The organism is Acidobacteriota bacterium (genome assembly GCA_018001935.1).
GTDB lineage: Bacteria > Acidobacteriota > JAAYUB01 > JAAYUB01 > JAAYUB01 > JAGNHB01.
This window is the reverse complement of sequence record JAGNHB010000045.1, coordinates 1-47,362: the sequence shown is the minus strand read 5'-3', so window position 1 is coordinate 47,362 and position 47,362 is coordinate 1. Positions and strand designations below refer to the sequence as shown.

Here is a 47,362-nt window from a genome sequence, read left to right as displayed (position 1 = left end):
TCCACTTTACCGCCGCTTTTGCTCTATCACCCCCCTCGCACAAGAATGCCGGCTGTCTCTGAAACGCTTCAAAACCTCTCACCGCGCCCCTTTTGGCCCTGCTTGTCCTCATGATGCGAAACCGCTGACCGTGCACTTTTCCGCTTGCCCAAGGGACTTTCCCCTGCTAAATTACCCCGTTTGCGGTTTCACAATTGCCGACACGTCGAGGTGACAATGGCTCGCATTCTCTCACACCCGATCCTGCCGGTTCCCGAGGCCCGTCAGGAGGTCCGCTTCCGGTTCGACGGGCGGGAACTCACGGGGTACCGGGGCGAAATGGTGGCCACGGCCCTGTTCGCCAACGGTTACAAGACCTTCTCCATCCACCGCCGGGGGGACGCGCCCCAGGGGATCTTCTGCGCCAACGGCCAGTGCTCCCAGTGCACCGTGGTGGTGGACGGCTTCCCCCAGAAGTCCTGCGTCACCCCGCTGGAGGAGGGGATGGACATCCGCACCCTCTTCCACCTCCCCGAGCTGCCCGCCGACGATCAGCCCCTCTCCGGCTACGAGAAGCGGGAGCTGTACTGCGACGTGCTGGTGATCGGCGCCGGGCCCTCCGGCCTCACCGCCGCCATCGACCTGGCGAAAGCCGGTTTCAGCGTGATCCTGGTGGAGGACAAGGACCGCCTGGGCGGAAAGCTCCTCCTGCAGACCCACAAGTTCTTCGGCTCGGTGGAGGACTGCTACGCCGGCACCCGCGGCGTGGACATCGGACACCTCCTGGAGGACCAGGTCCGGGCGCTGCCGAACGTGAAAGTCCTCACCGAGTCGTCGGTGGTAGGGGTCTACAAGGACCACAAGGTCGGCGTCTTCGTCAGGAACCGGAACTACCTCCTGATCGGGTTCAAGGGGGTCGTGCTGACGGCCGGCGCCCGGGAGCGTTCCCTGGTCTTCCCCGGCAACGACCTCCCCGGCGTCTACGGCGCCGGCGCCTTCCAGACCCTGGTCAACCGCGACCTGGTGAAGGCCGCCGACCGGGTCTTCATCGTCGGCAGCGGCAACGTCGGGCTCATCGCCGCCTACCATGCCTTGCAGGCCGGCATCACCCCCGTGGGCATCATCGACATCCTGGACAAGGTCAGCGGCTACAAGGTCCACGCCGACAAGATCCAGCGCATGGGCGTGCCCATCCACCTCTCCCACACCATCCTCTGCGCCGAGGGAGAGGGGAAGGTGGAGCGCATCTCCATCGCGCAGGTGGACAAGGATTGGAACCCCCTCCTGGACACCGTGAAGACCTTCGCCGTGGACACCCTCCTCATCGCCGTGGGGCTGACGCCGGTGGACGAGTTCTACACCGTGGCGGAGCGCTATGGCATCACCATCGTGAAGGCGGGGGACGCCGACGAGATCGCCGAGGCGTCCTCGGCCATGTTCGGCGGGCGAATGGCGGCCGTGGAGATGATGCGCCGCCTGGGCATGGACGTCCCCGACAACCCCGCCTGGCGGGAGAAGTCGGAGATCCTCAAGAGCCGCCCCGGCGAGATCTTCCCCCTGGTCAACGTCCCGCTGACGGAGAAGTTCCAGCCCCAGTTCTTCTGCAACCAGGAGATCCCGTGCAACCCCTGCACCACGGTCTGCCCCAAGGACTCCATCCACCTGGTGAAGCGCCAAGGGAACATCATGGACATCCCGGAGCTGACGGGCCCCTGCACGGGCTGCACCCTCTGCGTGGCGATCTGCCCCGGCCTGGCCGTCACCCTGGCACGCCGGGCGGACGACGCCCACGCCGAAGTGATCCTGCCCCACGAGTACAACCCCGCCTTCAAGCCCGGGGACCGCATCCCCATCATGGGCCAGGAGGGGGACTACCTCGAGGACGCCGAGGTGCTGGACATCAAGGTCAACCGCAAGCACAAGACCCACCTGGTGAAAGTCCGGTGTTCCCTGGAGAACGGCCCGAAGGCGGCCGGCATCCGGGTGCAGGACCCCGCCGTCACCGAGCCGCTGCCGGAGGCGGACTTCAGCTATGTCCCGGAGAACGGCGTGGTCTGCCGCTGCGAGCGGGTCACGGTGAAGGAACTGGTGGACCACATCCGGACCCACCGGGTCACCGACGTCAACCAGTTGAAGCAGATCCGCGCGAGCATGGGGGCCTGCGGGTCCAAGACCTGCTCGGTGCTCTACCCCATGGTCTTCCGTCTCGCGGGCGTGGACTGGAAGACGGTGACGCCGGGCACGCCGCGACCCCTGAGCGTGGAGGTGCCCATGTACGCCCTCATCAACGAGAAAGGCGAGGGGGGTGAGCAATGAAGACCTACGACGTGCTCGTGATCGGCGGGGGGAGCGTGGGACTGCCCGTGGCGCTGTTCCTGGCGAAGAAGGGCCTCTCCGTGGGCGTCGTCGAGAAGATGCCCTCGGTGGGCCGCGGCCAGAACCGGGCCGCCATCGGCGGGATCCGGGCCACCCACTCGGACCCGGCCAAGATCGCCATCTGCCTCAAGGCCCTGGACGTGGTCCGGCACATGGAGCGCGACTACGGGATGGACGTGGACTGGATCGAGGGCGGCTACCTCTACCCGGTCTACGACCCCCGGAAAGAGAAAGCCCTGAAGGACCTCCTCGTCATCCAGAACCGGCACGGCCTCGACATCGGCTGGGTCGGCCCGGAACGGGTCAAGGAACTGGTGCCCGGGATCAACCCCAACGGCCTGCGGGGCGGCACCTTCTCCCCCCACGACGGCTCCGCCTCGCCCCTGAAGGTGGCGGACGCCTTCTACAAGCTGGCCTGCGACGCGGGCGTGGACTTCCGCTTCGGGGAGAGCGTGGGGAGCGTGAGCGCCGAGGGGCGCCGCGTGGTCCGGGTCAGGACCGACAAGGACGAATATGCCTTCGGGACCCTCGTCAACGCCGCGGGCGCGGACGCCCGGCGCGTCGGCGCCCTCTCCGGCCTCGACCTGCCCGTCTACCCCGACTGCCACGAGGCGGGGATCACCGAGCCCGTGAAGCGCTTTTTCCAGCCCATGGTGGTGGACATCCGCGCGGACTCGGAATCGGCCAACTACTACTTTTACCAGAACAAGGAAGACCAGGTGGTCTTCTGCATCACCCCCGAGCCGAAGATCCTGGGGCAGGACATGGACAACACCTCCTCCTTCCTTCCCCTGGTGGTGCGCCGGATGGTGGAACTCTACCCCCGACTGCGCAACCTCCGCATCCGGAGGACCTGGCGCGGGCTCTACCCCATGACCCCCGACGGCTTCCCCGTGGTGGGGCGTCCCCGGGACTTCGACAACCTGATGCTGGCGGTGGGGATGTGCGGGCAGGGCTTCATGCTGGGCCCGGGTCTCGGCGTGATCCTGGCCGAGGTCCTGGTGGACGGCTCGACGGCCTACGATCATATTTTCGAACAATTGACCCTCTACCGCGACTTCTCCGGCATGGAGATGCTGAAATAAAACCTTGCACAGGCATTCGCCCGTGCAAGGTTTTGTCAGGTTCGTCCCGGAGGGTGCCGGATTGTGTTCGGAGGCAACCGGCCCCGAAAGGGCGGAGAGTCCGGCGACGTGATAAACCCCGTGCGCCCCGGCAGGGGCGCCGGAACGGCCCGAAACACACCGTGCGATTCGGGTTCCGGACGCGGTTGCCGGGCCATCCGTTTCCCGTACAACCAAGCATGGAAGACTTGGACTTCCGGGATTTGCCGGTGATAGAATGACCGCAGCATCCACCCGGAGAGAAAAGCGGGATAACCGCGACGTCTTTCTCCCGTGGCGATGATCGGCTTGGCGCTGGCTTCGGCCGTCATGGCCGGAAAGAATCAGCCCCTGGTCAAGGGCTCCGACAAGTCGGGCTCCGGGAGGCCCGGCGGGAAGGTCCCGATGGAAACCCTCAACTTTCCGTGGCTGTCGCATAGGAAACACCTGTTTCTCTTCTTGTCCAGTCTGGCCCTGATCGTGGGCATCGGGTGGCTCGACCACGTCACCGGCCCGGAGATCGGCCTCTCGCTCCTCTACCTGGTTCCCGTGTGCCTGGCGGGGTGGTGGCTCGGTCAGTCCTCCGCCGCGCTGCTGGCGGTCTTTGCCAGCCTGTTCTGGCTGTGGTCGGACCTTGCCGCCCTGGGCGTCGGGCACCTGGAGATCTCGCTCTGGAACTGGGCCACGCGGGTTTTGATCTACCTGGCCCTGGGCATCCTGCTCGCCCTCCTCCGGGCCGACCGGCGCCGGCTCCAGGAACTTCTCGAGCGGCAGAAGACCCTCGCCCTGACGGACCCCCTGACCGGCCTCGCCAACTCGAGGGCCTTCCTCTCCGCCTTCCAGCTCGAGCACGCCCGGGCCCGGCGGGACGGGCATCCCCTCTGCCTGGTCTATTTCGACCTGGACAACTTCAAGCGCGTCAACGACCTCTACGGCCACGAAGCCGGGGACGACCTCCTGGTCGCCCTGAGCGGCCGCATCCGGAGCGCTTTCCGCGCCACGGACCCGGTGGCGCGCCTCGGCGGGGACGAGTTCGCGGCCCTGCTCTGGGAGTGCGACCCGGCCTGCGCCGAGGCGATCACCCGCCGGGTGCTGGACCAGGTCCGGGCCTGTGCCGAAGCCTATCCCCGGGCCGGGGTGGGCGTCAGCGCGGGGATCGCTTTCTGCGAAAGGGTCCCGGAGGACCTCCAGTCCATCCTTCGCTGCGCCGATGCCGCCATGTACCAGGGAAAGGCCGAGGGAAAGGGGAAAATCGTCTTACGGGCCTGCGACGGGGCCGGCTGCGAAGCCGCAACCCCCGGTCCAACCCCCTCCGGAGAAGGTTGATGCACTCGTGAAAACCGGGAGCGCGGGGATACGAACTGAGCCTTGCGTCTTCTCACTGCCTCTGTGCCTCCGTGAGATCCGAATCCGGGATATATGCGGGACTGTCCACGCTCAACGATTCGATTTTCGAACCCACCGATCCCCTCCCGTGCATCCAAACCCAGGGAGCCCCCCTCCCTCACGGAACGGGAAGCGGACCCTCCGGGGATGATTAAAAGCCAATCGGCCGGGTGGGCCTCCCAAACGCTTCCGGGCCCTGCACGCCCGAATGGAGGGATCGAATGGAATCCGCCGCACCGCCCCGTTTTCCGCACGCGGGGCCCTGGCTGTGGTTCACGGCCGGGCTGGGGATGCTCGCGGGCATCGGGTGGCTCGATGCCGTCACCGGTCCGGACCTCGGGCTTTCCCTGCTGTACCTGGTCCCGGTCTGCCTGGCCGGGTGGTGGAGCGGCCCGGTGTCCGCCCTGCTGCTGGCCCTCTCCGCCAGTTTCTGCTGGCTGGGGGTCGACCTGGGCACCCAAGGGGCCCCGGACCTGCGTCTCACCTTCTGGAACTGGACCTCGCGGGCCGTCATCTACGTCGCCCTGGGGGTCCTGCTCGCCCTCCTCCGGCAGGACCGCCGGAAGCTCCAGGACCTGCTCCGGCGGGAACGGGACCTCGCCCGGACCGACCCCCTGACCGGGCTCGCCAACTCCCGGGCCTTCAAGGAAGCCCTCCGGGTGGAGCACGCCCGGGCCCGGCGCGACGGGAGCCCGCTCTGCCTGGTCTACTTCGACCTGGACAACTTCAAAAACGTCAACGACCTTTACGGTCACGACGCCGGGGATGCCCTCCTGGTCACCCTGTCGGAGCGGATCCGGGACACCTTCCGCGCCACCGACCTCGTGGCCCGGCTGGGGGGCGACGAGTTCGCCGTCCTGCTCTGGGACCCGGACCGGGAGAGCGCGGAGGCCACGGTCCGACGGGTGCTCGAGCGGATCCGGGACTGCGGCGAATCCTACCCCCGCTCCCGGCTGGGGGTCAGCGCCGGGATCGCCTTCTGCCGGAAGGTCCCCGACGACCCCTGGGACCTCATCCGGTGCGCCGACGCGGCCATGTACCGGGGAAAAACCGGCGGGAAGGGAAAGGTGGTGGTGCACACCTGCAGCGGCCGGGCGTGCCGGGTCCCCCCCGCGCTCCAGCCGGCGCCGGCTGGCGGCAGCGTACCATCGAACCCCGGAGGGGAAGACCCTGCCCCCGGGGGGCAGGACGCGGGCAGCACGGGCCGTTCCAGGTCGAAAGCGGCGGCCACCCGGTAATCAGGCAAGACAATCGCCCCGCGATGCGCTATCATGACGACGTTTTTATCGCCCCCGATTCGCGCCGGGTCGCCGAACGGGCGGGGGGGGGGTTGAGTACATCCCTTTTAAAGGAGGAGGTTATGAAGAAGCTTCCGGGGGTCTTCGCCACCCTTGCCTTTCTCACCGCGGCCGCCCTGGCCCAGGGTTACACCATCGACCACTTCTGCACCGACGTCCACCGCATCCCCGACTATTGGGTCCTGCAGGCCAAGAGCACCCTGCTGGTCGGCTACGGCCACACGTCCCACGGCAGCCAGCTCGTCACCGGGATCGAGGCCTTCCGGGGCAGCGACGGCGACCTGTTCTATTTCGACTCGGCCTACTGGGGGCTCCACGCCGGCGTCTTCCTCAACGACTACTGGGGCAATGCCGGGGGCGCTTCCGACCTGGGGCACAACGGCGACCTCGCCTGGCGCGACGCCACCGTCGCCATGCTCAACCTCCCCGCCAACGACCGGAACGTGGTGATCTGGTCCTGGTGCGGCGGGGTGAGCGACAACACGGAGGCGGGGATCGACGCCTACCTCAACGCCATGGACGCCCTGGAGACGCAGTACCCCGGCGTGAAGTTCGTCTACATGACGGGCCACCTGGACGGCAGCGGCACCACGGGGACCCTGAACCTGATGAACCAGCGGATCCGCAACTACTGCACCACCCACAACAAGATTCTCTTCGACTTCGCCGACATCGAGAGCTACGACCCCGACGGGGCGACGAACTACCTGGCCCTGTTCGGCCTGGACAGCTGCGAGTACGACAGCAACGGCGACGGCAACCCCTGGGGCGACGCCAACTGGGCCGTCAACTGGATCGCGGCGCACCCCGGCCACGAACTGGCCCAGATCGCCTCCGCCTGCGGGGACTGCGCCCACTCCGAGGAGCTCAACTGCGTTCGCAAGGGCCGGGCCTTCTGGTGGCTCCTCGCCCGCCTGGCCGGCTGGGACGGCGTCTCGTACAAGGCGCCCTGCGATTTCGACCGCAACGGCAAGCCCGACCTCCTGTGGCGGAACCTCTCCACCGGCTCCAACTCCATCTGGCTGATGAACGGCGCCGCTTACGCCGGGAGCCTGCCCCTCGCTTCCGTCGAAACCGCCTGGTCCCTTGTGGGGGCCGCCGACTTCAACAACGACGGCGAGGCGGACCTCTTCTGGCGTCACCCGTCCTCGGGGGCCCACTCCATCTGGGCCCTGGACGGCAACGCGGTCACCGGTTCCCTGGCCTTCCCCTCCGTGGCCGCCCCCTGGTCCCCCGTCGGCCTGGCCGATTTCAACTTCGACGGGCTCACCGACGTCCTCTGGCGAAACAGCTCCACCGGGGCCCTCTCCGCCTGGTACCTGGCGGGGACCGCCCTCGAGGGCCAGGCCATCCTCCCCTCCGCGGGCACCGCGTGGACGGTGGCCTCCGTGGCCGACTTCAACGGCGACGGCCGCCCCGACCTCCTCTGGCGGCACACGTCGGGGGCGAACTCGCTCTGGTACCTCGCCGGCGAGACCGTGACGTCCACGTCGGCCTTCCCCTCGGTGGACGCGGCCTGGGAAGTCGCGGCGTCGGGCGACTTCAACGGCGACGGGAAAACGGACCTCGTCTGGCGGAACACCGCCAGCGGCGACCTGTCCGCCTGGTACCTGGACGGGCCCGCCGTCCTCTCCTCGGGGCCGCTCACGCCCGCCACCGTGCCGGACCTGGCCTGGCGGGTGGTGAACCGGTAATCACCCGTCAGAGCCGCGACCGTAAGGGAGCGGTCGACAGTCAGAGCCGCGACCGTCAGGGAGCGGTTGTCAGTCTGAGCCGCGACCGTCAGGGAGCGGTTGTCAGTCTGAGCCGCGACCGTAAGGGAGCGGTCAGTCTGAGCCGCCACCGTAAGGGAGCGGTCAGTCTGAGCCGCGACCGTAAGGGAGCGGTTGATTGATTGGCTCCACTATTGCCCGCTTGCTTACGCGCGCGGCTCTGACTGACCGCTTGCTTACGCGCGCGGCTCTGACTGACCGCTTGCTTACGCGCGCGGCTCTGACTGACCGCTTGCTTACGCGCGCGGCTCTGACTGGTTGCGCGCGGCTCTGACTGACCGAAGGAGGATCTCATGACTTCAGCCGAGATCCGCGGTGTGCATTCGCCCAGCACGTCAACCCCTCTCGCCTACTTTATCACCTTTCACACGTACGGAACCCGTCTGCACGGCGACGAAGCGGGCTCCGTGGACCGGGAGACGAACATCTACGGCATGCCGTCCCTCCCAAGGCAACCGCGCAGGGTAGCCTTCGAGAAAGATCTCATGAACGGCCCACCCTACGACCTCGATTCTCCCCGACGAAAAATCGTTCTCGCCGCCATTCTCGAAGTCGTGTCCTGCCGGGGCTGGAAGCTCGCCGCCGCACACGTGAGGTCCAATCACGTTCACGTGGTCCTGTCGGCGCCGAAACACCCCGACCGCGTGATGAACGATCTCAAGGCCTACGCGAGCCGGCACCTGAATGAGATGCGGATCGACCCGGAGGGAAGAAAGCGCTGGGCGCGACACGGAAGCACCCGTTGGTTGTGGACGGACGAGCAGGTGGACGAGGCGATCTCTTACACCCTCGAGGAGCAGGGCGAGCCCATGGAAGTCTGGGACGGCCGCCCGACAGCGGGTCGGGTGCCCAAGTAATTCAGAGCCGCGACCGTCAGGGAGCGGTCAGTCTGAGCCGCGACCGTCAGGGAGCGGTCAGTCTGAGCCGCGACCGTCAGGGAGCGGTTGATTGATTGGCTCCACTATTGGCCGCTTGCTTACGCGCGCGGCTCTGACTGGCCGCGCGCGGCTCTGACTGGCCGCGCGCGGCTCTGACGGCACCGTCACTCCGCCAATTTGAGGACCGTCTTCCAGTTGCGGGTGGTGGCCGCCACCGAGAGCTTCTTCTCGAAGAAAGCATTGGAAAGCGTCGTCCGGGCATAGCCCGCCGGGCAGTGCAGATAGACCTCGCGTTCCCGGATCTCGAAGGCATCCGGAGGGAAGGACCGTTGTTCCAGATCCCGTACGGCCCCGGTGTCCGGCGCCCGGTCGAGGAAGGTGACGTGCAGATGGAGCGGGTCCACACCCCCGCGTGCGATGAAGGGGTTCCCGAGGGCCACCCGGCGCAGGTCCTCCCGGGTCCGCAGCAGCACCCCGACCGGGAAGCCGAAGGAACGTCCGGCCGCTTCGGCGATGCGACTCGCCAGGACGTCCTCCCCCTCTCCGCCCGGTTCCGTGAAACGGACGTTTCCGCTCTGGATCACGGTGTCCACGGCCATGAACCCCAGGCCCCCGAACAGGGCTTTCAGGGCGTCCATTCGAACCGGCTTTCGGCCGCTCACGTTGATCCCCCGCAGCAGCGCGACGAACTCCTGGTTTTCCATCCCCCGCCCCCTTCCCCGCGGATTCGACCGGCCGACCTGACCCGGCCTGGAGGTCGCAGGAGAGGAACACCCTGGGCCGGGCACTTTTCATGTCCTCCCCATTCACCCCGGTCGATCAGCCTTGACACCGTCGCAAAAAGCCGGAAATCGACGGGAACGTGGTTGTAAGACCGTGGTTCGAGCCGCCGCCCGGAGGGCGATGGTACTGGTTGCGACCGCATCGACCCTCAGTTTATTGGGAAAACCCGGAAAGATCAACCCGGATAAACCGGAAAAGGGAACCACGAAATACACGGACGGGGTCCCGTGGCCGGGGCATGAGGCTCACGACGGCCCTGTTTGAACGGCCAGGCCCAAACCCCTTCAGCCTGACGGCCTTCAGCCAGTCGACCTTCCGATGGTGACAGGGGAGGCATCAACGGGGTTGGCATTCCCCCCGAAATCGGTTAGAATGCCCGCTCGCCAAGCCGGCGGGAAAGGACCGCACGCCGTGAGACTCGACCTCTTCCTGAAAGTGAGCCGGATCGTTCCCCGGAGACCCCTGGCGAAGGAGTTCTGCGACCAGGGGCGCATCCGGGTCAACGGCCTGGCCGCCCGGGCGTCCCACGAGGTCCGGGCCGGCGACCGCATCGACGTGGACGGCTGGGACGCCACCCGCGCCTGGCGCGTGGAGTCGGTCCCTGAGGGCCGGAACGTGAGCCGCGGGGCGGCCCGGGAACTCGCGGTCCTGCTGGAGAGCACGCGAAAGGACATCCTGGAATGAAGACCAAGTACATCGCCCACTACGGGCCCAACGAGATGGTGGACGCCCCTTTCCTGGCTCACCGGAAGGAGATCCGCTTCAAGAAGACCGGCGGGGAGTACCTCTTCCTCGTGCTGGCCGACCGGACCGGGACCCTCTCCGGCTTCATGTGGGACAACTGCGAGGTCTTCAAGGACAAGTTCGAGGCCGGCGACGTCGTCCAGGTGAACGGTCTCACGCGGGAGTACAACGGCGCCCTGCAGGTCACGGTCCACCGGGTCCGGAAGCTGGCCCCCGACACCGTGGACCTGGGCGACTTCCTGCGCTCCACCGAGAAGAACCCCGACGACACCTTCGAGGCCCTGATGGAGGTCCTCCGGGCGGAAGTCCGCATGCCCCCCCTCCGGCAGCTCCTCGAGGACATCTTCGCCGACGAGGCCTTCCGGAAGCGCTTCAAGGCCTGCCCCGCGGCCAAGGCGCTCCACCACGCCTACATCGGCGGGCTCCTGGAGCACACCGACTCCGTGGTTCGCCTCTGCCGGCGGGCCTGCGACCACTACCCCGCGCTCAACCGGAGCCTCCTCCTGACAGCGGCCACCCTCCACGACCTCATGAAGACGGAGGAGCTGAGCTGGGGGAAGAGCTTCGAATACACCGACGAGGGCCGGCTCATCGGGCACATCACCCTCAACGCCCTCCACCTCGACCAGCGGATGCGGCAGATCCCCCTGTTCCCCGCCGAGCTGCGCATGGAACTGCTCCACATCGTCCTCAGCCACCACGGGGAGCTGGAGTTCGGGTCCCCCAAGCGGCCCAAGACGATGGAGGCGCTGGTCCTGTCCTACCTGGACGACCTGGACGCCAAGGTGCAGTCGTTCCGGGAGGCGGCGGCCCAGCCGGGGGAGAGCGACCGGTGGACCCCCTTCAACACCAACTTCCAGCGCTTCCTCTACCGGGAGAGTTCTCCCGACCACCCCCCGGCGGAGCGCCCGGGGGACACGCCGGAAACCGGGGCGCCCGATGCGTGACAAGCCCCGGAAGGTCCTGGTTTTCCTCCTGAAGATCGCCGTCACGGCCTTCCTGCTGGTCTACCTCTTCCGCACCAAGGACATCGACCTGCGAAAGGCGTTCGCCGTCATCGGCGCCGCCGACCTCTGGGTCCTCTTCGGCGCCTTCTGGCTCCTGATGGTCGGGCAGTACCTGTGCTCCATCCGGTGGGGGATGCTTCTCGCCCACCTCGGGATCCGGATCCGCCAGTGGCGCCTGTTCCAGTTCTACCTCATCGGGATGTTCTTCTCGAACTTCTTCCCCTCCATCATCGGCGGCGACGTGGTGAAGATCTTCTACGTCAAGCGGGACTCCGGCCGGCCGCTGATGTACGCCTTCGCCGCCACCTACCTGGAGCGGGCCGCCGGGTTCGTGGCCCTGCTGGGCTTCGGGATCGCGGGTTCGCTGTATCACCCCTACGCCCTGGGCGCCGCCGACTTCCGCCCCATCGGGTGGCTGGGCCTGCGGGAGGTTCCCCTCTGGGCCGTGGTGGCGGCCCTGACGGTCCTCTTCCTCGCCGCCAACGCGGTGCTGTTCAGCCGGCGGCTCTACCGCTGGACCGTTCGCCTGCTGGAGCGCGTCCGCCTGGCGAAGCTCGGCGGCAAGATCGCCCAGATGGGCGAGGCCATGCACGCCTTCCGCCGCCGCCCCGCCGCCCTGGTCTGGCCCACGGTGCTCTCCTTCGTCAACATCGGGATGTTCATCACGATGAACTGGCTCTTCGCGAAGGCCCTGGGGCTCGCGGTCCCCTTCCCCGTCCTCGCCGCCATCGTGTCCGTCATCGTCGTGCTGGTGATGCTCCCCATCAGCATCAACGGCCTCGGCCTGCGGGAGACCGCCTTCGTCGTCTTCCTCCTCCCCGTGGTGGGGGACACGCCCGACCACGCCGCCCGCCTGGTGGCCCTCTCGCTGCTGAACTTCCTGAGCGCCGTGATCTCCTCCCTCCCCGGGAGCCTGTGCTACTCGCTCCTGAAGCGCGAGACGGCCCTCGACGACATCGAGCGGGAACTCGCCGACGACCGGCCCGCCTGAGCCCCGCTCAGAATTTTCTTGCGACCTTCGGGTTTTTCCCTTATCATTTAATCAAATATCTCGTGAGAAGGAGGAGCGGTATGTCTTTCAAGCGCCTCGTGCTCCTGACGGGAGCCGTGTTTCTGCTCGTCACCCTCTGCGGGTGCGACTTCACCCAGTACATCGCCCACTACGCCAAGATGGCCGGCTGGAGCACCACGGTCTCCATCCAGAACCCCCACCGGGAAGATGTCAGCGTAACCGTCGTCGCCTACGGGGACAACGGCGTCCAGGCCGCGTCGAAGGGCATCACCATCCCCGCCCGGGGCTACTATTCGAACACCGTCCAGAACATCTTCGCCCCCACCAACATCCCCGACACCGGCTCCCTGAAGATCACGGCCTCCGAACCCTCCAACGTTCCCAAGGTGAACAGCCTGGCCCTGTTCGACTACGGCGCCGGCCCCGCCCTGGGCGGCCTGCAGTCTTTCGCCAACCCGAACCGCGTCGTGCATTTTCCCTGGTACGACAACGTGTCCCCCAACCAGACGGGTATCGCCATCCTCAACACCTGCAACTGGCCGATCCAGGTCCACCTGAAGGCGTCCAAGGACGACGGCACCACCTATTATTCCAGCGACTACTACCGCCTGGCCCCCCACCAGAAGATCCTGGGTTACGCGTCGGACTTCTTCGGCTCCGGCGTGACCGGGGCCAAGACCACCGTCAACGCCTGGGCCAGCGGCCCCATCGCCGGCTTCATGATCCTCCACAACAACACCCTGCAGAAGGTGGAGGCCATCAACGGGATCCCGGACGTCATCGTCGAACCTTACTTTATGCTCCCGGTCAGCACGGGGCCCAACGTGGGCTCCACCCCCCGCCGCATGGAGTTCACCCGCGACGGCAACTACCTCGTCATCCGCACCGCCGACGGCTACAGGGTCTACAACCGCTACGACAACACCATTGTGGCTTCGAGCACATCGTACAACTTGGGCGACCTCTGCCTCGACCCCACGGGGACGTTCATGTACATCTCCGACCGGACGGACGGCAAGATCTGGTCCTCGGGCGTCCCCACGGGCTCGGGGATGTGGGTCCGAACGGAACGGGCCTCCCTGGCCGATGTCTATCGGATCTGCGTCTCCCCCGACGGCCGCTACCTGGCCGCCAGCGCCGACACCGAATACCGGATCTGGGACATCGACGACGGCTACAGCCTGGTGACCTCCGGCACCATAACCGGCGGCGACCTGTACGAATGCAAGTTCACCAACGACTCGCGCTACCTGCTGATCACCAATCAGGCGAACGACACGCTGATCCGCTACGACACCGTCGGGCACACGCAGAACACGACCGCGCTGTCCCAGACCCCGCGCAACTTCGTCCAGAGCACCATCGACGGCACCATCTACATCGCGACGGACACCGCCTCGATCCTGAAAGTCAACGGCAGCACCTTCGCCACCTCCGGAACGATCAGCCTCTCGGGCGACACCTATTTCCTCGCCCTCTCCCCGGACAGCAAGCTCCTCTACGCCACCGACTACACTGCCGGAACGCTCTTTGTCTACGACCTCTACCAGGGCGGCTGGCGAATCGAGGGGACCATCAACGCGTCCTATCCGTATTGCTTCACGATACCGCCCGAAGGCGACGCCTTCTTCTACATCACGCACTCGGGGGACTTCCCCATCAAGTGGCAGTACTGACCCCTGCCTCTTTCTCGCCGGCGGCCCCCCCGGGCCGCCGGCTTTGTTGTTTCAGGCCGCGGCCCGACACCCCCCGACAACATTGACCTCCGCGCAAAGAGTATTGTTTTTGCCCGCGAATCACGCGAATGAACGCGAATCAGAAATCAATAATCTTTAGATATTATTCGTGTTATAAATTCGCATATATTCGTGTTATTCGCGGGAAATCTCCCTTTCGCGACTTTTAGCGGGACCGTCGTCCTTGACTTTCCCCGTCGATTCGGGTAGCTTGGGCTTTCCCCGGTAGCGTGCCGAACCCCGCTCCCGGATGCAGGACCGGCGACCGCCCCCCGGCCGGGCGGCCCGACGTCCGGCACCTTGTCCCGAACAACACCATCTGGAGGATAGCATGCGCGATTTCGAGTCCAAACCGGTCCGGGTCCTCAACGGGTCGAACCGTTACATGAACTGCCCCGCCTGGGTCTTCACCCTGGCCGTCCCCCCGGAGCTGCGCGGCGCCGACCGCTTCGCCCCGGCCCTCCACGGGCTCTTCCCGCCGCTCGCGCAGCGGGAGTGCGCCAACACGGGCGAACTCTTCGCCGAGGCCCTCCTCCACGTCCTGCGGATGGACATGGACCTGTACCTCCGCGACCGGAGCGTCGCCGAGGTCCCGGAGGGCTACGAGATCGCCGTGGCCTTCTTCGACGAGCGGGTCACCGAGGACGCCGTCGACGCCCTCTCCGACCTCTTCCGCGACCTCGCGGAGCGCCGCGAGCCCCGCCGTTTCGCCGAGGACTGGAAGCGCCTCCAGGCCGACTTCGACCGCACCCTCTTCGGCGGGCCCACCCTCTACTCCCTCATCGAGGCGGGCCTCAAGCGCGGCATCCCCGTCCACTACCTCTGGGAGGAAAACCAGTTCATGTGGGGCTACGGGGTCCGGCAGGTCCGCGGGCGCTCCACCACCTTCAGCGTGGACGGCATCAAGGACACCGAGTTCACCATGTACAAGGACATGGTGAAGGAGTTCCTGCTGATGTGCGGGTTCCCCACTCCCATCGGCAAGAACTGCTTCCACGAGGACGAGATCGTCGAGCAGGCCGAGGCCCTGGGCTACCCCGTGGTGGTGAAACCCGTGGCCGGCCACAAGGGCCAGGGCGTGACCACCGGGGTCCGCTCCGCCGACGAGGTCCGGCAGGCTTTCTGGAACATCAAGGAACAGGCCAAGGAAGCCGGCGTGTACTTCGACGGCGCCATCGTGGAGCAGCAGGTGGAGGGCACCGACCACCGCCTGCTGTCGGTGAAGGGCAAGTTCGTGGCGGCGCTCCAGCGGGTGCCCGCCTACGTGGACGGCAACGGCGCCGACACCATCGAAACCCTCATCGAGAAGGAGAACGCCACCGTCGCCCGCATCGACAACGCCCGCTCCCCGCTCTGCAAGATCAAGGTGGACGAGAACCTGGTGGAGTTCCTCACCCTCCAGGGCATGAACCTGCGCACCGTCCCCGACGCCGGCCAGCGGGTCTTCCTGCGCCGCGTGGCCAACATCTCCGCCGGCGGCGTCTCCATCAACGTCACGCCCGCCATCCACCCGAAAAACGTGAAAATGGTGGAGGACATCGCCCGCTTCTTCAACGTCACCTGCCTCGGCATCGACGTCCTCTGCAAGGACATCTCCAAGCCCTGGGACGAGGGGAACTTCGGCATCATCGAGATCAACGCCGGCCCCGGGATCTTCATGCACCTGGTCCCCGCCATCGGGCCGTCCATCGACGTCCCGGGCGCCATCATCCGGGCCCACTTCCCCGAGGACGGGAGCGACCGGGTCCCCATCGTCGCCGGGAACCGCATCACCCCGGAGATGGCCTGCCGGATCCGGCAGATCGTGTCCCGCCAATCCCCCGGCACGGGCTTCGGCTCCCTGACCGAGGAGGGGATCGCCTTCGACGGCAGCCTGTTCTTCAAGGGCACCTCCCACCACCAGAACGTGAAGGTCGTCCTCCGGAACCCCCGGACGGCGTTCGCCGTCTTCAGCCACCCGAAGGAGAAGATCCTCGCGTCGGGCATGTTCCACCACGGCGCCGACCTGGTCATCCTCGACAACCCGGCCCCGGAAGAGGAGATCCTCGCCCGCGACCTCCTTCCCGGCGGCATCCTGGTGGACATCCGGGAGAACAAGGCCCGGGTCCTGCGCAACGGCGAGGAGGAGGCCCACTTCAAGCTTCCCTCCGGTGACGACCGCGACGGCAAGCTGGTGGAGCGCCTCGAGGACCGTTTCGTGGAGCTGATCGGGAAGTACGACCGTTAATAGAGGGCGCCCATGCACGATCCCCTGGAACCGTACCGCGACTACCCCATCGAACCGGGACCGGTGACCGTCCAGGGGATCAAGGTGATGTTCGGCGCCAACTACTTCAGCGCCCACCCCATCGTCGCCATGCGAGTCAACCTGGGGGCCTACGACGAGGTGTTCACCAACCTCATCCCCGGGTTTTTCGAGGAACTGAAGCGCCGCCTCCCGACCCTGGAACAGCACAAGTGCTCCGAAGGGGTCGAGGGCGGCTTTTTCACCCGGGTGATCGACGGGACGCTCCTGGGCCACGTCATCGAGCACAGCGCCATCGAGCTGCAGTCCCTCGCCGGCATGAAGGTGTCCTACGGGAAGACCCGCGGCACCAACACGCCCGGCGTCTACAACGTCATCTTCCACTTCCGGGACGACGTCGCCGGGATCTACGCCGGCAAGGCCGCGGTGAACCTCGTCAACGCCATCCTGCTCGCCCGGCCCTTCGATGTCGATCGGGCCCTGGCGGACCTGGTCGCCATCCGCGAGCGCAAGCTCCTCGGCCCCTCCACCCAGGCCCTGGTGGAAGCGGCCCGCAACCGCGGGATCCCGACCCTCCGCCTCGACGAGTACAACCTGGTCCAGCTGGGCACCGGCCGGCACGCCCGGCGGGTCCGCGCCACCATCACCGCCGGGACGGGCTTCATCGCCGTGGACACCGCGGACAACAAGTACCTCGCCGTCCGGATGCTCCGGGACGCCGGGATTCCGGTCCCCGAGACGGCCCGGGTCCGCGTCCCGGCCGACATCGCCGGGTTTTCCCACCGCTTCGGGGGCGCCCCGCTGGTGGTCAAGCCCCTCCAGGGGAGTTCCGGCGAGGGGCTCACCCTCGGGGTCCGCGACCCGGCCGACATCGAGGCCGCCTTCACCCGGGCCGCCGCCGTCGACCGCCACGTCCTGGTCCAGCCCTTGGTGGAGGGCGACCTCTTCCGCCTGCTGGTGGTGAACGACCGCTTCGTGGCCGCGACCCGCCTTCGGCCTCCCGCCGTCACCGGCGACGGGGCCCGCACGGTGGCGGAGCTGGTGGACGCCCTCAACCGGGAACCCGACCGGGGCGTCGGCGACAAGACCCCGCGCAGCCGGGTGGACCTCGACGCCCACACCCTCGAACTCTTGGCGCGGGAGGGGTTGTCGCCCGACGCCGTCCCCGAACCGGGGCGAAAAGTGGTCCTGAAGGTCTCCCCCAAACCGCGGACGGGCGGCGACACCGAGGACGTCACCGACCTCGTGCACCCCGTCAACCGCTTCCTGGCGGAGCGTGCCGCCAAGGTGATCGGCCTCGACGTGGCGGGGGTGGACGTTCTCGCCCCCGACATCGCCCGGCCCATCCTCGACGGCGGCGGGGTCGTCCTGGAAGTCAACGCCGCCCCGGATTTCCGGATGCACCTCAACCCCTCCGCGGGCAACGCCCGGGACGTTGCCGCGCCCGTGGTGGACATGATGTTCCCCCCGGGCTCCCCCGTTCGCATCCCCGTGTTCTCCGTCACCGGCACCCTCGGGAAGACCACCACCGCCTTCCTGATCGCCCACTGCCTGCGCCTGCAGCGCCTCCAGGTGGGGATGACCTCCACGGAGGGGATCTTCATCGCGGAGAAGTGCCTGATCCGGGAAGACGCCGCCTACCCCGAGCATGTGGCCCTGGTGCTCCGCGACCCCACCATCGACGTGGCCGTGCTCGAGACCTCCCGGGAGGGGATCCTCCGGCGCGGCCTGGGTTACGAGCGGGCGGACTTCGGCATCGTCCTCAACGTCGCCGACGACCACCTCGGCTCCGACGACATCAACTACCTCGAGGACCTGGCCTACGCGAAGTCGGTGGTGGCGGAACAGGTCTACCCCGAGGGCTGCGCCGTCCTCAACGCCGACGACGAACTGGTGATGGAGATGACCCGCCGCGTGGACTCCCGCCTGATCCTGTACAGCCGGGGGGAAACCAACCCGGACGTCCGTCGCCACGTGGAGCAGGGAGGGACGGCGGCGATCCTCCGCGGGACCGACCTGGTCATCCTCAAGGGCCGGGAGGAAGTCCGGATCATGGACCTGGTGGACGCCCCCCTGACCTTCGAGGGGAAGGCCATGCTCAACGCCGGGAACCTTCTGGCCGCCGCCGCCGCCCTCCACGCCTTCGGGCTCCCCCCCGAAAAGATCCGCCAGGGGTTCCGCTCGTTCTTCCCCGACGCCGCCAAGCTCCCCGGGCGACTGAACCTGGTCGGCGTCCGGGACTTCCGTGTCCTGCTCGACTACGCCCACAACAAGAAGGGCCTGCTCGCCCTGAAGGACTTCCTGGCGACCTTCGCCGAGGGGAAGGTCGGGGTGCTGGACGCCCCGGGCGACCGGTCCGACGAGGACATCGTCCAGATGGGCCGCATCGCCGCCGGGATGTTCGACCGCGTGGTCCTCTACGAGGGCATCGACGACCGCGGCCGGAAACCGGGCGAAGTGACCGGCCTGCTGGGGGAGGGCCTCCGGAGGGCGGGTTTCACGGAAGCGATGCTCTCCGTCGTTCCCGAGCCCGAAGCGGCCTGGACGGAGGGCCTCCGTCACGGCAACCCCGAAACGCTCGTGGTGATCCTCAGCGGGTGCAGCGCGCGGACCCTGCGCCTGATGGAACGCTTTGCCGCGGACGGTCCCCCAATCCCCGCGAAATGAGGTGACGCATGACCCAGCAACTTCGCATCCTCGGCCTCGACATCGGCGAAAGGACCATCGGCATCGCCTCGTCCACCGCCGGCGGCGCCTCCCCGTCCACACACCCCACCCTCCGCCGCGCCAGCCTCAAGGCCGACCTGGACTCGCTGACCCGGCTGAGCGCGGAACTGCAGCCGGAAGTCGTCCTGGTGGGCTACCCGCTCACGCCCCAGGGCGAGGTGGGCGACTCCGCCCGCCGCGCGGGGAAAGTGGCCCGCAAGCTGGCAGGGCGGCTCGGGGTCCCCGTGCTCGGTGTCGACGAGCGCTACTCCACCCGGGAGGCGGAGGAAATCCTGCGTTCGCCCCAGCGCCGCAAGAAACGGGGCGGGCCCGACAACCACGCCCTCGCCGCCGTCCTGATCCTCCAGCGCTGGCACCGGGAGGGGGACGCGGTCGTGCTCGCCCGCTGGCCCCTTCCGGAGGGGGAGGAAGACGGTGAGGAGGCCGGAACCGAAGACTGAAGTTCCAACGCGCCGTCCCGGCGCGGCCCCCCCGTTCCTACGCGCCGTCCCGGCGCGGATCCCCCCGTTCCTACGCGCCGTCCCGGCGCGGATCCCCCGGTTCCTACGCGCCGTCCCGGCGCGGCCCCCCCGGTTCCTACGCGCCGTCCCGGCGCGGATCCCCCCGTTCCTACGCGCCGTCCCGGCGCGGACACCCCCCCTGATGCCCTGCGCCCCCCCCCTGGAACCCCCATGAGCGACCACCCGACCAGGACGCGGCGTATGTGGACATCCCCGCCGACCTGCGCCAGGCCCTGGATGCCGACCCCGAAATCGCGGAGTTCTTTGCGGGGCTCTCCCACACCCACCGCAGGGAGTACGTGAACTGGATCAACGAGGTGAAGACAGCGCCCACCCGGGAAGGCCGGGTTCAAACAACCGTCCGGATGCTCCGCGAGAAAGGCTATCCCAACCGGTCGAGGTTGTCCCGGACGAAGGCCAGGAGCCGGTCGGCCAGTTGACCCGCCAGCTCCGCCCTGCGGGCGTCCATCCCGCGGGTGAAGCCGGCGAACGCCTCGGTGGCCGTGGCGTCCGCAAGCGCATCGTCGGAAGGCTCCCCGCCGCACCGGTCCCGGAGCCAGCCGGAGACCGCGTCCAGGGAATCGGCCAGGCCCTGCGCCCCGATCCGCCCGGCGTCCTCGCGAAGGGTCGCCCGTTCAGCGCCGTCGAGCCGCCGGCAGAGTGCCGAGACCCCGCCGGCCGCCAGTTCCCGCCAGGCGAGGAAGACCCGGTGGAAGCGCTGCTGCTCCGCCGTGCGCTCCCCCATCACCGCGCTCAGGCGCTGGAGGGGCTCCTCGGCTTCCGAGGCCTCCCGAACGCTCATGCACACCCCCTCGCAGACGTTGACCCCGAACAGCTTCGGGTTGGACTGCAGCATCCGCTCCGCCGCCAGGATCGCCTCCTGCCGCTTCCGCTCGTTCCCGTCCATCTCGACCATGCCCGCTCGCCTCCCGGACCGATTTGCGCAGGCGCCCGCGGGGGCGCCGCACCCGCCCATTCTCTCACAACACCCGGGGGAGGAACAATCGGCTTGCCACCTTCCGGGGGTGCTGGTATTCTGGAGCGCCCGGGACCGGGGCATCAAAAGAGGGCCGCCGTCGCCCCGTGAACCCCGCCGGGCCCGATTTCGTAATAGAGGATGGCCACCCGGTTCGCGGCCCCTTCGCCGCCCCAGGGGAAGGCGTCACCCGGCCCGCGACGGTCCGGGTGGAATCCGGCCGAAACGAGAGATCATGACCACCGAAGCTGTTGACCCGGCAGAATGTGCTCAGCCCGAACCGGAGGACTTGACCGGGGAGACGACCCACCCCGACCTGTCCCCCGGCCCGGCGCCCGGGCCGGAGGCGCCCCCGGACCCCGACGACGAGATCACCGGCCCCCTGGGGCCGCCCCCGGCCCCCGCCCCGGTGGCGCCGGGGGCGACCGGCCCCGGGGAGGGCCGTGAAGAGGCGCCCCGGAAAGTCTCCGGCCTCGGGTTGAAGCTCCGGCGGGTCCGGCTCCGCTGGTGGGTCCTGGCCACGCTCCTGGGCCTTCTGCTCGTCGGCGGCGCCCTCCTGTACCAGCGCGTGAGCACCGCCCTCTGGACGCCGTACCGGGGCTACACCGGCCCGTGGGCCCAACTGACCGTCCGGGCGGGGGCGTCGGCGGACCAGGTGGCCCGCGACCTCGAAACCCGGGGGGTCATCCGCGACGCCCCGATCTTCGCCCGCTACCTGAGCTGGGAGGGCCTGGGGGACAAGCTCAAGCCCGGGGTCTACCGCTTCACCCGGCCCATGACGGGGGTGGAGGTGGCGGCGAAACTGGCCGCGGGCGACGTCTTCCGGGTCAAGGTGACCCTCCCCGAGGGCTGGACGGCCGCCCGGATGTTCCGACACCTGGAATCGCTGGAGATCGGACGTTTCGACGCCTACATGGCCGCCTGGCGGGACCCCGGCCGCGTCGCCGACTTCGCCCCCGCCGCCGAGACCCTGGAAGGCTACCTTTTCCCGGACACCTACTTCCTCTCCCCCGACGCCACGGAGATCCAGGTCATCGACACCCTGGTCGGGGGGTTCCGCCGCGCGGTGCTCCCCGTCCTGCGGGAGGCGTCGCCCCCGGGCGCGCCGCTCGGGGTCGAGGAACTGGTGACCCTGGCCTCGGTGGTGGAGAAGGAGACCGGCATCGCGACCGAGCGGCCCCGGGTGGCCTCCGTCATCCACAATCGCCTGGCGAAGGGGATGAAGCTCCAGTGCGACCCGACCGTCCTCTACGCCCGGTGGCTCGAGACCCGGTCCACCGACACCACCATCTACAAGAGCGACCTCCAGCGGGACCACCCCTACAACACCTACGTTTATGCGGGGCTCCCCCCCGGCCCCATCTGCAACCCCGGCCTGGCGGCCGTCAAGGCGGCCTGCAAGCCCGAGAGCACCCGTTACCTCTACTTCGTGGCCGACGGCACGGGCGGCCACACCTTCACCGCCGACCTGGCGTCCCACAACCAGGCCGTCCAGCGCTACCGCCGCCTTCCCCCGCGCCGGTGACCCTCCCCGGGGTGGCATCCCGTTCGAAAAACGCCAAGTCAGCCCCGAAGAAAGCAGCGAGGACACAGAGGACCTGAAGGGCACCGGGATCAGGTGTGAAAGCCTGCCTCCGTGTTCATCCGTGGTTCGGTCGGGTTGCGGCCAGCGGCTGCCCCGGGTGTTTCGCGGGGGTCGGGGTCACATTCGGGGATCTCCCGTTCCGGGAAGCTCCGCCGCGAAGCGCTCGAGGGCCACGAGGTCGGGGCGGGGGGCATCTCCCCCGGCCAGGGCCCTGCGCATCCGGCCGATCTCGTCCAGGACGAGTTGCCGCAAACGGGGGTTTTCACGCAACTGACGCCGATTGAACGCGATGAAGTGAAGGGTTTCCGTCGAACACGCGCCGTAACGCCGGACCTGTCGGATGAAGAAATCGCCGAGGGCCGCGGGGATCTCGAGCGCGTCCGGCGCGTCGGCCTCGCGGTACTCGTGGACGGTCTTCTGGCGGAACGGGTCGAAATCGGGCTTGCGAATGCCGTCGAAGCGGTCGGCGTAACTCAGGAAGAGGAAGCTGGTGGGCACCGCGACCCGGGCCTCGTTCCGGCCCGGCTGCCGGATCACCCAGGCGGCGATGGCGTGGTTCGTCAGCGGCCAGAACAACCCGACGCCCCTCACCCCGAGCTTCCCGGCCAGGAAAGCGAAGAGCGCCGAGATCTCGTCGCACTCCGCCGTGGCCGTGACGACGGGCTCTCCCCCGGGCGGGGCGAACCGCCTCCACTGGGCCCAGATCGCCCGGGAGTCGGGCGGCCGGTCGGTGATCTCCCACCGGACCCCCCACCAGCCGGCATCCCGCACCGCCTCGAAGACGGTGCGGACCGCGACGTAATCCCGCAGCAGAAGCGGGTCGCCGGCATCGAGCCCGTGGCGGAGCGCGAACCCCCGGAACTCCCGGGCCATTTCGGGGCGACGGGCCAGTGTGGCGACTTCCTCCCGGAGCCGGGCGACGAACTCGGCCAGGGTGACGGTCCGGCCGGGGAAAGCCTCGGGGGAAGGGTCTTCCGTGAGGGAATCCCCGGCGGCTGGAGGGGTTGGGGGCTTTGAGACGACGGTCTGGGCAGGGGTCCCGCACCCGCCCAGCGCGAGCGGCACCACCAGGGTCAGCAGAAGGGCGGCGCGGGCCACGCGATCACCCGGGGGCTCACTCGCGCAGGGCGCCGATCAGCTCGTCCCGCACCGTCTCCCACCGTTCGGCGGGCACCTGGCAGGTCCCCACCATCTTGTGGCCTCCGCCCCCGTACTTGAGAAGGAGCGAACCGACGTCCGTCCGGCAGGTGCGGTTGAAAATGCTGTGGCCGCAGGAGAAGACCATCCGGAGGCGCCCCCGGCCCCACAGGACGCGCAGGGAGACGTTCTGGCCGGGGAAGAGGACGTACTCCTTGAAACGGTTCCCCGAGACGATCTCCTTCACGTCGTGGAGGTCGATCAGCAGGACGTTCCCGAGAGCCGCGGCACAGGAGCGGATCATCTCCTCGTAGGCCTTCTCCTGCTCGAAGTAACGGGTGACGCGTTCCTGCACGTCGGGGACCTTCAGGACCTGGTCGACGGGCAGGGTCCGGCAGTAGCGGATCATGTCCTTCATGAGTTCCTGGATGGTGATCCGGTAATCGCTGTAGCGATCGAGGCCCGTCCGGGCGTCCATGATGAAGGAGACCAGCATCCACCCCCGGGGGTTCATGACCTCTTCCATGGTGACCTGGCCGCTGTCGCTCCGGTCCACGGCGTCCATGAGGCCGGACTCGTCGAATTTGCGGAAACGCTCCCGGCCCCCGAAGTAGTTGTAGACCAGGCGCGCGCAACTGGGCGACGGGGCGCTCGTGCCCCTGAAGTGGTGCTCTTTCATGAGCTTGAGACGTTCCATCTCGCTGGAGTGGTGGTCGAACCAGAGCCCGCAGCCCGGGATGAAGGGAACGTTGGTCAGGACGTCGTTGGCGGTGACCTGGACCAGGCCGTCCTGGACGTCCTTGGGGTGGACGAAGTGGTAGCTGTCGATCACCCCGGCTTCCGCCAGCAGCACCCCACATACCAAGCCGTCGAAATCGGACCGGGTCAGGAGTCTCATCGTCTCACCTCGCGCCGGAACATGATCGAATAAATTCTTTCCCTTTTAACCATTCGATGTCAAGCAAATTCTAAAACGCCCAAAGAGGCGGGCCCCGTCGGCGCGACGGATTTTCCCGTTGAATCGCACCGGGGATCGTGGTTTAATGCGCCCTTGTTCCGCGGAGAGGGAGCGATCGATGACGAAAACGACCCGAACGACCCCGAAGAAAAACCGAAACACGTGGGGGGCGAAATTTCACCGCCTCGCAACCTGCTGGCTGCCCGTCTCGCCCCAGCGGACGGGAAAGTGCGTCCAGTGCGGGGCCTGCTGCAAACTCCCCGTCACCTGCCCGTTCCTGAAAACCGGCGCCGACGGCAAGTCCCACTGCGGGATCTACCGCCTCCGCCCGCCCAACTGCCGGAAATACCCCCGCACCCGCCGTGACCAGATCACCGAAAACACGTGCGGGTACCGTTTCGAAACCGATAAATGAAACACTCACCTCGGCTTGCGTCCAACGGACCGCTCCGGCTGCTCGGGCTCGTCTCGCTGCTGTGCCTCCCCGTCTTCGCCGGACGACCGCTCCCGGACGCCACGCCGGCGAGCCCGCCGTCGCCCTCCCCGCCCATCCGGGCGGAGGCCGAACGCGTCGTGGTCCCCGTCACCGTGACCGGCGCCGACGGAGAGGTGGTCCGGGGGCTGCGGCAGGCTGATTTCAAGCTGTTCGTCGATGGGAAGGAGGTGCGGGATTTCCTCTTCCTCGACGACCAGGACGCCCCCGCCACCGTCGGGGTCCTCATCGACCGCAGCTCCGTCGCCGTGGGCCGCCAGGTCCCGTGGATCCGGAGCTTCCTCGAAGGGTTCTTCCACCGGACCGACCGGAAGGACTCCCTCTTCATGGCCACCTACGGCCTGGAGTGGGAGGTGATCGTCCCGGCGACGTCCGACCGGTCCGCGCTCATGGGGGCCATCTACAACCTCGACCCCGTCATGTTCCGGGACGCCAAGACCAAATGGGTGGGCACACCCGGCGAGACGCGGAGCTACTCGCCCTTCAACCGGGGGTTCCCCCCCAACAAGACCGCCATCGCCCTGGACCGGGCCCTGTACGAGCTCGCCCGGGCCCAGACCCCCCGCAAGGCCATCCTGCTCGTCTCCGACGGGGACGAGAACCTCTCGAAGGTCACCCTCAACCACATCCAGTACTTCGGGGTCCCCGTCTACACCCTCTACGCCGAGGGCTCCGGCTTCGGGGAACGCAGCCTGTTCCGCCGCGGGGCCATGGTCAAGCGCCTCAGTCTGGAATCGGGCGGCGCCCGCGTGACCGCCGGCGAAGGGGCCAACCCGGTCGACGCCGGCAAGGGCGTCGCCGACCTGGTCCGCAACCAGTATCTGGTCAGTTTCGTCCCCGACGAGTCCCTGAAACGCTCCAAGACCCACCAGGTCCTCGTCCGCCACGCCCGGGAGGACATCACGCTCTCCTACCGCCGGTCGTTCCGGTTCGTGAGGGAGTAGGCCGAGGGGATAGGCTGTAGGCTGTAGGCTGAAGGCTGTAGGTCCGGAGGTATTCCCATCGGGGTCGGTATCGGTATCGGTATCGGTATCGCAGTCGCAATCGCAGTCGCAATCGCAATCGCAATCGCAATCGCAATCCCTATCGCAATCGCATCGCCGTCGCTGCCGCGGTCCCAACCGGGATCGGCGGCCCCCCTGGCGACGGCAGCCCGCAACCCTCGATCGCCGCCCTTCCCTGTGGAGTGCGGCGCGAAGGCTGCCGGAGCGCCGCTTTGACCGCGCCGCGCAGGCCGCCGGAGCGGCGCGGCCCTGCGGGGGCCGTGCGTCGTCCGGAAGAGGAAGCACAAGGGCGCACGAAGGTTTTTTCCAAAACGGGCAAGAATCGAGTGCAACGCTTTCCTCCCGCCGCCTTCGGGGCGGGTTTGTCCTTGTGAGGCGTCGCCGGGTCCCCGGGGCGGCGCCACGGACGCCCATCACGGCGTCACGGTCCGGCTTGGGTCCGCCGTCGTCCGCGGCTTGCCCCGGGCTGAAACGCCTTTCCCCTTCGGGGAATGGAGGAGAGGGGGGCACAAATCAAATAAAAATGAAAAACCCGGCGGGACACGCCGGGTCGAGTGCGGGGAAGAAGATGGAGGCGGCGAGCGGAGTCGAACCGCTGAATGGAGGTTTTGCAGACCTCTCCCTTGCCACTTGGGTACGCCGCCCGGGCAAAGCCTCGAAAAAAACGAGCCCTCCCGGGCTCGGTTTCGGTCAAAAAACTGGAGCGGGACACGAGATTCGAACTCGCGACTTCAACCTTGGCAAGGTTGCACTCTACCGCTGAGTTAGTCCCGCTCAGCGAAGGGTTTTTAACACGATCCCGGCCGCCTTGTCAACACTTTTTTCCATGCCGGCTCGGCCCCGGTCCCGGGGAAAAAAACCTGTTGACATTTGATCGGGATTGGTCAAAATGAGGCGACTTCGATGATGCAGGTGAGGCATGGAAAACGAAATGGTGAATCACGATAGCTTTGGCCTGGAGGCGGGGCGGCCCCTGTCCCTCCAGCCTCGCAGGCCCGGTGAACGGCCCGACGACCTCGACGCCCCCGACGACGAGGTCAACGAACCCGAATTCGAGGAACTGCCGGCAGACAACCACTGGGAAGACGGAGAGGACTACGACGACGCCGAGTGGACCGAGGACGGCGCGGAGGAGTGGGACGACGACGACGAAGACGAGGAGGAGTGGGACGACGACGACGAGGAGGAGTGGGACGACGACGACGAGGACCCCGAGGACTGGGACGACGACGAGGACGACGACTACGACGAGTGGAAGGACGACGACGAGTGGGACGAGGACGGGCCGGCCGACGACGAGGAAGGCTGGGAAGAAGACGAGGGGTACGAAGAGTGGGAGGGCGACGGCAAGTCGTCCAAGAAGTGGGGGAGAATCAGCGGGGACGAAGCCGACTGGTGACGTCCCCGTTCGGACGCCCCCCGCGCATACACACCGCATTCAACCGCGACGACGCACCGCCGGGATCCAGGGAGCGGCAGTCTCCCCGCGCCTCCCGTCCCGGGGTCAGAGCTTCCCTTCCCTTTTCATCCGTTCCACTTCCTGACGGATCACCAGTTCCGCCAGTTCCGGGACCACCTCCCAGGCAATTTCGTGGATGATCTTTTCGGAGAGCTTCTCCACCACCATCCGGGCGATCCGGGTCACCAGGGTCTCGTCCAGGACGGCCTCGGTTTGCGCCGCAGCCGCCGGCAGGGGGGCGGCCTTCACTTCGGGCTCGGCCTCGAGGACCGGCTCGGGGGCCTGGACGGTTTCGACGGCGACCTCGTGCCGCGGTTCCTCCACCTCCTCCGCGAACGCCGCCTCGACCCGGGCCGCCACCCGGGGGGGCTCCGGGGGCGTCATCTCCTCGCGAAGGGCCGCCTCGAGGCTTTTCCGCTGCGCGATGATCTTCTCGATGCCGATGAGGTCGAAAACGCCGAGGATGTCTTCCTCAGAGGGCAGGGTGATGCGGCTGACGATGGTGTCGAATTCCAGGAGGGACTCCCCCGTGTCCTTCGGGGAGAGGGAGATCCGCATGCTGGTTTCCGACACGGGCGGAACCGGGGCGGGCTTTTCAGCCGGCGGTTCCGGAACGGACGGCACTAACTGGGCCGGGGCGGGTATTTCGGGTTGCGGCTCCGGGACGAGGGGCTCCTCCCGCTCCTCCTGGACCGTGGGCAGCGGCGCCGTCGGGGGCTCCACGATGGGCCGGCGGACAGACACCATGGGATCGGGGTAGGCGAAGAGATCGGTCACCTGCGTGGAGGGCGTGATCAGCTGCGCGGGGGCCGGGGTCTGCGCCACGGGCTCCGGGGCGAAGGGCGCGGTCTCGGGGACCTCCCGGAGAGGCTCCGGGGGGAGCGGGGCCGTTTCGGGAACGGCCGGGGGCCGGGGGGATTCCGCCTGCGGCAACACGATTTCCTCGGGAGCCAGCAGGACTTCATCCCCGACGGGGAGCAGGATTTCGTCCGGCTTGAGGTCCGGGATCGCCGGCTTGACGTCGGACGCCAGGAGGGTCTCCTCCAGGTCGCTCTTGACGACGGAGCGGACCTTGAGTTCCGGCATCTCCAGCAGGCTCTCGCGGGGGATCTGCACCGTCTTGTTGTCCTCCGCCGGGCGTTTGCTCTGGACGCGGGGCAGGGGGACCTGGCCGGTGATGGAACTGGAGACGACCGTCCGCTCGAGGTTTGCCGCCATCCGGTCGGCCTTGGTCTTCTCCAGCATCTGGCGGACCATCCGGATCAGCACCGTGGGCTCGAAGGGCTTCGTCAGGAAACCGTCCGCCCCCACGCTCGCCGCCTCGGCCTTGTCGAAGGGCTCGAAGGTCCCCACCAGCAGGATCACGGGGATGTGACGGAACCGTTCGCTGGTCTTGACGAAGGCACACACTTCGTAGCCGGTTTTCCGCGGCATGAAGATATCGGCCAGAACGATGTCCGGTTGCTGTTCCCGGATCTTCTCGACGGCGATCTCGCCGTTCCCGACGCAGATGACCTCGAAGTCCTCCTCCGCGAACGTCAGGCTGACCACCTTCTGGATGGTGATGCTGTCGTCAGCGAGCAGCAGCTTGTGACCCATGGATGCCTCCTCGCGCAAGGGGCGCCGCAAGATGTTTCCATTACACCATAAATAGAGGGGTTACACAAGCAGATTTTTCAGAGCTTCGCGAAATTCAATGTTATTCAGGGAATCGAACCCGAATGCTCAGGAATTGCTCTTGTTCTTGTCGGATTTTTTCTTTTTTTCGGACCCGCCATCCGTCGGCTTGCCGGCATCCGCCTTGATGCGCTCCTTCTCGATCTCGGTGCGCCGCTTGGCCATGGCCGCCCACATCGGGTCCTCGTCGCCGATGCCGATGGTGCCGAAAATCGACTTGAACGGGCTGGTGAAGATGGAATCCGACTTGTAGTACGTTTTCCGGTTCTCCTCCGCCAGCTTGGCGTCCACGTCGGGGATGGGCTTTTCCAGCGACTTGAGGCGGTCGCGGGACTTGGAGAAGTACTCGCTGAAGGGGTACCCCAGGGCGATCTGGGCGTAGTAGGTGGCGCTCTCGTCGAAGTTCTTCACGTGGTCCAGGGCGTCGGCCAGGAGGAACAGGGCCTCGTCCCGCCGGCCGAAGTTCCGGTACCTGGAGACGCTGTCCCGGAGACGGGCCACGGCCGCCTTGTACTGCTTGCGCTTGTGGTAGAACTGCCCCTTCATGAGCAGGCTCGTGGCCAGGACGTCGTGCACGAACAGGCGCCGCAACTCGATCTCCTCCCGCAGGCTGGAGTTGGGGAAGTCCACGAGGAAGCGGTTGATCTCCCCCTCCGCGCGCTGGGTGTACTTCAGGTCGCGGTTGGGGGCGTGCATCATCTTCATGTTGATCTCGACGATGTACGCCTGGGCGTCGTCCGCCAGCTCGGAGGTCGGGAAGAACAGCCGGAAGTCGCGGTAGGCCTGCTCGGACTGGAGAAGGTTGTCTACCCCGCCCTCCCGCATGAAGGAGTAGGCGATGTAGTACTTCGCCCGCTCGAGGTACGGCGACTCGTCGTAGGCGTTGATCAGGGTCTGGAAGGACAAGCGGGCCTTGATGAACTGGTTCCGGTCCAGGTAGTCGACCCCGTTCTCGAAGAGGGTCTTGTCCGGCAGCGCCGCGCTGTCCTGGAGGGACGCCCGCTTTCCGTCCCGGCACCCCCACTGGGCGAACGCCAGAACAGCAAGAATAAAGATATTCAAATAAAAGGATTTACGCAAAGCAATCCTCCGTCGCTCCGCAAAATAGCGGTCATTGTAACATGGAACGGGTCATGACGGCGAGCGTTTCTTTGGGGTCCGGGGCATGAAACACCGCGGAACCGGCCACCGCGATGTCGACCCCGGCGGCGGCCAGGTCGCCGATGTTGTCCGGGCACACGCCGCCGTCCACCTCGATGGCGGTCTCGAGCCCCGCGGCCCGGATTTTCTCCCGCAGGGCCCGGACCTTCCCCATGGCGGAGGGGATGAAGGCCTGGCCCCCGAAACCGGGGTTGACGCTCATCAGGAGGACGAAATCCACCCCGGGGAGGATCTCGTCCAGCGCGCAGAGGGGGGTCGCCGGGTTGAGCACGACCCCGGCGGGGAGGCCGGCGTCCCGGACGGCCTGGACCCCCCGGTGCAGGTGGCGGGCCGCCTCGACGTGCAGGCTGACCATGTCGGCCCCGGCGGCGGCGTAGGCCCCGACCCAGCGCTCGGGCTCCTCGATCATGAGGTGGACGTCGAGGATCAGCCGGGTGGCCGCCCGGATGGAGCGGATCACCGGCGGCCCGAAGCTCAGGTTCGGGACGAAATGCCCGTCCATGACGTCCAGGTGCACCATCTCGACTCCGTTCGCCTCGAGAAACACCAGGGTTTCCGCGAGCCGCGAGAAGTCGGCGGAGAGGAGGGAAGGCGCCAGGCGGCGTTTTCGGAGGTCCGGGCGCGGGGGTCTGTCGGGGGCGGTATTCATCGGTGTCCTCACTCGGCGCGAAGGGTGATCACCGTGCTCCGGGTGAGGGCGGCCCCCGGCGCCGGCGACTGGGAGACGACCCGGCCCGAGGAGGCGGCGAAAAGCGACGCCCCGCTCTCGACGGGGTTGACGGAGAAGCGCTGCCGCTCCAGGAAGGACCGCACGGTGTCCGCGTCGAGCCCGGTGAGGTCCGGCATGATGAAGGTGGGCCGCACTTCCTCGGGGATGTTGACCAGGAGGTTGACGCTCAGGGAATCGGGGCTCTGGTTGCCGGGCGGGGGGTTCTGGTCCAGCACTTCCTCCCGCGGGGTTTCCGCCAGGTGGATGCAGGTCACGTACCCGGCCTTGAGCCCGGCCTGCTGCAGCATGCCCTGGGCCTGGGAAAGGGAAAACCCCGTCACCATGGGGACCGCCACCCGCCGCCGCCCTTCGCTGAGGGTCAACCGGACCCGGCTGTCGGCCTTGGCGGCGGACCCCGCCGGGGGGGACTGGCTCATCACATGCCCCAGGGGGACGTCCTGGCTGAAGCGGCTCTCGGTGATCTCCCCCCGGAGCTTGGCCTTCTCCAGGGACTGGAGCGCGCGGGTCTTGTCGGACCCGACGACGCTCGGGACCGTCACGTCCGTCCCGCGGATGGCGATGAGCATGGTCACCAGGGCCCCGACGAACATGAGCACGAACGGCAGCGTGATCAGGATGAAAACCTTGGTGAACTTCAGCAGGAATGACGTGAAACGGGACATCCTCGACCTCTCTCGAAACGCCCCCTTTTACCACAGGCCGGACGGGCGCATCAAGCCCGTCGAAAAAAAAGAACGGCGGCGGGCTTCGGGTGTACAATGTCCCCGCCCGGGACCCGGAGGGGCGAAAGCATGAAACGGAACCGGTTCTCCAAGGAAACCCTCGACTTGATGACGGCCGGCACCATGATCCCGTCGTGCATCCTGGTGTCCTGGCTGATCTACAAGTGGCTCAACCACAACGGCTGGGTTTCCCCGCGCTGGGAGATCGGCTTCGTCCTCTTCGGGATCGTCACGGGTTTTTACAACTTCCTCCGGATGATCTCCGGCGGCGGGAAAAAGCAAAAGTGATGGCCTCGCAAAAAGTCCTATTTTACCCGCGAATCACGCGAATGAACGCGAATCAGAAATAACATCCCCCCATAGGGCAGGCTCACCCGAAGACCCCAACCCGAACAAACCGGAAGCAGACCACGGTTGGACACGGATAAAACGGAAACGGATCAACCACGGAAGGATTGGAACCGCGGAATGCGCAGAAAAACACCCAAAGGGGCAAGACGAACGCTTCGCGTCGAGTTGCGGGCCGGCATCTCCGGGTGCGGTCTTCCGGCCCCGTGAGTTCAGGCCGGGAACATCCCGCCTTCCCCGCACCCCCCAAGGCTGCGTTTGATCCCCCGCTGCCGCTCACGCCCGGGCGCGGTTGCGGACGAAAAACGCGACGGAGCGGTCCCAGGTCTTCTCCTCCTCCCGGGTGAAGCAGCAGGCGGGGAGCTGGTTCATCGCCCGGTGGTAGGCCAGGCACTCGCAACAGACGCCGTGCCGGGGGCACCCCGGGTAGGTGCAGTTGCACTGCTTCTCGTTCGTCGCGGTGTTGGGGCAGTTCATGCTTCCTCCTCGGTCGGGGGCTCAGTCCGCCTGGACGGTGATCCCCCGGAGATAGAGCGTTTCCGGCATCTGCAGGCACCAGGGGTGGTCCGCCGACTGGCGCGTCTCCCCCGTGACCAGCAGCCGCCGCCCCGCGTCGGCGGCCGCCATGCGGAGGGCCTCGTGGATCAGTCCCCCGTGGAAGTGGTAGGCGCAGGTGGACAGGTGGAGGCGCCCGCCGGGCCGGAGCAGCGCCAGGGAGGGGCGGAGCAGGTCGATGAGGAGGCCGCGCCCCTTCCCCTGCTGGTTCTTGTGCTTGATGAGGGCCGGCGGGTCCAGGCCGACGAGGTCGAAACGGTCCCCGGCGGCGGCCCGCTCCACCAGCCACGGGAAGACGTCCGCCTCCACGGTCTCGAAGGCGTCGGAGCAGCCGTTGAGGGCGGCGTTCTGCCTCGCCAGGTCCAGGGCCGACGGGTCCTTGTCCACGGCGGCCACCCGCCCGCCGGCGACGGCGGCGTGAACGCCGAACCCGCCCGTGTAGCAGAAGGCGTCCAGGACCCGGTCGCCGGGCCGGACCAACCCGCCGAAGTACCGGCGGGCGTCCCGCTGGTCGGTGTAGTATCCCGTTTTCTGCCCCCGCTGCAGGTCGACCCGGAAGCGCAGGCCGTTCTCCCGCACCTCCACCCGCTCGGGGACCGTCCCGTGCAGCGGCCCGGAGCACCGGGGGAGCCCCTCCTCGTCCCGGGCGGCCACGTCGCTCCGCTCCAGGATGGACGGCGGGTCGAGCAGCTCGCGCAGCAGGGAGACGACGAGGGGCTTGATCCCTTCCACCCCGGCGTTGCGGACCTGGATCACCAGGTGGCCGGCGAAGGCGTCCACCACCAGGCCCGGCAGGCGGTCGCCTTCCGCGTAGACCAGCCGGAGGGCATCCGTGGCCTCGAGGAGCGGGCGTCGGCGTTCGACGGCCTGCCGGAGGCGCCCCCGCCAGAAATCGCCGTCCGGGAGACGGGTTTCGGAGCTGAGCATGCGGAGGGCCACCCGGGCGGACGGATGGTAGAAGGCCACGCCCAGGGGGTCGCCGTCCTCCGCCAGGACGCGGACGATCTCGCCGGGGTAGGCGCGCTCGGGGCGCCGGTGCAGCTCGTCGGCGAAAACCCAGAGGTAGTGGTTCCGGACCTTGCGGACCGCCCGGTTGGCGACCACGGCCTGTTTCAAGGCTTCCCCTCCCCTGCCCCGGCGGGCTCCCCGGCCCGGGGCGGAAGCGTTTCCCCTTCCGACAGCACCAGTTCCACCGTTCGAGGGGCGTCGCAGAACTTCAGGGAGTTCACCAACCCCCGGACCACGTTGGCCAGGAGGTCCTGGACAAAACCCTTCAGGGGGACCTCCCGCCCGTTGACCCGCAGGGCGAGGTCGGCTCGGGCGCGGGCGGGACGGACCACCTCCCGCTCCAGGAGGTCCGCCACCGCCGAAGCCCCCCAAGCCTCGCGGCGGACCGGGTCCCCCGGCGCGGCCAGGTCGTCGGGACGAGGGTCCCCGGGCATCACCAGCCGGTGCACGCCGGGTGTCGCGGGGTCGGTCAGGAGCCGCGGGAAGCGGGTCAGGTCCTTGTACCCCTCGACAAAAACCAGGTCCAGGTCCGCCGGCAGGCGAAAATGGACCAGGCCCTCGACGTCGCGGGGGTCCTGCCCCTCCAGGGTGAGGGACACCCGCCCTTCCGCCGCCAGGGCGACGGCCCGGGCACCGGCCCCGGCGAAGAGGTCTCCGTCCTTCCCGGCCGGCCCGGCGTCGAAGCCGTGTCCGCAGTGCTTGAGGACACCCGCCCGGTATCCCCGCCGGTGGAACTCGGAGACCAGGGCGGTGATCAGGGTGGTTTTCCCGCTCCCGCTCCGCCCCGGCACGTGAACGATGGCAATCATGGGCCTGCTCCCGGTCGATGGTCTCGGACGAGGCAATCTAGCACAAGCTTCGCCCGAATCAAAGAAAAAGGCGGCGCCGGGCGCCGCCTCAGGGTCGGGGAAGACCGGTCGACGCGGGGTCGGTCGGCCTTGGGTGCACCGGGTCGGGGTCAGACCCGGCCGGCGTCGGTCTTGGGGGCGCAGCACGGGCAGGCGCACTTGCCGTCCTTGAGGTTCGTGCACTTGCCGTCGCTCCCGGCACACTTGCCGGTGCACTTGCCTTCGGGGGTGCAGCAGGCCTTGGCTTTCCCGGCGGCCGCGGTGCACTTGGTTCCGCAGGACTTGTCCGCGGTGCAGCAGCCCTTGGCGTCCTTGCCGGCCGCGGTGCACTTGGCGCCGCAGGACTTGTCCGCGGTGCAGCAGCCCTTGGCGTCCTTGCCGGCCGCGGTGCACTTGGCGCCGCAGGACTTGTCCGCGGTGCAGCAGCTCTTGGCGTCCTTGCCGGCCGCGGTGCACTTGGCGCCGCAGGACTTGTCCTTGGTGCAGCAGGCGGCGCCCTTGTCGGCGGTGGCGCACTTGGCGGCACACGCGGTGTCGGATTTCTTCTGGGTACACGGGGGGTTCTCGGCCAGCGCGATCCCGGCGAACGCCAGGGTCAGGCTGAACAGGCTCACGGTCAGAATGCGTTTCATGGTAACCTCCATGGATTTAAAGTCATTTTGTTGAACTTGCCGAAAACGGGCATCGACAACGTTGACGCCAACCTTGTGATGCACCGCGGGGCGGCGGCGATTCATTCTCGTCATCGTCATCGAGGGCCTCGAAAAGCGCCCCCGCCCTCCGCGATGTCTCCGGCAGAAGGGAAACGATCTTTCCCTTCACCGTTTCCCGACATTTCCCGAACCCGCCACAACCGGCAAAGAACTTGCGTCAAGGGAGCTATTACGCCCCTCCCCGGGGAAGGTTCGCAAGACGCGGGGCCTTTTTTCGCCGCGCGCGAGGCGGGAAAGCCGCATCCTGGGGCAGGGGCGCGCGGGGCGGGGGAAGCGCATCCTGGGGAGTGCGTCGCGGAGGCCGCCGGAGCACCGATGGGGGTGACCTGGGGAGTGCGGCGCGAAGGTCTGACGGAGCGCCGCTTTTTGACAAACCCCAGGAGCAAGGCGCGCAGGCCGCCGGAGCGCCGTCGGAGGGGGACCGCCTCACCCTCGCGGGGGACGCAAGGTCGCCGGACGGGCGCTCCACTCCCGGAGCGCCGGGTCTCCGACCACCGGCTCTCTTCCCGCGCCGCGCAGGCCGCCGGAGCGGCGCGACCCCGGCACAACCCACCCGGTGGGCGGCGCTGATGGGGCATCCGACCCGGACCGGCGCCGTGGCGGCAGCCGGTCCGGATTTTGATCTCGAAAAAACGAACGGCACTTTGCACGTTCGCGGCCGGCGCCCGCGCCTGGCCCCCGGCCGGGACGCCCCTTCCCCCTCGGGGAGGGTCCGGGCCCTCGAAGCCCCAACCCGGTTCGGGCGCCGACACCGTCCGACCCTGTGCGAAGAGACAGCCTCCCGGCCACCCGGGAACGGGTGCAACGGACCGCAGGCCGCACCCGTGACCTGCGGTACGATCAAACGATGCGATTCTCGGGAAATGACGGTTGTTCCAGGTTCCTAGTCGAAGTAGTCCCCGACCAGCCAGGACACGGCCGAATAGATCAACCCCGCTTCCTTGGCGGCGGCCCCGCTTCCCTCGGTCAGGTAGGTGTACGCCTGGATGCCGACCTCGATGTACGAGAGGACCGCGGCGGTCGCCAGGTTGCTCTTTCCAGCCAGTTGGGTGAGGGCGCCCTTGCCGCCGTACTTGTAAAAACTGTAGGCGATGGTGGCGGCGCTCGGCTTGAAGGTGGCCAGCCGCACGGCGCTCGAGGCGCCGACGTAGCGGGCGGCGACTTCCAGTTTCGCGGCATCGTCGTTTCCCCCGGGATCTAGGGCGGGGCGCCGGGCGACGGACCCGGACGCCGGCGGGGCGGGTTCCTCCGGCGGCCGCCAGGGGGAGTAGGGAATCTGGGACGGGGCCCGCACAAACCCTGGGTCCATCCCGATCGGCGGCAGCAGCTCCTTGATGACCGACAGGCGCCTGGACATGGAGGGCGTTTTAGCGGCCAGGCCCTCGACGATCAGGCCTTCGCCGATGTCCTCGACCACTCTCCCGCAGTGGCCCTGGTCGTCCGTCGTGATCTGCCCGACCTGGCCGGCTCCGATCCCCTCGCAGATCAGCCCTTCGCCGATGTCCTCGACCACCACGCCGAAGCTCCCTTGACCATTCGAGACCACCTGCCCGACCTGGCCGGCCCCGATCCCCTCACAGATCAGCCCTTCGCCGGTGTCCTCGACCACTACGCCCAGGCGGCCGCCCTCCATCACGATCTGTCCCGCCATGATCCGGCGGTTGGACCCCGGCGCCTTCGCCAGGGGGTTCTGATGGGCGAAGAGGTAAGGGTTCAGGCTCGCCGGGTCGGCGAGGCTTCCGGCACCGGGCTTCGGCTGGAGAAAACTCGCTGTTTGCGGGTCGTAGTACCCCCCTTCCAGTTCGTACAGCCCCCCGACCGGTTCGCATCTCACCCCCCACTGGCCCAGGTAGGTGAAAGGTTGGCCGCTCTCCTCCCCGCTGTGGCCCAGGGGGTTCCCGAAGGGGTCGTAGGCATAGGCCTCGGTCACGGCGCCGGCGCCGTCGGTCAGGAAGAGGGTGGAGCCATAGCGGTCATAATGGTAGAAACGCAGGCCGTTGGTTTCCGGGTCGATGGAATAGAGCAGGGCGCCGCCGGGAGTGTAGACGTACAGCCGTTTGTATCCGGCCGCGGTTCTCTCCGCCACGATGGGCGCCCGTCCCAGGGCGTAGTGATGGAAATACGTGGTTTGCTCCCCCATCCGGGTGCGGGTGCGCAGGTCGTGGAGGCCGTTGTAGGTGAAGTCCGCGGTGATCGCGTCCGCGGTGACCCGGGTCAGTTGCGACGCCCCGTTGTACTGGCAGCTTCGCCCCGGGGCGGCTGTCTGGCGGCCGAGGGCATCGTAGACGAAACCGGGGTTGTTGATCTGCGACGCGTTGTCATGATCCAGGATGAATTGGGAGCAGGGGGGGTCCGGTTCCAGGGGCACGTCACAGAACGTCGCCGTGGGGTTGCCCCCGGCATCGAGAGTGTAACGCTGGTCGGCGATCGTCCCGTCCTGGATGCGGACGAGGTTGCCCGCACCATCATAATCGTAGTGTGTGAAGACGCCGTTGGACCGGTGGCATTGGGTCAACCGGCTGTCGTCGTCGTAGGTGAAATCAATCCAGCTGTTGGTGCGGGAGTCCATGACCTGGGCCAGGCGGCTGCAGGAGTCGTAGACGTAGGTCACATCGGCTCCGCCAGGGTAAGTCACGCTGAGGAGCAAGCCGTTCTGGTAGGCCGCCTGGAATGATGCACCCCCTTCCTGGCATTGGGTGACGTTGCCCGCGGCGTCGTAGGAAAACACGAGGTCCCCGGCGCCGACGAGCCGGCCCGCTTCGTCGTAAGCGTAGGTTGAAACCGGGCCCCCGGGATAGTCGACCCGGGTGATGCCGCCGGCGACGTCGTAGGTGTAGGCCGTATTTCCCATACCGCCCGGGTGAGAGATCTGCGAGAGACGTCCGCGGTTGTCGTAGGCGTAGGTCTGCTGGCGGCCCAGGGGGTCCGTTTTGCTGAGGGGCCGCCCGACGCTCGAATAACCGTAAACCCAGTCCTGGCCCTGCAGGTCGGTGACCTGGGTCACTTGCCCGAGGGGGTTGCGGAGGCAGTCGACCTGCCCGAGGCCGGTTTGGTTCACCGATTCCAGCCAGCCGGCGGGGCCGTAGGCGAAGGTGGTCGTTTTCCCGAGGCGATCGGTGAAAACCGTCAGGCGGTCGTTGAGGTCGTACTGGTAGTGCACGGTGTTTCCGGCCGGGTCGTTCCATTCGGTGTGACACCCCAGCTTGTTGCTTTGCCCGGTCGCGGTCGCACCGAGGGGGGTGGCGGCCGAGGTGAGGACACCCTCGGGGTCGTAGCCGAAGCTCAGGGTCTGGCCGGCCGGGTTCGTCAAACCGGTCACCTGGTCGGTCGCCCCGTACGTCAGGGTGGTGGTGTGACCCTGACTGTTGGTGATCGCGGCCGGGCGCCCCAGCGCGTCATAGCCCAGAGTGCAGAGCGGCCCCAGGGGGTCGGTGATACGATCCAGGCGGTCCATCAGGTCGTACCGGAACGAGGTGGTCTGGCCGAGAGGGTTGCTCACACCGGTCAGGTTGCCGTTGGCGTCGTAAGTGAAGGCGGTGGTCCGGTTCAGTTCGTTGGTCACGGTCAGGGGGCGGTCGAGGGGGTCGTGGGTGAAACTCACCGTGCTTCCCCCAGGCCTCGTGATCAGGTTCAGCCGGCCCAGGGCGTCGTGGCCGTAGGTGGTGACGCCGGTTTCCGAGTCGCGGGACGAGGCGAGCTGGCCGTTGCTGTCGTAGAGGTAGGTGTAAACGCCCCCGGTGGGGTTGGTGAGGGTTAAGGGTTGCCCCCAGGCGTTGTAGGTGCAGGCCCAGGTATGCCCCGCGGCGTTGGTGTAGCTGGTCGCGTTGCCCTGGGTATCGTGGGTGAAGGACGCCTGGCTGCCGTCGGGGTAGGTGATGCAATCCAGGTCGTAGAACGTGAAGACCGCGTAATCGGCGGCGTCGCCGGGGTTGACGAAGGCCTGCTGCCGGGCGGTGTAATGGTAGGTGGTGGTGCGGCCTTCGGCGTCGGTGTAGGAGGCGATCTTTCCCGACGGCTCGTGGAGGGTGACCGCGGTGGTGTCGCCCAGACGGTCCTGGTGGCTCACCCGTTGTTCCCGCGAGTTGAACCCGGCGGTGAAGGTGTTTCCGCCCGGGTCCTGCACGGCCGTGCCGAGCCGCTGGTCCTGGTGGGTGAAGACCAGGGTGCTGGCGTCCGGGCGGGTGACGCGGGTCTGGTGGGGCAGCGGCGTGTCGTAGTCGAACTCGGTGAGGTGGTCGTAGGCGTCCCGCTGGCCAGCGACCTGCCCGATCGGGGTGAAGGTCTGGGCGAAGGGGCTGTTCCCCAAGGGCTGGGTCAACTGGCTCAGCAGGGGGCTCTGGCCGGGGTTGGCGGCGTAGGTGTAGGTGACCGCCTGGCCCAGGGGATTCACGGCGCTGTGCAGGTGGCCGTCGGCGTTGTAGGTGAAGGTCGTCGCCCGCGTGCCGTCGGAGACCTGGGTGAGCTTCCCGCCGGTGTAGGTGAACGTCAGGGTGCGGCGGGTCCCGAAGCCCGAAAGCCAACTGGAAACCTGGACAACCCGGTTTTCGTCGCCGCGGGTGATCGTCAGCCGGTTGTCGTGCCGGTCGTAGACCTCCTGCAGCAGCCCGGTCTCGTTGTCGAAGCGGAACACCCGTTCCCGGTCCGGGTCCATCATCCACAGGTCGCCGGCAAAGCCGTTCCCCTGGGTGAACTGGTAACGCACCGGCTCCTGGTGGAAGTTGAGCGACCAGCCGGGGACCCCCATGGCTTTGACGAACGGGATGAGTTTGCCGCCCAGGTAGACGATGGTCACGTAGCTCGACGAGTGCTTCGTCAGGCTCAGGTCGAAGTTGTGCATCCAGTTGGCGCCCAGGGCGCTCTGCACCGCCCCTTCGGCGGACAGCCCGGAGGCATAATAGCGCTGGAAGGCCAGGGGGAGCGGACCGGGCAGGGCAATGTCCGTCACCGGGCCGTGGACCATCTCGCCCCAGGCGGCGTTGACCGGGTCGTCGGTGGTCCGGGCGCCGGGGTTGGCGGCGGTGGTGCGGTTGAAGGGGACAAACGAGACCGGGGTGAAGTGCAGCACGCCGTCGATGCCGGTGCCCGACACGGAAGCGATGTTGAAGATCTGATCGCCGACCGTCGTCGTCGGAAGGAGCTTTTCCTCGAAGGTGGCTTCCCAGCTCTGGTCCTGGCCGAGGCTGAAAGCCCAGCCGATCGTGGTGCCGGTGTCGCTCCCGTAGGTCTGCGGGGGGGTGACGTTGAGGAAGCGTTCCGTCGTCTGGGAGGCCCGCATGACCTGGATCATCAAGTCGCGGCTTCCCCCCGGCTTCGTGTTGGTCACCTTGAGGTGCTTCACCAGGGGTTGCGGGGCGTAAAACCCCCTGGCGCCGGGCGCCACCCACCTGGTTTCGGCCCAGAACTCGACCCTCAGGCCATGCGTGGGGGAATCGACCTCGCTGGCCCGGCCCCACCAGGGAGCGCAGAACAGGGCGAGTAATCCGGCGGCCAGAAAATACCCCCGCGGATCGAACCGTCCGGACAATTCGCGCATGGCACCCTCCTCGCCGTCTGGGATGCGGCCAGGGACGACGGTGAACGGCGGGTTTCTACGAGAGCCGGTGAATGGGTTCGGGTGTCGCCCAAAGCCGCTGATCCAGGAACTTGCCTTGAGCATAGTCCGGGCACCGCGCGATGTCAAGGGCCTTCGTTGCGGTCGCGCGGACCTCTGCGGCGCGCGGGGCGGGGAAAGCGCATCCTGGGGAGTGCGTCGCGGAGGCCGCCGGAGCACCGATGGGGGTGACCTGTGGAGTGCGGCGCGGAGGTCTGACGGAGCGCCGCTTTTTGACAAACCCCAGGAGCAAGGCGCGCAGGCCGCCGGAGCGCCGTCGGAGGGGGACCGCCTCACCCTCGCGGGGGACGCAAGGTCGCCGGACGGGCGCTCCGCTCCCGGAGCGCCGGGTCTCCGACCACCGGCTCTCTTCCCGCGCCGCGCAGGCCGCCGGAGCGGCGCGACCCCGGCACAACCCACCCGGTGGGCGGCGCTGATGGGGCATCCGACCCGGACCGGCGCCGTGGCGGCAGCCGGTCCGGATTTTGATCTCGCAAAGACGCCAAGATGCAACGCCTTGCAAAGGAATCCCCCGTTTCCGGTTCCGGCTTTGCGAGGCTTGGCGCCTTTGCGTCTTGGCGAGAGATTGAGACTGCCTGTTTTTTTCTCTGGAGCGGCCGGTTGATCCGTGTTCATCCGTGGTTTCTTTCCGGTTTATCCGGGGTTGGGGTGCACTCGATCCCCTCGCCGCCGCGTTCCGGGGGACGGCGACGCGGGCGCCCGGAACGGATCGCAGGCCGCAACCGTGATTTGTGGTATAATCACTCCAGTCATTTTTCGATCACCACGGAGGGCGTCATGTGTCATTCGTTTGAACACACGGTCCAGAGATCCGTTTCATCCCGCAGCCCGGGCGCTGGCCCCCGCGCCTTCCGGGGACGGCTCCGGGCGGCCGCCCTGGCGGCGCTGGCGGCCGGCCTGCTGGTTTCCTTCCTGCCGGCCCGGCCGGGGTCCGTCGCCTACGTCTACGACGGGGCCGGGCGGCTGGTGCAGGCCGACTACGGCCAGGGGAAGAAGATCAAGTACCGCTACGACGCGGCGGGGAACCTCCTGTCGCGGAAGGCGGTGTACGAACTCTTCGGCGCCCACGTGGCGGAGACGGACCTCTGGTGGACCCGGGTGGCCCTGGCGAACCCCTCCGCCAACCCGGCCCCCGTGAAGCTCACCGCCTGCAGCGACGCCGGGGCGGCGCTGGAAACGGTGGACCTGACGCCCCTGCCCGCCCACGGCGCCTGGGCGGGGAGCGTGAGCGCCCTCTTCACCCCGGAGACCCTGGCGGCCATGCCCTGGGTCCTGCTGGAGACCACCGTCCCGCTCACCGGGGCCCTGGAGTTCGGCACCCGGGACAACCAGAGCCTCGCGGCCATGCCCCTCTTCACCCGCTCGGGAACGGACCTGGTCTTCCCGTACGTGGCCTACGCGGGCGGCTTCTACACGGGGATCACCCTCATCAACCCGGTGACGGCCGTCGCCACGGTGACCCTCGTCGCCCGCAGCGAGGCGGGGGCCGAACTGGCCCGCGCCACGGTGACCATCCCGGCCCTGGGGCGTTACGTCCAGCTGGTCAACGGCGTGTTCCCCACGGCGGACCCCGCCGCGGTGCGCTTCGTGCAGGTGACGGCCGACGTGCCCCTGGCCGGCTTCGAGCTGTTCGGCTCCTTCACCGTGCCCGGCCTCGCGGGGCTCTCCGTGGAGATCCCGGAGCCGGCCGTCCCGGGGGTCCCGGAATACTGCCTCTGGTACCCGGAAATCCCCTCCCCCGCCGACTACTACACGGGGGTGACCCTGTCCAACCTGGGCGCCGCCCCGGCTGCCGTCGCCTTCCGCCTCTACGACGCCGCCGGCGCGACCCTGCGGGACACCCCCTGGCCGGCGGACCTGCAGCCCCTGGAGCAGGTGACCCGCAACCTCTGGGACCTCTTCGAGGGCGTCCCGGTGGCGGGGGCGGCCACGTTGCAGGCCCGTTCGCCCCAACCGATGCTGGGCTTTGAACTCTACCTGACGAAGCCGGAGTACTGGGGTCAGCGCCCCTACGTCTTCGACGGGATGCCGGGGACGGCCGCGGCGGGCCTCCACCTGGCCTTCCCCCTCGTCAAGGCGTCGGAGGGCTGGGCCACGCGCCTGCGCCTGACAAACCGGGGCGCCTCGGCCGCGGCGTTCACGGCCACCGCCTACGACGCGTCGGGAAGCGGGGAATGGACCTTCGGGGGGACGGTCCCCGCCGGGGGCGTGACGGACGGCACGGTGGCCGCCTGGTTCCCCGCCCACGCCGCGGAGGTGGCCTGGGTCCGCATCGACACGGACCACGCCCTGGCCGGCGACGCCTTCTACCTCTCCCCCGCCGCCGACCGCCTGGGGTCCTACCCGGCCCTCGTGCTGGGCCAGTGAGGAGGTGATGCCATGAAGATCACGGATTCGCCCCTCGACCGCCGGAACGAACGGACGAAAGCCGCCTCGCGCCTCCGGTGGTCCCTGGCCCTGGCCCTGGCCCTCAGCCTGTCCAACGCCGGGCTGTGGGCCGACCCCCCGGAGTCGGCCTCCGGAACGTCCACCAACCTGAGCAAGGGTCTCGAGGACAACGACCCCATCGCCATGAACTCGGGATGCTACTTCTTCTCCCTCCCGTTGATCGACCTGGGCGGACCGATACCCCTGGGGTATTCCCTCTACTACCGGATGGACCAGTGGAGTTCCTCCGAACTCATCACGCGCTTCCACGGAAGCACCAGTTATTACCTGGAATACATGGTTCACCTGGGGAAGACCTGCGTCGAAACGTACCTGCGCAACGGGGAAACGCCCCAGTTCACCTGGGTCCCGGCAAGCTCTTCCTGGTCCCTGGACGAGGCCTCGTCCATCCGCTACGCTCTGAAGGAGACCGGTTCCGACGTCCACCACGGCTGGTTCTACCTCTTCGACCCCGCCCGGGAGCGCCTGATCATCTTTGAGAAAATGACCACGTTCAGCGGAAGCGACTACGGCGTGAGCCGACCGCGGTACGTCATGGACCGGAAGGGCAACCGGCTCACCTACACCTATTCCGCGAGCGACATGTACACCCCGGACACCATCACCGACGGCCTGGGGCGGACCCTTGCCTTCACCTACAATGACCAGGACGACATCCAGGGCATCACCGACCAGGCGGGTCGCGCCGTGACGTTTACCTATGAACAGAACGCCGCCGACTACAACAACCAGCGGGTCCTCCGTTCGGTGACCGACCCCGCCGGCGGCGTCACCACCTTCCACTACAGCGGGACGGCGACGGGCAGCGTGGTCGCCGTCGAAAAACCGCTCGGCAACACGCCCTACTCCCAGACGATCGGGAGCCAGAACTTGAACGGTTCCACCTACGGGAGAGTGACGTCCCAGGCCGACGCCTACGGGAACACCACCACCTTCGCCTACTCGTCCAGCCAGAACCAGGTCGTCTCCACCGGCCCCGGCGGGTCCGCCACCACCTACGCGCACCACGCCAACAACGGCCCGCCCAAGAGCGTCACCGACGCCGGCGGGAGCACCTTCACCGCCACCGCCACGGAAAACGAGCAGGTGGGGAGCCTCACCGACCGCCTGGGCAACGTCACCGCCACCGCCTACCACGCCGCGAGCGGCAAGCTCGCCTCCTTCACCAACGCCCTGGGCCAGACCACCAGCCTCACCTACACCGCCCGGGACCAGAGCTTCACCAACCCCGCCACCAAGGAGTCCGTCACCTTCACCTGCCACGACCTCACCCGCATCGACTACGACGACGGCACCCACGAGGCCTACACCCGCGACGCCCACGGGAACCTGGTGACCTTCACCGGCCGCTCGGGCGGGACCTGGTCGTACACCCGCAACGAGCGGGGCCAGCCCCTCACCGCCACCAACCCGGCCGGGGGCGTCACCACCTTCACCTACAACCCGGACGCCACCCTGGCCACCCGGGCCGACGCCGACACCGGCGTCACCGCCTACGGCTACGACAACCTCAAGCGGGTGGTCTCGGTCACCCGCCCCGGCGGGGACACGGTCCACTACACCTACGACAACGTCGGCCGCCCGACCGGCGTCACCGACGAGCGGGGCAAGACCACGACCTTCTCCTGGGATGCCAACGGGAACCTGGACACCCTCACCAACCCCCTCGGCCAGGCCTCCACCTGGACCCAGGACCTCATGGACCGCGTCACCGCCGAAACCGACCCGCTCGGCCGAACCGAGACCTACACCTACGACGCGCGCAACCGCCTGGCCACGTCCGTGGACCGGAACGGCGGCGTCACGGCCTACGGTTACGACACCCGCGACCGCCTCACCACGGTGACGGACCCGGGCGGCAAGGCCTGGACCACCGGCTACGACGCCGAGGGGGTCCCGACCTCCTTCACCACCCCCCTGGGGTTCAGCCGGAACTTCCAGCTGGACGCCCTCGGCCGGACCACCGTCGACACCGACCCGCTGGGGAAATCCGTCCGCTACACCTGGAACGTCATGGGACAGCCCCTCACCGTCTGCGACGAGAACGGGAAGTTCACGGTCTTCACCTACGACGCCGGCGGGCGGCTGTCCGGCGCCTCGGCGGCCGGGGTCGTCTCGGCGACCTACGCGCGCAACGCCCTGGGCCGCCTGACTCGGATCACGGACCCGGGGGGCCGTTTCTGGGACTTCGGCTACAGCGCCATGGGCCGGCGCACCTCCCACACCGACCCCCTGGGGCGCCAGTGGTCCTTCAGCTACGACCCCCGGGGGCGCGTCACCCGGGTCACCCGCCCCGACGCGGGGACGGCCGACTTCACCTACGACGCCGCCGGCCGGGTCACCCGCTCCGCCTTCACCGGCGGGCCGACCCTCGACTTCACCTGGGACGACGCCGGGCGCCTGCTCACCGCCAACGGGCTGCAACTGGTCTACGACGCCCGGGGCGACGTGACGGAGAGCTGGGACGGCGGGCTCAATTTCGGCGCCACCTTCGACGACGGGCGGCGCCTGAAGACCGTGGGTTACGGCGGCCCCATGACCGTCACCTACACCTACGACGCGCGCAGCCTGCTCACCCGGGTGGAGGACAACCTCTCGGGCGCCTGGGCCAACTTCACCTACGACGACGACCGCCGCCTGGTGGCCGTCCAGCGCTCCAACGGCGTCGGGTCCACGTACACCTGGGACGCCGCGAACCGGGTGAAACGCATCGTCCACGGCGCCTTCGTCGATCTCGCCATCCAGCGGGACGCCCGCGGCGACGTCACCCGCGTGACCGGGCAAGCCCCCCTGGACCCCGCCGATGCCTTCGCCGCCGGCGAGGAGGACGCCTTCACCTACGACAACGCCGCCCAGGTCAGCGGGGCGGGGTACGCCTACGACGCCCAGGGCCGCCGGACTGCCGCCCCGGGGGACGCCTGCGCCTGGGACGGGGCCGGGCGCCTGACCACCACCGGGAGCGCCGCCCTGGTGTACAACGGCGTGAACGACCTCGTCCGGCGGACGGAAGGGGCGACCGTCACCCGCTGCTACTACAACCACGCCGTCCCCTTCCGCCCCCTGGCCGCCGAGCGGGACGGCGACGCGGGGGCCTTCCGGCGCTACTACGTGTGGAGCCCCCTGGGCCGTCTCCTCTACTCGGTGGACGCGGCCACCCACGCGGCGACGTTCTACCACTTCGACCATCTCGGATCGACCCTCGCCCTGACGGACGGCGCCGGCGCCGTGACCGACGCCTACGCCTACGACCCCCGGGGGCGGCTGCTGGCCCACACGGGGAGCAGCACCCAGCCTTTCACCTGGGTGGGGCAATTGGGGGTGCGGCAGGAGGGGGCCGCCGGAAAGCTCTACCAGATGCGGGTCCGCTATTACGACGCGGTGACCGGGGCCTTCCTCTCCCGCGACCCGGCGTGGCCCGACGTGCTCAACCCGGTACGGCTCAACCCGTACCAGTACGCCGACGGCAACCCGGTGTCCAACGCCGACCCCCTGGGGCTGAGCGTCGTGGACAGGCTCAAGTCCATGTACGGCAAGATCAAGGACCTCTACGACAAGTCCGGCGCCGCCAACGTCGCCGACGCGAAGGACCTCCTGGACAGCATCAACGACGCCCGCGAGGCCATCCGGAAACTGGTCCAGCAGATGCAGAACGCCGGCAACGTGGAGGGGATGGACGACGCCATCGCCCTGGCGCAGGACCTCCTGGGCTCCCTGGACGACCTCGCGGGGGCCGTCGAGGGCGCCGCCGCCGCCGGGCAGAACCTGGTGAACGCCCTCAACGGGATGAAGTTCATGCAGAACTTCCAGAACCTGCAGAACGGGCTGGGCAAGCTGGGCAACGCCCTGGGGAAGATCGGCGACTTCGCGGGGAAGGTGGGGACGGGCCTCGCCATCGCCAAGGGCCTGGTGGACTTCGGCAAGGCGTCCTTCTGGGGCTACACCTGGGCCGCCGAGGGCTCCGGGGCGGCCGCCGCGAAGATGCAGAACGAGGACAGCTACAAGATCGCCACCATCCTGACCGACGACGGCTCCGCCGACGACCGGACCAAGACGATGAAGGTCATGCACGAGCAGTCCCAGAGCGTGGTCTTCCAGGCCGTCTCGTGGGTGATCAGCCTGTTCGACTAGCATCCCGGGCGCGCGCCGCACTCCCTCGCCCTGCGGAGTGCGGCGCGCAGGCTTCCGGAGCGCCGCTTTCGACCCAACTCCACGAGCAAGGCGCGCAGGCCGCCGGAGCGCCGTCTTTCCACGGTGGTGCCGGCTTCAGCCGGCGTGCACCCACCCTGGCCTCATCCGGCCACACCGACTTCCGATTCCGGGAAGTCGCCCCTGCCGTCCCTCCGTGAAACCGGCTACTCCTCCTCGTCGGAGAAATCCGACCGG

At 68.0% G+C, this 47,362-nt stretch carries 34 protein-coding genes and 2 tRNA genes; 21 read left to right on the top strand and 15 right to left on the bottom strand.

Features of this window, described 5'->3' with window-relative positions:
* The first annotated feature begins 210 nt into the window (after positions 1-210).
* From KA419_15430 to KA419_15405, 6 genes are all read left to right on the top strand, one after another.
* Positions 211-2,295 carry an FAD-dependent oxidoreductase gene (locus tag KA419_15430; GenBank protein MBP7867327.1) on the top strand — a complete coding sequence of 695 codons (2,085 nt, stop codon included), beginning with the start codon at positions 211-213 and terminating at the stop codon, positions 2,293-2,295.
* On the top strand, positions 2,292-3,440 hold the full coding sequence (locus tag KA419_15425; GenBank protein ID MBP7867326.1) for an FAD-binding oxidoreductase: 1,149 nt from the start codon (positions 2,292-2,294) through the stop codon (positions 3,438-3,440). The genes KA419_15430 and KA419_15425 overlap by 4 nt, the downstream gene beginning before the upstream one ends.
* A 327-nt stretch (positions 3,441-3,767) precedes the next feature.
* Entirely contained in the window at positions 3,768-4,784 is a 1,017-nt protein-coding gene (locus KA419_15420) for a GGDEF domain-containing protein (protein MBP7867325.1), read from the top strand.
* Between the two features lie 281 nt (positions 4,785-5,065).
* Positions 5,066-6,082 (top strand): GGDEF domain-containing protein, encoded by a 1,017-nt coding sequence (locus tag KA419_15415; protein MBP7867324.1) that lies wholly within the window; start codon positions 5,066-5,068, stop codon positions 6,080-6,082.
* A gap of 122 nt (positions 6,083-6,204) precedes the next feature.
* Positions 6,205-7,836: a VCBS repeat-containing protein gene (locus KA419_15410; protein ID MBP7867323.1), complete on the top strand. Its 1,632-nt coding sequence runs from the start codon at positions 6,205-6,207 to the stop codon at positions 7,834-7,836.
* 371 nt (positions 7,837-8,207) lie between these two features.
* Positions 8,208-8,771 (top strand): transposase, encoded by a 564-nt coding sequence (locus KA419_15405; GenBank protein ID MBP7867322.1) that lies wholly within the window; start codon positions 8,208-8,210, stop codon positions 8,769-8,771.
* A 185-nt stretch (positions 8,772-8,956) separates the two neighbouring features.
* Here KA419_15405 and KA419_15400 read toward each other — a convergent pair whose 3' ends face one another.
* Positions 8,957-9,496: a DUF1697 domain-containing protein gene (locus KA419_15400; GenBank protein MBP7867321.1), complete on the bottom strand. Its 540-nt coding sequence runs from the start codon at positions 9,494-9,496 to the stop codon at positions 8,957-8,959.
* 490 nt (positions 9,497-9,986) lie between these two features.
* Between KA419_15400 and KA419_15395 the strand changes: the two genes are divergently transcribed.
* The 8 genes from KA419_15395 to KA419_15360 all read left to right on the top strand — a co-directional run bounded on the left by KA419_15395 (position 9,987) and on the right by KA419_15360 (position 19,986).
* Positions 9,987-10,259, top strand: coding sequence for an RNA-binding S4 domain-containing protein (locus KA419_15395; GenBank protein ID MBP7867320.1), 273 nt, complete (start codon positions 9,987-9,989; stop codon positions 10,257-10,259).
* Between the two features lie 146 nt (positions 10,260-10,405).
* Positions 10,406-11,266 (top strand): HD domain-containing protein, encoded by an 861-nt coding sequence (locus KA419_15390; GenBank protein ID MBP7867319.1) that lies wholly within the window; start codon positions 10,406-10,408, stop codon positions 11,264-11,266.
* Positions 11,259-12,317 carry a flippase-like domain-containing protein gene (locus KA419_15385; GenBank protein ID MBP7867318.1) on the top strand — a complete coding sequence of 353 codons (1,059 nt, stop codon included), beginning with the start codon at positions 11,259-11,261 and terminating at the stop codon, positions 12,315-12,317. The genes KA419_15390 and KA419_15385 overlap by 8 nt, the downstream gene beginning before the upstream one ends.
* A gap of 80 nt (positions 12,318-12,397) precedes the next feature.
* The gene (locus tag KA419_15380) at positions 12,398-14,014 is read left to right on the top strand and encodes a WD40 repeat domain-containing protein (protein ID MBP7867317.1); all 1,617 of its coding nucleotides are present in this window, start codon (positions 12,398-12,400) and stop codon (positions 14,012-14,014) included.
* 391 nt (positions 14,015-14,405) lie between these two features.
* Positions 14,406-16,301 carry an acetate--CoA ligase family protein gene (locus KA419_15375; protein ID MBP7867316.1) on the top strand — a complete coding sequence of 632 codons (1,896 nt, stop codon included), beginning with the start codon at positions 14,406-14,408 and terminating at the stop codon, positions 16,299-16,301.
* 12 nt (positions 16,302-16,313) lie between these two features.
* Entirely contained in the window at positions 16,314-18,986 is a 2,673-nt protein-coding gene (cphA, locus tag KA419_15370; GenBank protein MBP7867315.1) for a cyanophycin synthetase, read from the top strand.
* A gap of 8 nt (positions 18,987-18,994) precedes the next feature.
* A complete protein-coding gene (ruvX, locus tag KA419_15365) occupies positions 18,995-19,486 on the top strand; it encodes a Holliday junction resolvase RuvX (protein MBP7867314.1) in 492 nt (163 codons plus the stop codon).
* A 263-nt stretch (positions 19,487-19,749) separates the two neighbouring features.
* A complete protein-coding gene (locus KA419_15360; protein ID MBP7867313.1) occupies positions 19,750-19,986 on the top strand; it encodes a YdeI/OmpD-associated family protein in 237 nt (78 codons plus the stop codon).
* Here the strand turns inward: KA419_15360 and KA419_15355 are convergent.
* Positions 19,929-20,462: a hypothetical protein gene (locus KA419_15355; GenBank protein MBP7867312.1), complete on the bottom strand. Its 534-nt coding sequence runs from the start codon at positions 20,460-20,462 to the stop codon at positions 19,929-19,931. The genes KA419_15360 and KA419_15355 overlap by 58 nt on opposite strands.
* Positions 20,463-20,757: 295 nt before the next feature.
* Here KA419_15355 and mltG point away from each other — a divergent pair, with 295 nt between their 5' ends.
* Entirely contained in the window at positions 20,758-22,047 is a 1,290-nt protein-coding gene (mltG, locus tag KA419_15350; GenBank protein MBP7867311.1) for an endolytic transglycosylase MltG, read from the top strand.
* Between the two features lie 177 nt (positions 22,048-22,224).
* Here the strand turns inward: mltG and KA419_15345 are convergent, their stop codons facing one another.
* Together KA419_15345 and KA419_15340 are read right to left on the bottom strand one after the other, a co-directional pair.
* Positions 22,225-23,205 (bottom strand): hypothetical protein, encoded by a 981-nt coding sequence (locus tag KA419_15345; protein MBP7867310.1) that lies wholly within the window; start codon positions 23,203-23,205, stop codon positions 22,225-22,227.
* Positions 23,206-23,221: 16 nt separating this feature from the next.
* Positions 23,222-24,142 carry an exopolyphosphatase gene (locus KA419_15340; protein MBP7867309.1) on the bottom strand — a complete coding sequence of 307 codons (921 nt, stop codon included), beginning with the start codon at positions 24,140-24,142 and terminating at the stop codon, positions 23,222-23,224.
* A 178-nt stretch (positions 24,143-24,320) separates the two neighbouring features.
* Between KA419_15340 and KA419_15335 the strand changes: the two genes are divergently transcribed.
* Both KA419_15335 and KA419_15330 read left to right on the top strand, forming a co-directional pair.
* Positions 24,321-24,617 carry a hypothetical protein gene (locus tag KA419_15335; protein MBP7867308.1) on the top strand — a complete coding sequence of 99 codons (297 nt, stop codon included), beginning with the start codon at positions 24,321-24,323 and terminating at the stop codon, positions 24,615-24,617.
* On the top strand, positions 24,614-25,639 hold the full coding sequence (locus KA419_15330) for a hypothetical protein (GenBank protein MBP7867307.1): 1,026 nt from the start codon (positions 24,614-24,616) through the stop codon (positions 25,637-25,639). Before KA419_15335 ends, KA419_15330 begins: the two co-directional genes overlap by 4 nt.
* A 629-nt stretch (positions 25,640-26,268) precedes the next feature.
* Here the strand turns inward: KA419_15330 and KA419_15325 are convergent.
* A tRNA-Cys gene (locus KA419_15325) sits at positions 26,269-26,343 on the bottom strand.
* Between the two features lie 55 nt (positions 26,344-26,398).
* Positions 26,399-26,473, bottom strand: a tRNA-Gly gene (locus KA419_15320).
* A 157-nt stretch (positions 26,474-26,630) separates the two neighbouring features.
* Here KA419_15320 and KA419_15315 point away from each other — a divergent pair.
* On the top strand, positions 26,631-27,098 hold the full coding sequence (locus tag KA419_15315) for a hypothetical protein (GenBank protein ID MBP7867306.1): 468 nt from the start codon (positions 26,631-26,633) through the stop codon (positions 27,096-27,098).
* A gap of 105 nt (positions 27,099-27,203) precedes the next feature.
* Here the strand turns inward: KA419_15315 and KA419_15310 are convergent, their stop codons facing one another.
* The 4 genes from KA419_15310 to KA419_15295 form a co-directional block, all read right to left on the bottom strand.
* On the bottom strand, positions 27,204-28,757 hold the full coding sequence (locus KA419_15310; protein MBP7867305.1) for a response regulator: 1,554 nt from the start codon (positions 28,755-28,757) through the stop codon (positions 27,204-27,206).
* Positions 28,758-28,883: 126 nt separating this feature from the next.
* Positions 28,884-29,915: an outer membrane protein assembly factor BamD gene (gene bamD, locus KA419_15305; GenBank protein ID MBP7867304.1), complete on the bottom strand. Its 1,032-nt coding sequence runs from the start codon at positions 29,913-29,915 to the stop codon at positions 28,884-28,886.
* Positions 29,916-29,946: 31 nt separating this feature from the next.
* Positions 29,947-30,645, bottom strand: a complete 699-nt coding sequence (gene rpe / locus KA419_15300; GenBank protein ID MBP7867303.1) for a ribulose-phosphate 3-epimerase — start codon at positions 30,643-30,645, stop codon at positions 29,947-29,949.
* 8 nt (positions 30,646-30,653) lie between these two features.
* Positions 30,654-31,388: a PASTA domain-containing protein gene (locus KA419_15295; protein ID MBP7867302.1), complete on the bottom strand. Its 735-nt coding sequence runs from the start codon at positions 31,386-31,388 to the stop codon at positions 30,654-30,656.
* A gap of 129 nt (positions 31,389-31,517) precedes the next feature.
* Between KA419_15295 and KA419_15290 the strand changes: the two genes are divergently transcribed.
* The gene (locus KA419_15290; GenBank protein MBP7867301.1) at positions 31,518-31,736 is read left to right on the top strand and encodes an AtpZ/AtpI family protein; all 219 of its coding nucleotides are present in this window, start codon (positions 31,518-31,520) and stop codon (positions 31,734-31,736) included.
* Between the two features lie 336 nt (positions 31,737-32,072).
* On the opposite strand, the gene KA419_15285 is transcribed toward KA419_15290, so the two are convergent.
* The 5 genes from KA419_15285 to KA419_15265 form a co-directional block, all read right to left on the bottom strand.
* Positions 32,073-32,273, bottom strand: a complete 201-nt coding sequence (locus tag KA419_15285) for a hypothetical protein (GenBank protein ID MBP7867300.1) — start codon at positions 32,271-32,273, stop codon at positions 32,073-32,075.
* A gap of 21 nt (positions 32,274-32,294) precedes the next feature.
* Complete coding sequence (locus tag KA419_15280) at positions 32,295-33,467, bottom strand: class I SAM-dependent rRNA methyltransferase (protein ID MBP7867299.1); 1,173 nt, start codon at positions 33,465-33,467, stop codon at positions 32,295-32,297.
* On the bottom strand, positions 33,464-34,168 hold the full coding sequence (locus KA419_15275) for a molybdopterin-guanine dinucleotide biosynthesis protein MobB (GenBank protein MBP7867298.1): 705 nt from the start codon (positions 34,166-34,168) through the stop codon (positions 33,464-33,466). Before KA419_15275 ends, KA419_15280 begins: the two co-directional genes overlap by 4 nt.
* A 149-nt stretch (positions 34,169-34,317) precedes the next feature.
* Entirely contained in the window at positions 34,318-34,839 is a 522-nt protein-coding gene (locus tag KA419_15270) for a hypothetical protein (GenBank protein ID MBP7867297.1), read from the bottom strand.
* A gap of 964 nt (positions 34,840-35,803) precedes the next feature.
* Entirely contained in the window at positions 35,804-40,453 is a 4,650-nt protein-coding gene (locus tag KA419_15265) for an RHS repeat protein (protein MBP7867296.1), read from the bottom strand.
* 855 nt (positions 40,454-41,308) lie between these two features.
* Here KA419_15265 and KA419_15260 point away from each other — a divergent pair.
* Both KA419_15260 and KA419_15255 read left to right on the top strand, forming a co-directional pair.
* A complete protein-coding gene (locus KA419_15260) occupies positions 41,309-42,898 on the top strand; it encodes an RHS repeat protein (protein ID MBP7867295.1) in 1,590 nt (529 codons plus the stop codon).
* 12 nt (positions 42,899-42,910) lie between these two features.
* A complete protein-coding gene (locus KA419_15255; protein MBP7867294.1) occupies positions 42,911-47,107 on the top strand; it encodes an RHS repeat protein in 4,197 nt (1,398 codons plus the stop codon).
* The last annotated feature ends 255 nt before the right edge of the window (positions 47,108-47,362 follow it).

Coding starts and splice junctions, on each gene's coding strand:
- KA419_15400 (MBP7867321.1), bottom strand. CDS start 9,496: ATGGAAAACCAGGAGTTCGTCGCGCTGCTGCGGGGGATCAACGTGAGC.
- KA419_15265 (MBP7867296.1), bottom strand. CDS start 40,453: ATGCGCGAATTGTCCGGACGGTTCGATCCGCGGGGGTATTTTCTGGCC.
- KA419_15330 (MBP7867307.1), top strand. CDS start 24,614: ATGAAACACTCACCTCGGCTTGCGTCCAACGGACCGCTCCGGCTGCTC.
- KA419_15275 (MBP7867298.1), bottom strand. CDS start 34,168: ATGATTGCCATCGTTCACGTGCCGGGGCGGAGCGGGAGCGGGAAAACC.
- KA419_15315 (MBP7867306.1), top strand. CDS start 26,631: ATGGTGAATCACGATAGCTTTGGCCTGGAGGCGGGGCGGCCCCTGTCC.
- KA419_15425 (MBP7867326.1), top strand. CDS start 2,292: ATGAAGACCTACGACGTGCTCGTGATCGGCGGGGGGAGCGTGGGACTG.
- KA419_15390 (MBP7867319.1), top strand. CDS start 10,406: ATGTGGGACAACTGCGAGGTCTTCAAGGACAAGTTCGAGGCCGGCGAC.
- KA419_15340 (MBP7867309.1), bottom strand. CDS start 24,142: ATGAGACTCCTGACCCGGTCCGATTTCGACGGCTTGGTATGTGGGGTG.
- KA419_15285 (MBP7867300.1), bottom strand. CDS start 32,273: ATGAACTGCCCCAACACCGCGACGAACGAGAAGCAGTGCAACTGCACC.
- cphA (MBP7867315.1), top strand. CDS start 16,314: ATGCACGATCCCCTGGAACCGTACCGCGACTACCCCATCGAACCGGGA.
- KA419_15405 (MBP7867322.1), top strand. CDS start 8,208: ATGACTTCAGCCGAGATCCGCGGTGTGCATTCGCCCAGCACGTCAACC.
- ruvX (MBP7867314.1), top strand. CDS start 18,995: ATGACCCAGCAACTTCGCATCCTCGGCCTCGACATCGGCGAAAGGACC.
- KA419_15260 (MBP7867295.1), top strand. CDS start 41,309: ATGTGTCATTCGTTTGAACACACGGTCCAGAGATCCGTTTCATCCCGC.
- KA419_15355 (MBP7867312.1), bottom strand. CDS start 20,462: ATGGTCGAGATGGACGGGAACGAGCGGAAGCGGCAGGAGGCGATCCTG.
- mltG (MBP7867311.1), top strand. CDS start 20,758: ATGACCACCGAAGCTGTTGACCCGGCAGAATGTGCTCAGCCCGAACCG.
- KA419_15335 (MBP7867308.1), top strand. CDS start 24,321: ATGACGAAAACGACCCGAACGACCCCGAAGAAAAACCGAAACACGTGG.
- KA419_15255 (MBP7867294.1), top strand. CDS start 42,911: ATGAAGATCACGGATTCGCCCCTCGACCGCCGGAACGAACGGACGAAA.
- KA419_15290 (MBP7867301.1), top strand. CDS start 31,518: ATGAAACGGAACCGGTTCTCCAAGGAAACCCTCGACTTGATGACGGCC.
- KA419_15380 (MBP7867317.1), top strand. CDS start 12,398: ATGTCTTTCAAGCGCCTCGTGCTCCTGACGGGAGCCGTGTTTCTGCTC.
- KA419_15385 (MBP7867318.1), top strand. CDS start 11,259: ATGCGTGACAAGCCCCGGAAGGTCCTGGTTTTCCTCCTGAAGATCGCC.
- KA419_15270 (MBP7867297.1), bottom strand. CDS start 34,839: ATGAAACGCATTCTGACCGTGAGCCTGTTCAGCCTGACCCTGGCGTTC.
- KA419_15295 (MBP7867302.1), bottom strand. CDS start 31,388: ATGTCCCGTTTCACGTCATTCCTGCTGAAGTTCACCAAGGTTTTCATC.
- KA419_15415 (MBP7867324.1), top strand. CDS start 5,066: ATGGAATCCGCCGCACCGCCCCGTTTTCCGCACGCGGGGCCCTGGCTG.
- KA419_15375 (MBP7867316.1), top strand. CDS start 14,406: ATGCGCGATTTCGAGTCCAAACCGGTCCGGGTCCTCAACGGGTCGAAC.
- KA419_15310 (MBP7867305.1), bottom strand. CDS start 28,757: ATGGGTCACAAGCTGCTGCTCGCTGACGACAGCATCACCATCCAGAAG.
- rpe (MBP7867303.1), bottom strand. CDS start 30,645: ATGAATACCGCCCCCGACAGACCCCCGCGCCCGGACCTCCGAAAACGC.
- KA419_15410 (MBP7867323.1), top strand. CDS start 6,205: ATGAAGAAGCTTCCGGGGGTCTTCGCCACCCTTGCCTTTCTCACCGCG.